47 protein-coding genes and 2 pseudogenes are annotated in these 46689 nt (G+C 68.1%); 37 read left to right on the top strand and 12 right to left on the bottom strand.

Annotated elements, in window-relative coordinates:
* A partial coding sequence (locus tag GOARA_RS10280) for an Rv0361 family membrane protein (protein WP_040522663.1) occupies positions 1-1454 on the bottom strand: 1454 nt, incomplete at its 3' end.
* Between the two features lie 129 nt (positions 1455-1583).
* Between GOARA_RS10280 and GOARA_RS10275 the strand changes: the two genes are divergently transcribed.
* The 4 genes from GOARA_RS10275 (at position 1584) to GOARA_RS10270 (ending at position 6217) form a co-directional block, all read left to right on the top strand.
* A complete protein-coding gene (locus GOARA_RS10275; RefSeq protein WP_040522660.1) occupies positions 1584-2036 on the top strand; it encodes a DUF3151 domain-containing protein in 453 nt (150 codons plus the stop codon).
* 417 nt (positions 2037-2453) lie between these two features.
* The gene (locus GOARA_RS20580; protein ID WP_007322296.1) at positions 2454-4595 is read left to right on the top strand and encodes a hypothetical protein; all 2142 of its coding nucleotides are present in this window, start codon (positions 2454-2456) and stop codon (positions 4593-4595) included.
* Between the two features lie 207 nt (positions 4596-4802).
* Complete coding sequence (locus GOARA_RS19375) at positions 4803-5453, top strand: hypothetical protein (protein WP_007322295.1); 651 nt, start codon at positions 4803-4805, stop codon at positions 5451-5453.
* 119 nt (positions 5454-5572) lie between these two features.
* Positions 5573-6217 carry a hypothetical protein gene (locus GOARA_RS10270; RefSeq protein WP_138947638.1) on the top strand — a complete coding sequence of 215 codons (645 nt, stop codon included), beginning with the start codon at positions 5573-5575 and terminating at the stop codon, positions 6215-6217.
* 3 nt (positions 6218-6220) lie between these two features.
* On the opposite strand, the gene GOARA_RS10265 is transcribed toward GOARA_RS10270, so the two are convergent.
* The gene (locus tag GOARA_RS10265; protein WP_007322293.1) at positions 6221-6976 is read right to left on the bottom strand and encodes an ABC transporter permease; all 756 of its coding nucleotides are present in this window, start codon (positions 6974-6976) and stop codon (positions 6221-6223) included.
* A 171-nt stretch (positions 6977-7147) separates the two neighbouring features.
* Between GOARA_RS10265 and GOARA_RS10260 the strand changes: the two genes are divergently transcribed.
* Together GOARA_RS10260 and GOARA_RS10255 are read left to right on the top strand one after the other, a co-directional pair.
* Positions 7148-8260: an FUSC family protein gene (locus GOARA_RS10260; protein ID WP_007322292.1), complete on the top strand. Its 1113-nt coding sequence runs from the start codon at positions 7148-7150 to the stop codon at positions 8258-8260.
* A gap of 48 nt (positions 8261-8308) precedes the next feature.
* Positions 8309-9217 carry a cation diffusion facilitator family transporter gene (locus GOARA_RS10255; RefSeq protein WP_007322291.1) on the top strand — a complete coding sequence of 303 codons (909 nt, stop codon included), beginning with the start codon at positions 8309-8311 and terminating at the stop codon, positions 9215-9217.
* Here GOARA_RS10255 and GOARA_RS10250 read toward each other — a convergent pair.
* Positions 9207-9848 carry a hypothetical protein gene (locus tag GOARA_RS10250; RefSeq protein WP_007322290.1) on the bottom strand — a complete coding sequence of 214 codons (642 nt, stop codon included), beginning with the start codon at positions 9846-9848 and terminating at the stop codon, positions 9207-9209. The two genes, GOARA_RS10255 and GOARA_RS10250, sit on opposite strands and share 11 nt — an antisense overlap.
* Positions 9849-9921: 73 nt before the next feature.
* Between GOARA_RS10250 and GOARA_RS10245 the strand changes: the two genes are divergently transcribed.
* The 4 genes and pseudogenes from GOARA_RS10245 to GOARA_RS10230 all read left to right on the top strand — a co-directional run bounded on the left by GOARA_RS10245 (position 9922) and on the right by GOARA_RS10230 (position 14673).
* Positions 9922-11208, top strand: a complete 1287-nt coding sequence (locus GOARA_RS10245; RefSeq protein WP_007322289.1) for an adenylosuccinate synthase — start codon at positions 9922-9924, stop codon at positions 11206-11208.
* A 35-nt stretch (positions 11209-11243) separates the two neighbouring features.
* Positions 11244-12785, top strand: coding sequence for an adenylate/guanylate cyclase domain-containing protein (locus GOARA_RS10240; RefSeq protein WP_007322288.1), 1542 nt, complete (start codon positions 11244-11246; stop codon positions 12783-12785).
* Between the two features lie 106 nt (positions 12786-12891).
* Positions 12892-14175, top strand: a pseudogene (purT, locus tag GOARA_RS10235) (formate-dependent phosphoribosylglycinamide formyltransferase); the annotation flags it as partial.
* Positions 14176-14193: 18 nt separating this feature from the next.
* The gene (locus GOARA_RS10230) at positions 14194-14673 is read left to right on the top strand and encodes a DUF456 domain-containing protein (RefSeq protein WP_007322286.1); all 480 of its coding nucleotides are present in this window, start codon (positions 14194-14196) and stop codon (positions 14671-14673) included.
* A gap of 14 nt (positions 14674-14687) precedes the next feature.
* On the opposite strand, the gene GOARA_RS10225 is transcribed toward GOARA_RS10230, so the two are convergent.
* Positions 14688-16400: an AMP-dependent synthetase/ligase gene (locus GOARA_RS10225; protein WP_007322285.1), complete on the bottom strand. Its 1713-nt coding sequence runs from the start codon at positions 16398-16400 to the stop codon at positions 14688-14690.
* A 100-nt stretch (positions 16401-16500) separates the two neighbouring features.
* Between GOARA_RS10225 and GOARA_RS20750 the strand changes: the two are divergent.
* Together GOARA_RS20750 and GOARA_RS10220 are read left to right on the top strand one after the other, a co-directional pair.
* Positions 16501-16665 (top strand): annotated as a pseudogene (locus tag GOARA_RS20750) (TetR/AcrR family transcriptional regulator); the annotation flags it as partial.
* 27 nt (positions 16666-16692) lie between these two features.
* Entirely contained in the window at positions 16693-17088 is a 396-nt protein-coding gene (locus GOARA_RS10220; RefSeq protein WP_007322284.1) for a hypothetical protein, read from the top strand.
* A gap of 3 nt (positions 17089-17091) precedes the next feature.
* Here the strand turns inward: GOARA_RS10220 and GOARA_RS10215 are convergent, their stop codons facing one another.
* Positions 17092-17601 (bottom strand): CHAP domain-containing protein, encoded by a 510-nt coding sequence (locus tag GOARA_RS10215; protein ID WP_007322283.1) that lies wholly within the window; start codon positions 17599-17601, stop codon positions 17092-17094.
* A gap of 180 nt (positions 17602-17781) precedes the next feature.
* Between GOARA_RS10215 and GOARA_RS10210 the strand changes: the two genes are divergently transcribed.
* Positions 17782-18252, top strand: coding sequence for a hypothetical protein (locus GOARA_RS10210; protein WP_007322282.1), 471 nt, complete (start codon positions 17782-17784; stop codon positions 18250-18252).
* 79 nt (positions 18253-18331) lie between these two features.
* On the opposite strand, the gene GOARA_RS10205 is transcribed toward GOARA_RS10210, so the two are convergent.
* The gene (locus GOARA_RS10205) at positions 18332-19723 is read right to left on the bottom strand and encodes an FAD-dependent oxidoreductase (RefSeq protein ID WP_007322281.1); all 1392 of its coding nucleotides are present in this window, start codon (positions 19721-19723) and stop codon (positions 18332-18334) included.
* A gap of 108 nt (positions 19724-19831) precedes the next feature.
* Here GOARA_RS10205 and GOARA_RS10200 point away from each other — a divergent pair, with 108 nt between their 5' ends.
* From GOARA_RS10200 to GOARA_RS10190, 3 genes are read left to right on the top strand one after another with little or no spacing between them, the layout of a single operon-like run.
* The gene (locus GOARA_RS10200) at positions 19832-20299 is read left to right on the top strand and encodes an Rv0361 family membrane protein (protein WP_007322280.1); all 468 of its coding nucleotides are present in this window, start codon (positions 19832-19834) and stop codon (positions 20297-20299) included.
* The gene (locus tag GOARA_RS10195; protein ID WP_040522683.1) at positions 20299-20712 is read left to right on the top strand and encodes a rhodanese-like domain-containing protein; all 414 of its coding nucleotides are present in this window, start codon (positions 20299-20301) and stop codon (positions 20710-20712) included. Before GOARA_RS10200 ends, GOARA_RS10195 begins: the two co-directional genes overlap by 1 nt.
* Positions 20713-20742: 30 nt before the next feature.
* Positions 20743-21954, top strand: a complete 1212-nt coding sequence (locus GOARA_RS10190; RefSeq protein WP_007322278.1) for an O-succinylhomoserine sulfhydrylase — start codon at positions 20743-20745, stop codon at positions 21952-21954.
* A 98-nt stretch (positions 21955-22052) separates the two neighbouring features.
* Here the strand turns inward: GOARA_RS10190 and GOARA_RS10185 are convergent, their stop codons facing one another.
* Positions 22053-23168, bottom strand: coding sequence for an isochorismate synthase (locus GOARA_RS10185; protein WP_050947239.1), 1116 nt, complete (start codon positions 23166-23168; stop codon positions 22053-22055).
* 99 nt (positions 23169-23267) lie between these two features.
* Between GOARA_RS10185 and GOARA_RS18975 the strand changes: the two genes are divergently transcribed.
* A complete protein-coding gene (locus GOARA_RS18975; protein ID WP_007322276.1) occupies positions 23268-24839 on the top strand; it encodes a DUF1266 domain-containing protein in 1572 nt (523 codons plus the stop codon).
* A 64-nt stretch (positions 24840-24903) separates the two neighbouring features.
* Here the strand turns inward: GOARA_RS18975 and GOARA_RS10175 are convergent, their stop codons facing one another.
* Complete coding sequence (locus GOARA_RS10175; RefSeq protein ID WP_007322275.1) at positions 24904-25392, bottom strand: inorganic diphosphatase; 489 nt, start codon at positions 25390-25392, stop codon at positions 24904-24906.
* Positions 25393-25486: 94 nt separating this feature from the next.
* Between GOARA_RS10175 and dacB the strand changes: the two genes are divergently transcribed.
* The 3 genes from dacB to tilS are packed head-to-tail and all read left to right on the top strand — an operon-like array spanning position 25487 to position 28949.
* The gene (gene dacB, locus GOARA_RS10170; RefSeq protein ID WP_007322274.1) at positions 25487-26860 is read left to right on the top strand and encodes a D-alanyl-D-alanine carboxypeptidase/D-alanyl-D-alanine endopeptidase; all 1374 of its coding nucleotides are present in this window, start codon (positions 25487-25489) and stop codon (positions 26858-26860) included.
* Positions 26857-27984 (top strand): Rv3626c family coenzyme F420 biosynthesis-associated protein, encoded by a 1128-nt coding sequence (locus tag GOARA_RS10165; protein ID WP_373277744.1) that lies wholly within the window; start codon positions 26857-26859, stop codon positions 27982-27984. The genes dacB and GOARA_RS10165 overlap by 4 nt, the downstream gene beginning before the upstream one ends.
* A complete protein-coding gene (tilS, locus tag GOARA_RS10160; RefSeq protein ID WP_007322272.1) occupies positions 27963-28949 on the top strand; it encodes a tRNA lysidine(34) synthetase TilS in 987 nt (328 codons plus the stop codon). Before GOARA_RS10165 ends, tilS begins: the two co-directional genes overlap by 22 nt.
* Here the strand turns inward: tilS and GOARA_RS10155 are convergent.
* Positions 28934-30136: a lipase family protein gene (locus tag GOARA_RS10155; protein WP_007322271.1), complete on the bottom strand. Its 1203-nt coding sequence runs from the start codon at positions 30134-30136 to the stop codon at positions 28934-28936. The genes tilS and GOARA_RS10155 overlap by 16 nt on opposite strands.
* Positions 30133-31014, bottom strand: coding sequence for an alpha/beta fold hydrolase (locus GOARA_RS19830; RefSeq protein ID WP_007322270.1), 882 nt, complete (start codon positions 31012-31014; stop codon positions 30133-30135). The genes GOARA_RS10155 and GOARA_RS19830 overlap by 4 nt, the downstream gene beginning before the upstream one ends.
* 102 nt (positions 31015-31116) lie before the next feature.
* Here GOARA_RS19830 and GOARA_RS19825 point away from each other — a divergent pair, with 102 nt between their 5' ends.
* From GOARA_RS19825 to GOARA_RS10075, 15 genes are all read left to right on the top strand, one after another.
* The gene (locus GOARA_RS19825; protein WP_050947238.1) at positions 31117-31815 is read left to right on the top strand and encodes a TetR/AcrR family transcriptional regulator; all 699 of its coding nucleotides are present in this window, start codon (positions 31117-31119) and stop codon (positions 31813-31815) included.
* A gap of 46 nt (positions 31816-31861) precedes the next feature.
* Entirely contained in the window at positions 31862-32428 is a 567-nt protein-coding gene (hpt, locus tag GOARA_RS10140) for a hypoxanthine phosphoribosyltransferase (RefSeq protein WP_007322268.1), read from the top strand.
* A 114-nt stretch (positions 32429-32542) separates the two neighbouring features.
* On the top strand, positions 32543-34849 hold the full coding sequence (ftsH, locus tag GOARA_RS10135) for an ATP-dependent zinc metalloprotease FtsH (protein ID WP_040522647.1): 2307 nt from the start codon (positions 32543-32545) through the stop codon (positions 34847-34849).
* Positions 34839-35450 carry a GTP cyclohydrolase I FolE gene (gene folE / locus GOARA_RS10130; RefSeq protein ID WP_007322266.1) on the top strand — a complete coding sequence of 204 codons (612 nt, stop codon included), beginning with the start codon at positions 34839-34841 and terminating at the stop codon, positions 35448-35450. Before ftsH ends, folE begins: the two co-directional genes overlap by 11 nt.
* 4 nt (positions 35451-35454) lie before the next feature.
* Positions 35455-36351: a dihydropteroate synthase gene (gene folP / locus GOARA_RS10125; protein ID WP_007322265.1), complete on the top strand. Its 897-nt coding sequence runs from the start codon at positions 35455-35457 to the stop codon at positions 36349-36351.
* The gene (gene folB, locus GOARA_RS10120) at positions 36344-36730 is read left to right on the top strand and encodes a dihydroneopterin aldolase (protein WP_007322264.1); all 387 of its coding nucleotides are present in this window, start codon (positions 36344-36346) and stop codon (positions 36728-36730) included. The genes folP and folB overlap by 8 nt, the downstream gene beginning before the upstream one ends.
* A complete protein-coding gene (gene folK / locus GOARA_RS10115) occupies positions 36727-37296 on the top strand; it encodes a 2-amino-4-hydroxy-6-hydroxymethyldihydropteridine diphosphokinase (protein WP_007322263.1) in 570 nt (189 codons plus the stop codon). Before folB ends, folK begins: the two co-directional genes overlap by 4 nt.
* On the top strand, positions 37293-37823 hold the full coding sequence (locus tag GOARA_RS10110) for a DUF3180 domain-containing protein (protein WP_007322262.1): 531 nt from the start codon (positions 37293-37295) through the stop codon (positions 37821-37823). Before folK ends, GOARA_RS10110 begins: the two co-directional genes overlap by 4 nt.
* Before the next feature lie 74 nt (positions 37824-37897).
* A complete protein-coding gene (locus GOARA_RS10105; RefSeq protein WP_007322261.1) occupies positions 37898-38998 on the top strand; it encodes a DUF6779 domain-containing protein in 1101 nt (366 codons plus the stop codon).
* Positions 38999-39108: 110 nt separating this feature from the next.
* Positions 39109-40056, top strand: a complete 948-nt coding sequence (locus tag GOARA_RS10100) for a Rossmann-like and DUF2520 domain-containing protein (protein ID WP_007322260.1) — start codon at positions 39109-39111, stop codon at positions 40054-40056.
* Positions 40053-40985, top strand: coding sequence for a pantoate--beta-alanine ligase (gene panC, locus GOARA_RS10095; RefSeq protein ID WP_007322259.1), 933 nt, complete (start codon positions 40053-40055; stop codon positions 40983-40985). Before GOARA_RS10100 ends, panC begins: the two co-directional genes overlap by 4 nt.
* 13 nt (positions 40986-40998) lie before the next feature.
* Positions 40999-41433 (top strand): aspartate 1-decarboxylase, encoded by a 435-nt coding sequence (gene panD, locus GOARA_RS10090; RefSeq protein WP_007322258.1) that lies wholly within the window; start codon positions 40999-41001, stop codon positions 41431-41433.
* Positions 41433-42233 (top strand): type III pantothenate kinase, encoded by an 801-nt coding sequence (locus GOARA_RS10085; RefSeq protein ID WP_007322257.1) that lies wholly within the window; start codon positions 41433-41435, stop codon positions 42231-42233. The genes panD and GOARA_RS10085 overlap by 1 nt, the downstream gene beginning before the upstream one ends.
* A gap of 24 nt (positions 42234-42257) precedes the next feature.
* Positions 42258-42905 (top strand): TetR/AcrR family transcriptional regulator, encoded by a 648-nt coding sequence (locus GOARA_RS10080; RefSeq protein WP_007322256.1) that lies wholly within the window; start codon positions 42258-42260, stop codon positions 42903-42905.
* Positions 42906-43053: 148 nt separating this feature from the next.
* Positions 43054-43971, top strand: a complete 918-nt coding sequence (locus tag GOARA_RS10075; RefSeq protein ID WP_040522646.1) for an SDR family NAD(P)-dependent oxidoreductase — start codon at positions 43054-43056, stop codon at positions 43969-43971.
* Positions 43972-43990: 19 nt separating this feature from the next.
* Here GOARA_RS10075 and GOARA_RS10070 read toward each other — a convergent pair whose 3' ends face one another.
* Positions 43991-44686: a hypothetical protein gene (locus GOARA_RS10070; protein ID WP_007322253.1), complete on the bottom strand. Its 696-nt coding sequence runs from the start codon at positions 44684-44686 to the stop codon at positions 43991-43993.
* Between the two features lie 107 nt (positions 44687-44793).
* Entirely contained in the window at positions 44794-45324 is a 531-nt protein-coding gene (locus GOARA_RS10065; RefSeq protein ID WP_007322252.1) for a LysM peptidoglycan-binding domain-containing protein, read from the bottom strand.
* A 301-nt stretch (positions 45325-45625) separates the two neighbouring features.
* Between GOARA_RS10065 and GOARA_RS10060 the strand changes: the two genes are divergently transcribed.
* Positions 45626-46093, top strand: a complete 468-nt coding sequence (locus GOARA_RS10060) for a hypothetical protein (protein ID WP_007322251.1) — start codon at positions 45626-45628, stop codon at positions 46091-46093.
* A 136-nt stretch (positions 46094-46229) separates the two neighbouring features.
* Positions 46230-46689 (top strand): OB-fold nucleic acid binding domain-containing protein (locus tag GOARA_RS10055; protein ID WP_007322250.1); only part of this gene is annotated, 460 nt, incomplete at its 3' end.

Here is a 46689-nt window from a genome sequence, read left to right as displayed (position 1 = left end):
AGTTCGTTGCGAGCCTTCTGCTGCTGGAACAGGTTGGCGTAGTCGGCATCGCTGATCTTGGCGTAGAACTCGTTCGTCGAACCGCAGGTCACCGATCGCAGGGTCGTCAGGTCGCCGCTGTTCATCGCGGTCACGTAGTTGACGGCGGTTTCGGCGGCCACGTCGGCCTGGGCGGGCTTGCGCAGGAACCACACCGCACCGCCGATCGCCGCCGCGAGCAGAATGGCCGCCGCGGCGAGGGCCCACGGCTTGCGGCTGCGGGACTTCTTCGGCTTGACGATCTGCGGGATGCTGGTGGGCTCCGCGTGCTCCGTCGTCTTCCAGCCGGCGGCGGTCTCTTCCTTGGTCGGCTCTTTGGTCGACGCAGCCGCTGCTGCGGGCTTGGTCTCCGTGGTGGCCGCGTCGGTCGTCGTCTTCGGTGCGGCGATCTTGACGGTTTCGGAGTCGTCCGGCTCGCCGGGCTTGTCCTCGAGCTTCTTGATCTCCGGGCGACCGGAGGGAGTCTTGTCGTCGGCGTCGGCGTCGGCGTCGGCGTCGGCCGCCGTCTCGGCCTCCGCCGCGTCATTCTCCTCGCCGGCTTCGTCGGCGTCCTCGTCAGTGGCGGACGAGGTGTCGCTGTCATCCGCTTCGGAGTCGTCGGCCGCGGAGTCAGCGGCCTCCGCCTCGTCACCCTCCGCCTCGTCGGTGTCAGAGTCGTCGGCGTCGGAATCGTCGGCTGCGGATTCCGTGTCAGCGGCCTCGGCTCCAGTGGCCTCGGCTTCAGTGTCGTCGGTCTGGTCCGCGTCGGCTTCATCGGTCGACTCGGCTGGCTCGTCGGCAGCCTTCTTGTCAGAGGCGAGCTTCGCGGCGACCGCGGCGGCAGCGGCTGCGGCCGCCCCGCCCGCTGCGGCCTCGGCGGCCACCGTCGAATCGGCTTCGACGGCCTCGGCATCGGCCGCGTCCTCGGCGGCTTCGGCCGCGTCGGAATCGTCTGCTGCGATGTCGTCGAGGTCGGGGAGGTCGTCGGAATCGGGCAGCTGGTCGCGGCTGATCACCCGGGTCGCGGCGTCGATACCGCCGCCGCCGGCCGGGTCGGTGGGCACGGCTGGCTCGGCTTCGGCCTCGTTCGCTGACTCGTCGGCCGCATCGGAAGCGTCGCCGGTCTCCGTTTCGGCGGCTTCGGCCGCGTCGTCCGACTCCTGATCGGGGGAGGAGTCGTCAGCCACGGCGTCGATGTCGTCGAGGTCGGGGAGGTCGTCGGAATCGGGCAGCTGGTCGCGGCTGATCACCCGCGTCGCCGAGTCGACGCCGCCGCCGCCCAACGGCTTCGCGGTGTCGGTGGTGTCCTCCGCCGCCTGCGCGTCGTCGGACGCTGGCGCGTCGGCACGCCGATTGCGCAGCGTGTTGATCTCCGGTGCGCCGGAGTCGCCGCTACCGTCGTTGCCGGCACCGGGGGTTTCGTCTGACTGCGCCATAGCGCCCGACCTGCCTTCGTCCATAGATCACTAGCGGCTCACACACTAGCGAAAAGCGCCCGGTCGGGCACACTCGGGATACCAGACCGGACATGGTGATCACACCGCTGCCAATGGTTGAATTGGACGGTGACTTCTTTCGGAGACTTGCTCGGCCCCCCGCCCACGCTACTCACCGGTGACGACGAAGCCGAGTCGGAGCTACTCAACGGCGTCGCTCCGGCGACCGTGGCCGCCGGTTCGCCGACCGCTTCCATCGCATGGGCGTACCTCGCCGAGGCGGCGTTGGGGACGGTCGACGAGAAGGCCGCGGCGGCCGGCGAGGTTCCGCCGGCGGTCATCGAGGCGTATGCGTACGCGCGCACCGGTTACCACCGCGGCCTCGACCAACTGCGCCGTCACGGCTGGAAGGGCTACGGGCCGGTGCCCTGGGAGCATCAGCAGAACCAGGGGTTCCTGCGGTGCGTCGGTGCGTTGGCGCGTGCCGCGCAGTTGATCGGCGAAGAGGACGAGTATCTCCGCTGCATGGACCTTCTCAACGATTGCGATCCGCGCGCGGCCGAACACGTGGGGCTCGGTTAGCGGGCATCGCTTCGGGTTGTCGCATCGCGAGGCCTTCACGGAGACGGCAGCAGGGTGCGATACTGCCTGACCAACAGTGAGCTTCAATCGAAGGGGGAACCGTGAAGGTCGATCTCGCGATGGTGCGGGGAATGGCGGGGCGGTACGAGGCGTTGTCGGCGGCCGTTGCCGCGCTGGATACGACTAAAGATACCCAGAACATGCCGACGGAACTCCCAGAGACTGATACGGGGAGATTCGCGCAAGTCGTCGGTAAACGAGTGGATCAGGCCTTCGACGCAACGGGCAACAGGATTACACGCATGGCGAAGGCCTGCCGGGCGGCTCGGACAACTATGACGACACCGACCTGGCGAGCGCAGAGAAACTGCGGGCCGCGGGCGTCCTGTGACCTTCACGGTCTCAAGTGTTCGCCGAATGAACCCGCCTGCATTGTCGACGGCCGCCAGCAACTTGCAGGCAGACAATGACAAGTTCGAGCAGAAGATCGACGACATGCTCCGGGAGGCCGAAGCGGCACACCGGTCATGGACTGGTATCGGTGGAGATGCCGCGCTCGCGAGGGCTAGAGCCGAGGCTCGGTTCGGCCGAGAGATCGCCGGTCAGGTTGACAATGTCATTGCTGCCTTCAACAGCGGCGCGGCTCGGCTCGGCTCGGCGCGCGGCGCACTGCTCCGGTCGGTGGACGGAGCAATCGCCGATGGGTTCGCCGTTCACGACCGTGATTGGACGGTAAAAGACACGAGACCAGAACCGGACGATGAGGGCGACCGATCCAGCCGAGAAACCGCACGCGCCAACCACGAGGCGTCTATCAAGGCAAACTTGAAGACGCTGGTCAGAGAAGATGAACAGGTCGGCTTCGCGATTGACTCCGCGATCGACGAGACGACAGCGACGGCAAACGATGTAGCGGCAGGGAGAACTTATCGTCCGCCCCGATCGCTCCTGGGAATGACGCCTGAACAGATTCAGGACCTGATTAATGACCCGCGCTTTCGCGAGTGGGTGCACAACCATCAGGACGCGGCGAAATCGTTGTTGGACCCCGCGTTCGACGCAGGATTGCTACAGAACTCTGAGTTCTACAAGAAGTTCCTAAGACATTATTGGGAGCGAGAAGCTTTAGAGCAGGCGGGCATCGATCCCCGCGGATGGGACCATACTGCCGGCACCGATGCAAACAAAGATAATATTCGAAAGGTCTACGAATATTACGGCCAGCTATTTATGGACCATCCGTACATGCAGTGGGCAGGCATGGCGAATATGATCGGCCCATCGTTCGCGGGTGGATTCTATGATTTGCGGACAATGATTAAGGTTGGTGAGGCGCTGGGGTGGCCGCCGGAGCTTGCCGCTCTAAAGGACGCGTCGCCTACTGATCTTGAATTCTTTGAATCTACTCTATTAGGGATGCAGAAGAAGATCTTTATGGACCAAGCAAGCCAGCACGAGGCATTCTTGAGCGGTGGCATGGAAGAGATCGAAAGAATGAGACTTGCTGGCGCCATCAACGATCAATCACATCTCGCTTGGAGTCGAATCGATGAAGGGCTAGCCACAGACAACCAAGCAAAAATTCGAGAAGGAAATCGAGCGTTGCTCTGGCGTGAGCAACACGATATCATCGACTCCGATTATCAGGCACTAAAAAGCCATCCAATCACGGGTCTTGCGTTCACCTATGGAATGACGGTTGCCGGATCGCCCTCGATTCCTGGGGCGGACGCTTTCAGCGAAGTATTTCCATACGAAGTGACTGTTCCTGCTCCGGTTGGACCGTTTGGTCTGTATGGGCACGTCGACACAACAATCACGTTGCCAGACGGAAATATTGCCGACTTCGACAGTCGATGGAATCTGATTGAGAAAGACACTCTTCCGGCGTACTTAGAGACGGTTGACAATGGAAGCGCCCGCGATATCGTATCGAGCGATTTTGCGGAAAGAATGAATAATAGTCGAATCGCTGAGATTCATCGCACTGGGATTATTAAGCTGGATATTCGGTCGGGTGAGATTCCGCTGGCGTCGGTGGGGTTGGAGCGTTCGTTACTTGGTCCGACGATTGGTGATCCGAGTGGTTCCGACATGTTGTTGGTTCTGGATGGTCCGACGGGACGAGAAAAGGTTTTTAGTTCGACAGCCACCGCAAGCGTCGATGAGCTTATGAGGTGTGTTGGTGTAGTGACATTCTGGCGCGTTGCGGAGACCCGTGCAGAGGCCTTTCTTGTCTTACGTGAAGGGGTTGATCAATGGGGCTTCTCGGCAGATCGTATTGAGGGGTGGCGCAAGAGTATCGATTCTGAACCTGACTCTGATGGCACAACCGTCATATCGGCGGGATTTGGTCGGGCGGGGTTGGTGAGCGAGGTAACCCTGAATTATCAGCGTCGCGGGAGGTCGGTTCTCAAGTATCAGATACATACATCGCCGGACGTTCGTAATCCTACGAATATCGCAAGCATCAAATCGACAGGCTACTTCGATAGTGCAAGCGTATTGGCGATAAGGAATGAGCGTGCTCGTCTGCGTCGCGAAGTAGGGGCTTCCTGATAAAGCGAGTGTCGGATTCGAGCGAGTAGACCCGCATAGAACGAGGTCGTTTCGAATTGCGAACGATAACGTCGGCTGTTCGCAAATAAGTTAGATGTTCGATCGGCTGGAGAACGGGATGTTGAGATCGGCTATCTACGCCATCGCTACTGTGGCCATGCTTGGGCTGTCACTTGCCGGATGTGCTCGTGAGGTCGAGGGGTCGACATGCATGAGAAGAAGGCAGAGGCCGAGGGCTTGGCCTACTCTAAGCTGGATGATGCCGGGATAGCTGAGATTCATCGCACTGGGATTATCAAGCTGGATATTCGGTCGGGTGAGATTCCGTTGGCGTCGGTGGGGTTGGAGCGTTCGTTACTTGGTCCGACGATTGGTGATCCGAGTGGTTCCGACATGTTGTTGGTTCTGGACGGTCCGACGGCGCGGGAAAAGGTCGTCAGTTCCACAGTCACCGCAAGTGTCGATGAGCTTATGAGGTGTGTCGGTGTTGTGACATTCTGGCGCGTTGCGGAGACGCGCGCGGAGGCTTTTAATATCCTGCGCGAAGGGGTCAATCAGTGGGGGTTTTCGGCAGAGCGTGTTGAGGCCTGGCGCAAGAGTATTGAGTCCGAACCCGACTCTGATGGTGACGCCGTCATTTCAAAAGGGTTCGGTCGTGCGGGGTTGGTAAGTGAAGTGACCTTGAACTATCAGCGGCGTGGAAGGTCGGTACTCAAGTATCAAATCTATGTCTCGCCGGAGTATCGAGATCCTGCCAACATTGAAAGCATTAAGGCGTCTGGCCAAGGGGATACTGCGAGTGTAGACAGGGCGCGAAACGAGATTGGGCGCGCCCGTCGTGGAGTCAAGCCAAACTAGAAGTATTTCCTGGGCGGATGGGCGGAGTTAGGTCGATGATGCGAACTGTAGGTGCGGGGCTGGTTGTCGTGCTCGCGATGATCGTCGCGGGGTGTACGCGTCAGAGTGACGGTCTGAGCATGGTCGAGAAGGAGTTCCGCGCCGAGAGTATGGCCTACTCCAGGCTGGATAAAACGGGGATCGCTGAGGTGCATCGCACTGGGATTGTCAAGCTGGATATTCGGTCGGGGGAGATTCCGCTGGCGTCAGTGGGTTTGGAGCGCGCGTTGTTGGGTGCGACGATAGGTGACCCGTCGGGCGAAGAACTGTTGCTGGTCATGGATGGCCCGTCGAGACGCGAAGCCGTGATGACTCGAACGGTCATGGCTACGGTCGAGGCCCCGACCGGGTCTGTTGGAATGGTGAGTTTTTGGCAGACTGCCGAGACAGGTTCGGCAGCGTTCGCACTCCTTCGCGAGGGCATCGCTCGTTGGGGATTTTCGCGAGAACGAGTGGAAGGTTGGATTCGCAGTATCGATGCGGAGCCGGACCCTGGCGGGAAGACCGCGATTTCTTCGGGAGTCGGTCCAGCAGGGCTCATTTGTCAGGTGAGCCTCAATTACAAGCGAATCGGGCGTTCGGTCTTGACATATGACATTTACACTTCGCCTGACTACCGCATCCCGGCGAATATCGATTCGATCAGACAAACGGGGTATATGGATTTGGGCGCGGTATCGCGGCAGCAGGCGGAAACTTCGCGTCGGGCAGCGCGGCCGGGCTGAGCACTACAGTTGGCCGCGACTGACCAGTTCGGTCGTGGTCAGCACGGCGATCGCGCTCACGGCGAGCAGGGCGACCAGCACGAACAACTGCATGATCGCCGCGGCGGTGGTCGACGCACCGCCCAGAACCATTCCCACGAAGGCGCCCGGAATGGTGACCAGACCGACCGATCGCGTCTGGTCGATCCCCGGAATCAGCGCGGTCGCCGCTGCGGGCCGGACGATCTCCATGCGCGCGTCGCGCGGCATGAAACCCAGCGAGAGCGTGGCGTCGACCTCGCCGTGTCGCGACGAGAGTTCGTCGTGGCTGTGGCGCCCGGCCAGCGAGGTCGCGATCATCGCGTTGCCGAGCATGATGCCCGCCGTCGGGATGATCGCAATGCCCTTGGCCGGCACCACGCCGAGTAGGACGACGGCACTGATGATGACCGCGGTCGGCACGGCGACCGGAAGCAGGCAGTACAGCCACATGCGCGCCGACCGGCGGCCCTCGGCGATGCGTCCGGCCGCCGTCGCCGCCGCCACGGCAGCCATGATCACGGTGAACAACGCCGAGGCCCACAGGCTGTGGATCACCACGGCGAGGACTGCCGCGAGGGCCGCCAGCTGAACGACCGCCCGTACGACCGCTGTCGCGGTATCCCGACCGTGGCCGCTGGAGGCGGCGATGTTGACGGCGATCGCGACCCCGGCGAGCACCACCATCACGACGACGAGTGCCGGCCCGATCCGAATGAGCTCATCCCCGAGGTGCTCCACCGGCCCATCTTGACAGGTGCGCGCCTTCCCGGCAGGCAGGATTCCCGCCTGGGCCGACCGGAGACGTGCGCGTGGCTATCATCTGCAACGGTGAGGCTGCGCCGCTCGTCAAGGCGGGAGAAACTCCCGACGGTTCGTCCCCATCCGGCTCAGGCGGTAGGGGAGCGGTGGATGCGCGCCCGTGACCCGGGCAGCCGGGCGCTGCGGCGACTGCCGTCGCCGGTCCAGCGTCGCGTTCGGCGGCTGCTCAACTCGGTGGTCCCGATCCTGCAGTGCGGCCTCGCCGCCGGATCGTCCTGGTGGATCGCCACCGTCGTGTTCGAGCATCCCGTCCCGTTCTTCGCGCCGATCGCGGCGATCATTTCCCTCGGTCTGTCGCTGAGCAAGCGATGGCGACGGTCGGTCGAGCTGGTCGGCGGGGTCGCCATCGGGGTGCTCATCGGGGACCTCCTAGTGCGCTACTTCGGCTCGGGCGCCTGGCAGATCGCGGTCGCGGTCCTCATCGCCATGTCACTGGCCGTGTTCGTCGACAACGGCCCGATCATCCCCATGCAGGCGGCGTCCTCGGCCGTCCTGGTCGTCGCGGTTCCGATCACCGGAGCGGGCTTCACCAGGGCGATCGATGCGCTGATCGGCGGCCTCGTCGGCGTGCTCGTCGTCGTCATCCTGCCCACCAATCCGGCCCACCGCGCGCGGCTCGACGCCGCCCGGATCCTCGCGACCATGCGCGACACCTGCACCTCGGTGGCCGCCGCGGTGCGCAGCGGCGATCAGGAGGCGATCAGCGCCGCCTACGCCGAGATCAGCGGTTTGCGCGGCGCCTTGGACGTCATGCGCGCCGATATGCGCGGCGGCCGCGAGGTCAGTGTCATCTCGCCGCTCTATTGGAGTTCGCGGTCTCGGATGGCGCGCATCGCCGCGACCGCCGAACCGATCGACGGCGCCGTGCGCAACCTTCAGGTGCTGGTCCGCCGCATCGACGGGATGGCGACCAGGGGCGAGCCGGTGCCCGAGGGCGTCGTCGACCTGATCGAGCAGCTCGGAACCGGATACGAGATGTTGCGCGCCTACATGCTCGCGCCGCCCGGCGGTGAGCCGGACGCGGCCGACGCCGCTCGCGTGCTGCGAGGGATCGTGCGGCAGGCGCGTCCGGAGCTGGTCGCCGACGAGGACGTCAGCGGGGTGTCGACGCTGGCTCAGATCCGGTCGCAGCTGGTCGACATGCAGATGATCGCCGGGCTCTCGCGAACCTCGGCGGTGGCCCAGTTGCACTTGCGGGAGTGATCCGAACCACCCTTGTATATATGCGTAACTACGCATAGGTTTAGCGGCATGGGGCACTCACACGACCATTCGCACGCCGGGGAGATCAGCGGCCACCGCCGTCTGTGGCCGATGGTGCTGTCGGTCGTTCTCATCGGCAGCTTCTTCGTCGTCGAGCTGGTCACCGGCATTCTCGCCAACTCGCTCGCCCTGATCGCCGACGCCGGGCACATGGCCACCGACCTGGTCGCGCTGCTGATGGGGCTGTCCGCGCTGCTCCTCGCGCGCCACGGCTCCTTGACCGCCCGACGTTCGTTCGGCTGGCATCGCGCCGAGGTGTTCAGCGCGATCGTGAACGCCGTCCTGCTGATCGGCGTCGGTGCGTTCGTGCTGTACGAGGCCATTGAACGCATCGGCTCTGATCCGCAGGTCCCGGGCTGGACGCTCATCATCGTCGCGCTGCTCGGCCTGGCGGTGAACGTCGTCGTCATGGTCCTGCTCCGCGCGGACGCCAAGGCGTCGATCGCCGTGCGCGGCGCCTACCTGGAGGTCCTCGCCGACGCCGTCGGCAGCGTCGGCGTCCTCGTCGCCGGGGTGTTCGCGTTGATCACCGGATCGGGCTACGCGGACATCGTCGTCGCCGTGCTGATCGCCCTGTGGGTGGTTCCGCGCGCGATCAGGCTGGCGGCCGACGCGCTGCGCATCCTCAACCAGCAGGCGCCCAACCACATCGACGTCGAGGCCGTGGAGACGCAGCTGGCCGCCATCAACGGGGTCATCGACGTGCACGATCTGCACGTCTGGACGCTGACCACCGGCATGGACGTGGCAACCGTGCACGTGACGAGTTCCGACGACGGTGCGCGCGTGCTCGCGCAGGCGCAGGAGATTCTCGCCGCCCACGGACTCGAACACGCCACCGTGCAGGTGGAGTCCACCGGTGGCGACGGCTGCCGCGACTCCGAACTCAGCTGGTAGGACGGACCAGCAGCCACGGGAGGTGGTGCGGGTAGAACGTCGACCGCGGTACCGCGCGCGGCGTCAGCACCCCCTCGCGCTCCACGAACACCGCGGGGCCGCCGGTTTGGACGGCGCGGCCGGCGATCCAGCGGCGCGCCAGCCCGCTGCGGGCGACGCGAGCGCGCACACCCTGCCCGTGCGGTTCGATCTCGACCGCCCGCACCTCGCCGTCGAAGAGCCGGTGATCGTCCAGGTAGCTCTCGCCGAGCAGCCGCCCGCCGTCGGCCCCGACGTGGCGGGCCCGCCCGACGAGCACCGACGCCGCGTCGTCGCGGATCAGCGTCCGTTCGCGCGCCTGGCCGGTTCGTGCGAGATCGCAAGCGGCCGCACCGACCGGAAGGCGGTGGATGCGGGTCGCCGGCGTCGCCCGCTCGGCCACGTAGGCGACCTCGACCTCGAGCCGCTCGAGCACCATGAGCCGCGCGAGCACAGCGGCCAGGAAGGTGTCCGGCTCGCGGCAATCCCGCGAATCGACTGTCAGGCGCGTCGCGCCGGCCAGCGCGTCGTCGACGAGCGGTTTGACCGCCGAACGGACTTCGAGCAGGGTCCAATCGGTCAATTCCGGCGAGGTCAGAACGGCTGTGGTCACGGCGAATAGCGTAGTAGCGCCCCGGAGGCAGTAGGGTTGGGCGGGATTGGCTGGCGAATAAGGAGTCTGACGGATGCCTGCGATCGTGCTGATCGGAGCCCAGTGGGGCGACGAGGGCAAAGGTAAAGCGACCGACCTGCTCGGCGGGAAACTGCAGTGGGTGGTGCGCTACCAGGGGGGCAACAACGCCGGGCACACCGTCGTGTTGCCGGGTGGGGACACCTTCGCCCTGCATCTGATCCCCTCGGGGATCCTCACACCGGGCGTGCGCAACGTGATCGGCAACGGCGTCGTCGTCGACCCCGGCGTCCTGCTCACCGAACTGGACGGGCTGGAGCGGCGCGACGTCGACACCTCGAACCTGCTGGTTTCGGCCGATGCTCACCTCCTGATGCCGTACCACGTGGCCATCGACAAGGTCACCGAGCGCTTCCTCGGCAATGCGAAGATCGGCACCACCGGGCGCGGTATCGGACCGTGCTATCAGGACAAGATCGCGCGCGTCGGGGTCCGTGCCGCCGATGTCCTCGACGAGAAGCTGCTCGCCGAGAAGGTCGAGGCCGCGCTGGAGATCAAGAACCAGATCCTCACCAAGATCTACAACCGCAAAGCCCTCGAGCCCGAGGCCGTCACCGAGGAAGTCCTGGGCCTCGCCGAAGGGTTCAAGGGCCGGATCGCCGACACGCGTCTGCTGCTGAACCAGGCGCTCGAGCGCGGCGAGACGATCCTGCTGGAGGGTTCGCAGGGCACGTTGCTCGACGTGGACCACGGCACCTACCCGTACGTCACTTCCTCCAACCCGACCGCGGGCGGCGCCGCCGTCGGCTCGGGCATCGGCCCCAACCGCATCACGACGGTGCTGGGCATCCTCAAGGCGTACACGACCCGCGTCGGCTCCGGTCCGTTCCCGACGGAACTCTTCGACGAGGCCGGCGAGTACCTGGCCAAGACCGGCGGCGAGGTCGGCGTGACCACCGGGCGGGCCCGCCGCTGCGGCTGGTTCGACGTGGTGATCGCGCGTTACGCCACCCGGGTCAACGGCATCACCGACTACTTCCTGACCAAGCTCGACGTGCTGTCCGGCCTCGACGAGGTGCCGATCTGCGTCGCCTACGAAGTCGACGGCAAGCGCTTCGACGAGATGCCGATGACGCAGTCCGACTTTCACCGCGCCACACCGGTCTACGAGACGATGCCGGGGTGGTGGGAGGACATCTCCGCGGCGCGCACGTTTGACGAACTGCCCGCGAACGCCCAGAACTACGTGCTACGACTCGAAGAACTGTCCGGTGCGCACATCTCGTGCATCGGGGTCGGACCCGGACGCGACGAGACCATCGTCCGGCGCGAGATCGCCTGAGGCCACGGCCGACCACGACTGAAGGAGACGCGGGCATGCCGATTCGATCGACCGCTCGCGACTACGGTTCAGTGCTGCTCGGTTCGTCGACCGATAGTCAGCTGCATAAGCGAATCCGCACCCAGACGTTGCTCACCACGGCGATCGTCATGGCCAACGTCATCGGCATTGCCGCGGCAGTCGTCCTCGCAACCGTCGGGATCCCGGTGCCGTCGGTGTTCCGATCCGAGCTATGGTGGGTCAACTTCCTCGTCGTTCCCATCTACATCGCCTGTGCGTTGGTCGTCGGTGTGGGGTGGGGGACCTACTCCACCGTGCGGGACCTGCGCTGGGCCATCCGGGGAGACAAGGCCACGGCCCTTGACGCGAAACGGGCCAGGCGCGCGCCCTGGCGCCTGGTGGCGATGCAGAGCACGCTGTGGGCGGGGGGCACCGCGTTGCTGACCCCCTTGTACGGAATAGCCGACCCCCAGCTCATCCCCAAGATCTTGTTCATCGTCGGCTTCAGCGGCACGGTGGTCGTGGCCATCTCGTCGATGCTGATCGAATTCATCCTGCGCCCGGCCGAAGCCGAGCTGCTCGCCGCCGGATTCACCACCGGCCGCCGAATGCGTCTGCGGGGCCGTGCCATCGCGGCGTGGCTGGTCGGGTCCGGCGTTCCGATCATCGGCATTCTGCTGGTGGGGCTGTTCACGGTGATCTTCGGCAACATGCGCAAACAGGATCTCGTGGTGTCGGTCTGGGTGATCGGCGGTGTCGCGCTGTTCACCGGCCTGCTGTTGACCGTGCTGTCGACGACCAGCGTCGTCGGGCCGGTGCGGTCGGTGCAGGAGGGCATGCGCCGGGTCCGGGCGGGGGACACCGACGTCGACGTCCTCGTCTACGACGGGTCCGAACTCGGCGACCTGCAGATCGGTTTCAACACCATGGTCCGCGGCTTGCGCGAGCGCGAACGCATCCGCGACCTGTTCGGCCGCCACGTCGGCCAGGAGGTGGCCGACGCCGCGCTGCGCCACGACCCCGAACTCGGCGGCAGCGAGCAGGTGGTCGCGACGATGTTCATCGACGTGATCGGCTCGACGACATTGGCCGCCACGCGCACGCCGACCGAGACGGTCAGCATCCTCAACCGCTTCTTCGGCGTCATCGTCGACGCGGTCGAGGAGCACCAGGGCCTGGTCAACAAATTCGAGGGCGACGCGGTGCTGGCCATCTTCGGTGCGCCCATGCACCTTCCCGACCCGGCCGGAGCCGCGCTCGCGACGGCCCGGGCGATCGCCGAGGCGCTGCCCGTCGAGGTGCCCGAACTCGACGCGGGCATCGGGGTCGGCTTCGGGCCGGCCGTGGCCGGCAACGTCGGCGCCATCGAGCGCTTCGAGTACACCGTGATCGGCGATCCGGTCAACGAGAGCGCCCGGCTCTCCGAGTTGGCCAAACGCGACCCGCGGCGGCCGTTGGCCTCGGAGGTCGCCGTGTCGGCCGCCAGTCCGGCCGAAGCCGCCCACTGGGAGACCCTCGACGCCGAGGTGCTGCGCGGGCGCACCGAGCCGACGGTCGTGTGCGCGGCCCGCGTGTGACCTGAGACGGCCCGAAAGCCCTGGCCGGACGGCTGTGGTCGTGGTGAGGGCCGTGATGCCAGATCGGGCACCGGCGATCGCCGCGAGGCAAGTAGGATCGTGGCTTATGACTAGCGATTCCACCGCCGCGGCGCCGGCCGTGCTGGGCACCCCGTTGACTGATTCGGCCGTCCGGGTCCTGTTGCTCGGTGCCGGCGAGTTAGGCAAAGAGGTCACGATCGCCTTCCAGCGGTTCGGCGTGGAAGTGATTGCCGTGGACCGCTATCCGGACGCACCGGGACATCAGGTGGCCCATCACGCCGAGGTCATCGACATGACCGACCCGGCAGCCGTCACCGCCGTCGTCGAGAAGTACCGACCGGACTTCGTCGTCCCCGAGATCGAAGCGATCGCCACCGAGGCCCTCGGCGAGATCGAGGCGCGGGGCATCGCACAGGTCATCCCGTCGGCGTTCGGCGTGACGGCGACGCTGGACCGTGAGCGGGTGCGCCGCTTCGCGGACGAGGAACTCGGGATCCCCGTTCCGCCATACCTTTTCGCCAACTCGGTCGATGAGCTGCGCGCAGCGGCCGCCAGCGTCGGCTATCCGTGCGTGGTCAAGCCGATCATGTCGTCGTCGGGCAAGGGGCAAACGATCCTCACCGGCCCCGACGACGTCGACACCGCGTGGGAGAACGCGACCACGAAGGCGCGGGTCGCCAACAAGCGGGTCATCGTCGAGGGGTTCATCGACTTCGACTACGAGGTGACGCTGCTGACCGTCCGCTCGATCGATCCGCGCACCGGCGGTATCGTCACCCAGTTCTGCGCACCGATCGGTCACCGTCAGGTCGACGGCGACTACGTGGAGAGCTGGCAGCCCCAGCCGATGGAGTCGTTCGCCATGGCATCGGCGACGTCGATCGCGGCCCGCATCACCGGCGCGCTGGCCGACGGTCAGGAACTCGGTGGGCGCGGGGTGTTCGGCGTCGAGCTCTTCGTGAAGGGCGACGACGTCTACTTCTCCGAGGTCAGCCCGCGTCCGCACGACACCGGTCTGGTCACGATGGCCAGCCAGCGGCTCTCCGAGTTCGAGATGCACGCGCGGGCCATTCTCGGTCTTCCCGTCGAAGTGACGCTGGCGTCCCCAGGAGCGTCGGCGGTCATTTACGGCGGGCTCGACGAGGAGGGGGTCGGATTCGCCAACGTCGCCGATGCGCTGGCGGTGCCGGAGACGAGTATCCGGCTGTTCGGCAAGCCCAACTCGACCGCGCGGCGTCGGATGGGCGTCGTAACCGCCACCGCCGACGACGTCGCGAGCGCGCGGCACCGAGCGGGCGAAGCAGCTTCCCGCGTCCGGGTCGTGTCCACCGCGAACAGCGACGCGGCCACCGTGCAGATCCCGCAGCCGGCGTCGAAGTAGCGCTCGATGCCGTTTTGGGGTGAGGCCCTCGTCGGTCTCGTCATCGTCGTCGGGCTGCTCGGCATCATCTTCCCGGTGCTGCCCGGCGGCATTCTCGTCGGACTCGCGATCGGCGTCTGGGCGTTCGTCGTCGGGGGGTGGGCGTGGGCGTTCTTCACCGCGGCCGTCCTGATCATCGCCGTCGCCGAGATCGTCAAGTACTACGTCGCCGGCCGGACGCTCAAGGCGGCCGGGGTGCCGAACCGGACCGTGGTCGTCGGCGCGATCGTCGGCATCATCGGTTTCTTCGTTGTGCCGTTCGTCGGATTGATCCTGGGTTTCGTCGTCGGCGCGATGGTCAGCGAACTGGTGCGCGGCTGGAGCGTCGAGCAGGCCTGGCGCGGCGCCTGGGCGGCGCTGAAGGCCGCCGGGGCCAGCATCCTGGTGGAGCTGGCCGGCGCCCTCACCGCGACGGCGATCTGGCTGGTCGGGGCCTTCGCCTTCTAGTCTGCGATACGTGCCTAGCTGCCGTAGAGCTCGTCGATCTCCGCCTCGTGCTGGGCGAGCACGACGGCGCGCTTCAGCGACAGCTTCGGCGTCAGTTCGCCCGTCTCCTGGGTCCAGTCCCCGTCGAGAATGCGAAACTTTTTGATCTGCTCGGCCTGTGACACCTGGGCGTTGGCCTCGTCGACGGCCTCCTGAATCTCGGCGACGAGCCGGGGGTCGGTGCGTGCATCGGCGGCGTTGTTGCGCTGCGCCCAACCCTGGAGCGCCTCCCCGTCGAGCGTGACGAGAGCGGCGATGTAAGGGCGTGCGTCGCCGACGACCATGCATTGGCTGATCAGCGGGTGAGCCCGCAGCCGGTCTTCGAGCTGTGCGGGGGAGACGTTCTTGCCCGCGGCTGTCACGATGATCTCTTTCTTGCGGCCGGTCACGTAGACGAAGCCGTCGTCGATGCGGCCGAGATCGCCCGTGCGGAACCAGCCGTCGGCGAATGCTTCCGCGGTGGCCTCGTCGTTGCGCCAATAGCCCGAGAAGACGACGGGGCCGGTGACCAGCAGCTCGCCGTCGGGCGCGACTCGAACTTCGTGCCCCGTCAGGGCGCGTCCGACGCTGCCCACCCGGTGAGCAGTGGGAGTGTTGACCGTGATCGCGGCCGTCGTCTCGGTCAGACCCCACCCCTCGTACACGGGAACGCCGGCACCGCGGAAGAAGTGGCCCAGCCGCTCGCCGAGCGGACCGCCGCCCGAGACAGCTGCGACGCACCGGCCGCCGAGCGCGGCCCGCAGCTTGCCGTATACGAGACGATCGAACAGTGCGTGTCGGGTGCGCAGCGGAAGCGACGCACCGTCGTCGTCGAGTGCCCGGCTGTAAGCGATGGCGGTCGCGGCCGCAGACCGGAAGATCGCACCTTTGAGCGCGCCGGCGTCGGCGGCACGCTGGGCAGCACCGTTGTAGACCTTCTCGAAGACTCGCGGCACCGACAGGATGAAGTCGGGCCGGAACTCGGCGAACTGCTCCGGCAGTGTCGTCCAGTCGGCCGTGTGGGCGACTGTCACGCCGGCGTCGAAGGCACCGACGGAGATGGCGCGGGCGAAGACATGGGCCAGCGGCAGGAACATCAATGTGCGCCGTCCGGGTGCCAGCAGGTCGCCAAGGGCCGCGCGGGTGGCCTGCGACTCGGCGTCGAGGTTGGCGTGCGTCAAGGTCACGCCCTTGGGGCGTCCCGTGGTGCCGGAGGTGTAGATCAGAGTGGCCACCGACGTGTCGTCGATTCCGCGACTCGTCAGCTCGCTGTCGTCGACCGATGTGCCGCGGCTGATGAGTTCGTCGATCGCGCCGTCGTCGATGCGAATCAGCTCCCGCAGGTCGCAGCCGGATTCGCGGACGACCTTCTCGTGCCGCTGCGCCTCGGCGATCAGCAACTGCGTGCCCGAATCCTCGACGATCCAGGACACTTGTGCCGGCGCGGAGGATTCGTAGATGGCCACTGTCGCGGCCCCGGCCGCCCAGATGGCGTAGTCGAGCAGGACCCATTCGTAGCGGGTTGAACTCATCACCGCGACGCGGTCGCCCGGAGCGACACCGGAGGCGACGAGACCTTTGGCGACCGCTCGGACCTGCTGGGCGAATTCGGCCGCCGTGATCGGAGTCCATCCCGAGGACGACGGTACGAGGAACGGGACGAACTGTGGATTCTCGACTTCGAACCGGAAGACCGACTGGATGCTCATAGCGCTCCTAACTAGAGATAGTTTCTAGAAATATTCCCTAGAAAATGGTTCGCGTCAACGCTGGCATGATGAACGGGCGAGCAGACAAGGAGAACCCGTCATCGCCACCCAGGCCCGTGGACAGGAAACCGAGCGCCGCCTTCTCGACGGCGCGCTGGACGTCTATGCCCGACACGGCTCGGAGGGCTTTACGCTGACCGCCGTCACAGACACCAGTGGCGTCAGCGTCGGCAGTCTCTACCATCACTTCGGTAGCTTCTCCGGCCTGGCGGCCGCCCTCTACAGCCAATGCATGGGAGACCTGCTCGATGCCCTGCTGGAAGCGCTTTCCCGTACCGACGATCCCCGCGAGGGCGTGCGGGCCGTCTGCGGCGCCTACCTGGGATGGGTGGGCGCGCACCGCAGCCGGGCTCACTTCATTCTGGCCTCGCCGCAATCGGTACTGGCTGAACGTGCCGTCGAGATCGCCGAAGCCAAGCGACCGAAGATCGAGGCGATGGGTGAGTGGGTGCGACCGCATATCGAAGCCGGACGTCTCCTGCCGCTGCCGCCGATGCTGCTGGAGATGCTGTTGATCGGACCGCTTGCCGAGACCAGCCGGCGCTGGCTGGCGGGCGTGCCCGGAATCAGTCTCGACGAGGCGGCCGAGATACTGCCCGAACGGATCTGGCAGGCCTTGCGCGCCTGACCGTCACGGCAGCCGGCCGTAGCCGACGAGCCCGGTGATTTCGCCCCGGTCGAATCGGTTGACGCTGATCGAGGTCGGTGGTTCGTTGCCGCCGACGGTGGTCACCTCGTCGCCGTCGATCCCTACGACGATGTTCGTGTGCTGCCCGAAACGGCTCGTCGGGGCGTAGAGGACCGTGTCGCCGATGCGCGGCCGATACGCCGGACCGGCGAAGCGGCCGACCGAGCGGTAGTAGTCGGTCAGGGTCGCGACCCCGGGAATGCGCCACGACCCGGAATTCGGATTGCTCAGCACCACGCCCGCCTCGCGCATCGTCCAGCTGACGAAGTCGGCGCACCACGGCTCGGTGACGCCCTCGGCATAGTGCTCGCCGGGACGCGGATGGTCGTACTGCTGCCTCAGCACGGCGATGACCCGGCGCTGCACCGGGGTCAGCGCTGCATCGTCGACGAGCGGGAAGGGAGCGCGGATTCCGGCCTTTCCCAACCACCCGACCGCGTTTCCGGCGGACATACGGCCGCAATGCCGGATTTGGGGCGGTTTCCACCCCGCCGATGCTACCGACATGCCTGGGCGACACCTGTGAGATCCCTGATCATGGCCTGATTCGAGTAATCCTCGGGCGAGTCGGCCCGAAATAGTCGATGTCGGCCGCACCTGCGGTCGTGTTACCGACTAGGAGGCAATGAAGCCATGCGAAGCAACAAGGCGAACTTGCGCCGAGGATTGATCGCCGCTGCCACCGCCGTCACCATGGCGGCCGCGGGAGCCACTGCTGCCGGACCCGCTCTCGCTGCGAGTCCGGGTGAATTGGAGATTCGCGGGGGGATCGAGTGTCACTTCGGTAAGCGGGGCGACCCGTGGACCAACCTGTGGTACCAGGTCCGGTGGATGACCGTGGTCAACGTCGGGGGAACCACGATGCGAAACGTGACCCTGCAGGAGATCAACGGACCGAGCGTGTTCGTCCGCGAGATCAAGCCCGGCCAGTCCATGTCGAAGTGGAACCCGCGCACCAAGCGGTGGCAGCGGCCCATCGAGTCGCGATGGACCGGATGTATCCCCACCTCGATCAGCGGTTACACGTGGGGTGACACCTACGAGAACCTGGGCAACAACTTCGGCTACTGGAGCACCAACATCGATCGCCGGGCGCGGCCCTGACCGGCAAACCCAGCAGAACGAGACAAACCCAGCACCTACAAGGTGCTGGGTTTGTCCGTAACTGCGGGTATGCGGCGCGCTAGACCTTGCGGACCTTGTCCGGCTCGGAGGCGGCGAGCATCTCCTCGCGCTCCACGACCTTCACTCGCTCGCGACCCTCGGCCGCACCGAGGGACCGCTCGTGCTCGTCGAGGCGGTACCAGCCGTCCCACGTCGTGAACGGAATACTGCGCTCCTCCAGCAGGGAGATGATCGCGTCCTCGGCCGGCTCTTCGGGGGATCCGAGGTGGTCGTTCTTCATGTCCTCGACGATGCATTCGACGGTCTCGTTGGCATCGCCCTTGGTGTGGCCGATGAGGCCGACGGGCCCGCGCTTGACCCAGCCGGTCGTGTACAGGCCCGGGAGGTGGGAACCGTCGTCGAAGATCCGGCCGGCCTCGTTGGGGATGACACCCGCGGCGTGGTCGAACGGGATCTCGGGCAGGTTGTCGGAGAGGTAGCCGACGGCGCGGTAGATCGCGGTGACGTCCCAGTCGGTGGTCCGGCCGGTCGGCTGCACGTTGCCGGTGCCGTCGAGTTCGGTGCGCTCGGTGCGCAGGCCGACGACCTTGCCGTCCTCGCCGAGGATTTCGACCGGGTTCTCGAAGAAGTGCAGGAACAGCTTGTGGATCGCGCCCTGCTTCGGCTCGCGGATCGCGTAGTTCTCGATGATCGTCGCGACCTGGTCGGTGATCTTGCTGCTGCGCCGCGCGACCGCCGATCCCTCGTCGTATTCGATGTCCTCGGGATTGACGACGACCTCGATGTTCGGCGAGTGGTCGAGCTCCTTGAGTTCGAGCGGGGTGAACTTCGCCTGGGCCGGACCGCGCCGGCCGAAGACGTGGACCTCGACGGCCTTGTTGGCCTTGAGACCCTCGTAGACGTTCGCCGGAATCTCGGTGGGCAGAAGCTCGTCGCCGGTCTTGGCGAGCACGCGCGCGACATCCAGGGCGACGTTGCCGACGCCGATGACGGCGACCTTTTCCTCCTCCAGCGGCCAGGTGCGCGGGAAGTCCGGGTGACCGTCGTACCAGGCGACGAACTGCGCCGCGCCGTAGCTGCGCTCCAGGTCGACGCCGGGGATGTTGAGACCGCGGTCGTCGGTGGCGCCGGTGGAGAAGATCACCGCGTCGTAGTGGCGCTTGAGGTCGGTCAGCGTGACGTCGGTGCCGTAGTCGATGTTGCCCAGCAGCCGGACCTGCGGCTTGTCGAGCACCTTGTGCAGTGCGGTGATGATGCCCTTGATTCGCGGGTGGTCGGGTGCCACTCCGTAGCGGATCAGCCCGAACGGTGCGGGCATGCGCTCGTACAGGTCGATGCTGACGCCGCGTTCGGCCAGATCGTCGTGCTTCATCAGGGCGTCGGCGGCGTAGATGCCGGCCGGTCCTGCACCGACGATGGCGACACGCAACGCGCGGGTTTCTGAGCTCATAGCTACTACGGTAAGTGGTCGAGGGCGACTGCCAAAATGGAGGTCGCCGCCGACAGTGAGGTTTGCCTCACTTCGCGGTTGACCTGCGCATCCATATACTGGATCGTTGTGGCAGATTCCCGCGACGATGACTTGGGCCAATCGCCGGACGACGGCGACTCCCGCGGTAAGCCCACACGAGGGCCGATAATCGCGGCGCTCGTCATCGTCGTGATTTTACTCAGCGTGATTCTAATCCCGCAGTTCGTGAACCCGGTCGACGAGCGAGGCGGCGACGACACCGGTGTGCGGCTGGCCATCAACGACCACTACACCGCGCGCAACGCGCTGAACTACGAGGCCTTCGCTGCCGCGACCTGTTCGGCCAAGACCCCGCAGCGCGACGAGTTCCTGACCGTCAACCGGCGCTCTCGCGACGAGCACGGGCCGATCAAGATCCCGGAGATCTCCGCCGTCGCGGTGAACGGAGACCGGGCCAGCGCCACCGTGCACTGGCATTACGAAGGCAAAGACGAAGCCAGGCAAACGGCGCCGACCAGCTTGGTCCGCCAGGACGACCGATGGAAGGTGTGCTGATGAGCTACGCCGGTGATGTGACCCCCAAGCAAGCCTGGGAGCTGCTGGAGAACGACGAGAAGGCCGTGCTCGTCGACTGCCGCACCCGGGCCGAATGGAACTTCGTCGGAGTTCCCGACCTGGAGATCCTCGGCAAGCGGACCGTCTTCGTCGAGTGGACGACCTTTCCCGACGGGCAGCGGAACCCGCGATTCGAGCAGGAACTGCGCGACGCCGGCATCGCCGACGACAACGAGGTGCTGTTCATCTGCCGATCGGGGCACCGGTCGATCGGGGCCGCCGAGGCGGCGACCGCGGCCGGCATCGCCAAGGCGTACAACGTCGTCGACGGATTCGAGGGGGCACTCGACGAGAACGACCACCGGGGATCATCGGGATGGCGGGCGCTCAACCTGCCGTGGCGGCAGTCGTGATACCGCGGCGAGCGGTCGAGTGAGGAGCGAATGGTGAACGACATTTTCGGCCAGCTGCCCGACGGCGTCGGCCCCGACACGATCGCCGTGCAGGGAGGTGTCGCCCGTTCGGCGTTCCAGGAGACATCGGAGGGGCTCTACCTCACCAGCGGCTATGTCTACGACACGGCCGAAGCGGCCGAGCGGGCTTTCAACGGCGAGGAGCCGCGCTTCGTCTACTCGCGGTTCGGCAATCCGACGGTCGCGATGTTCCAGGAACGTCTGCGCTTGCTCGACGGCGCGCAGGCATGCTTCGGCACGGCCAGCGGAATGGCCGCCGTGTTCGTGGCGCTCGGTGCGCTGCTGAAGGCCGGTGACCGGCTCGTCGCCGCCCGCAGTCTGTTCGGCTCCTGCTTCGTGGTCTGCAACGAGATCCTGCCCCGATGGGGCATCGAGACCGTCTTCGTCGACGGAGAGGATCTCCAGCAGTGGGAGGAGGCCCTCGCGGTCCCGACCGCCGCCGTGTTCTTCGAGACGCCGGCCAATCCGATGCAGACCCTGGTCGACGTGCGGGCGGTCTGCGACCTCGCGCACGCCGCCGGAGCCAAGGTCGTGTTGGACAACGTGTTCGCGACTCCGCTGCTGCAGCGCGGATTCGACCTCGGCGCCGACGTCGTCGTCTACTCGGCGACCAAGCACATCGACGGCCAGGGCCGGGTCATGGGCGGGGCCATCCTCGGCGACGAGGAGTACATCTCCGGTCCGGTGCAAACGCTGATGCGTCACACCGGCCCCGCGATGAGTCCGTTCAACGCGTGGACCTTGCTCAAGGGTTTGGAGACGATGCGGCTGCGCTTGGACGCGTCGGTCGGCTCGGCGTTGACGGTCGCGGAGTTCCTCGATGCCGATCAGCGGATCTCGTGGACCAAGTACCCCTTCCTGCCGTCACACCCGCAGTACGACCTGGCGCGCAAACAGATGGCCGGCGGCGGGACCGTGGTGACCTTCGAGATCGCCGACCGCGACGGGGCGAGCGGCAAGGAACGGGTCTTCGAGGTGCTGAACAAGCTGCGTGTCGCGAAGATCTCCAACAACCTGGGCGACTCGAAAACCCTCATCACGCACCCGGCGACGACGACGCACCGCGCGATGGGTCCGGAGGGCCGCCAGGCGGTGGGCATCACCGACTCGGTCGTCCGCATCTCGGTGGGCCTGGAGAACACCGAGGACCTGATCGCCGATCTGGATCGCGCACTGGGCTGACCGGCCACGCCCTCGTCCCGCACTTCCAACACAGCGCAACAGGGTCCAACACGAATCCGTGTTGGACCATGTTGCGCGCTGTTGGAAGTGCGTGCGAGCTAGCCGGCGATCGCCGGATCGGCACCCAAAGCGCGCAGCGCGGTGCCGAATTTGGCGGTCGTCTCGGCCAGTTCGGCCGCCGGATCGGAGTCGGCGACGAGTCCGCCGCCGGCCCACGCGGTGACGCGGCGACGGTCGGCGGAGAGTTCGACGCAGCGAATCGCGACCACCCAGTCGCCGTCGCCGGACGCGTCGGACCATCCGACGGCGCCCCCGTAGAAGCCCCGATCGCCCTCGTAGTCCGCGATCAGCTCGGCGGCGAGCGCAGGCGGTGTGCCGCCCAGTGCCGGGGTCGGCGACAGGGCGAGAGCGAGATCCAGCGACGTGGTGGCCGGATCGTCGAGCGTGGCGGTGATCGGGGTCGCGAGGTGCCACAGTTCCCCGGTCGACAGCAGCGTCGGCTCGGTGGGGGCATCCACCGCCGAACACATCGCGCCGAGCCGTTCGCGGAGGAAGTCGACGACGAAGGCGTGCTCGGCGCGGTCCTTGACCGAGTCCCGCAGAGTCGCGGCGCGCTCGGAATCGACAAGCGGATCCGCGGAGCGCGGCATGGTTCCCGCGTACGGCCGGCACAGCACCTCGCGACCCCGGCGGCGCACCAGGAGTTCCGGGGAGGCGCCGACGATCCATCGTCCGGTGTGGGGCTCGCCCGCCGCGTCGAGCGCGACGGCGAACGCGTTGTGGGCGGCGTTTCCGCTCGAGAAGGCCCCGGCGAGGGCCCGGGGGTCGACCGGTTCGTCGACGGCGAGTTCCAGCGCCCGCGCCAACACCACCTTGGCCACTTCGCCCGCACGGATTCGCTCGACGATCTCGGCGACTCTGCGCATGTGCTCGGCGGGTTCGGGGCGCCGCGCCAGCACCGTCACGTCGTGCCGTTGCGGCCAGACCGGCCGCAGTGGGTTGTGATCGACCAGCAGCTCCTCGGGCTCCCACAGCGCGGGGCGGTCATCCAGATCGAACGGCAGCGCGCCGACGATGCCGCGGATCTGGCCGTCGCGCAATGCCGCCGCGGCCGCCGCGGCGGCCGCGGCGGCCGCGAAAGACCGCGCCGCCCCGATACCGCGCACGGAGCCGGGACGGCCGGAAAGCAGGAAGGTCGGTTCGGGTGTTCCCACTCGCCAACCGTATCGCCGGGCGTTATCCGGGTGACGGACCCCACCGGTTTCGCGACGTAGTGTCTGCCGGGTGGATCTGCGCAGGGACGGGAGCGGTGTGTGACCGGGCAAGAGAGTACGACGGCTATCCGGACCGCTCCGTGGTCCCCGGCGGAAGGGGAGCAGGCCGAGGCCGCAGCGCTCGGTGCGGCCGAAGCAGTCCGCTTCGCCGCGTACTGGAATGCCCCCGATCTTCCTGTCGCTCCCTCGGCCTCCGCCGAATCCGCGGTCCGGTCCGCCGAACGCATGCGCATCAGGCAACTTCTGGGCGGAGCCGTCCACCGCGAGACCTGGGTGGAATCCGTCGACGGATATCTCCACCGACGATGCGTCGACGCGACGGCCGGCGGGCGTGCGCTCGATATCCGGGAATCAATACTTCGCGGCGGAGCCGGCCGGGGGATCGACATCGACGAGTGGCTCTCGGCGATCGCCTCCGCGCGCACCGAACGCGGCTGGTCCGCCGAACAAGCATCCGCGGTGTGCGACGCGGCTGCCAAGGCGTTTCACGTCGAGCGCCAGCTCGTCGCCGAGGGACTGCTGCCCGAAGGCGGACGGATCAGGACCTACGCGGCCCACGACATCGCCGTCGCGGTGCACTTGGCGCACGCGGGCGCCAGACTGGGATTCGCCGACGAGGAGCTGGTCGCCGCGATCCTCGAATCGGCACGGATGAACGCCGCGGCGGTCTTCGCCGATTGGGAGCAGTTCGCGGCCAGCTGGGTCGCCGCGCAGTCCGCCCTGTACGGCAGCTATCCGTGCGACGACGTGTGGCGCGACGCCGTCGAGATCGCCGGTGCGCTCCTCGCCCGGCCCACCAGCCCCTGGGTGACCGTGCCCTTTCCCGGCGCAGACGCCAGGGTGAGTGCTGACGGTGATGCGCATAGCGCCGACGGTGACGCGGATGGCGTCGATGAGATCCGGGCGTCGCCCGTCGACGATGCGGCGCACGGCGGCCACGAATGGGTACGACCGGTCACCGGCGAGCAGCGCGCCGAGCGGGCCCTGCTGGCCGAGCGCGCCGGGCATGCGATCCCGGTGGACCCCGGCGGACCGCTCTACGGTGGACTCGCGCAGGGGCTGGCACTCGGGGCGTTCGATGCCTACGCGGCCGGAGCGCCGTGGAATTCACTGCGGGAGAGCGGGGCGCCGGACCACGCGGTGCTGACCGGCCTGGACCGGGAATGGGGGATCCGCTCCGGCGAGGACTGGTTCGCCACGGCGGCGTCGACGATCGGCTTGCGGGAGTTCACCGACGCCGACGAGCAACTGGCCCGTACCCGCGTCGACGACGATCTGCGCAGGGTGGGGCTGTTGCCGCCGGGCGGGCGCGTCGACACTCTCGCGGGGTACTCGCTCGCCTGGTCGGTCCGGCTGGCCCGGCTCGGCGCGCAGGCCGGTCTCGGCGATCCCGACGAGGCGGCACAGATGATGCTGGCGGCGCGAGACACGGCCGCCCGAGTCTTCGCGTCGTGGACCGAATTCGCGTGCTCGGTGCTCGCCGGGAAGCTCGTCTACGAAGACGTCGACCGCGACGACCTGCTCGGCGGAGCCGCCACGCTACTCACCCGCGACCACAGTCCGTGGCGGGCACTGCCGTTCCCGATCTCCGATCAGGCCGGCCGACGATGACGAAGCACGGACGGAATTCGGCATCTGTGCGCAACGCGGAGGCGGCCGCGGTCGGCGCGTGGAGTCAGTGCCCCTCGGTCTTGAGGCGCTCGACGGCCTCGTCGAGCACCTGCTGAGCCTGCTCGCGGCCGACCCAGCCACCGGGCTGCACTTCCTTGCCCGGCTCGAGGTCCTTGTAGTGCTCGAAGAAGTGGCTGATCGCCTTCACCTCGAAGTCGCTGACGTCGCCGATATCCTGGATGTGGTCCCAGCGGACGTCGTCGGCGGGAACGCAGAGCAGCTTGTCGTCGCCGCCGGCCTCGTCGGTCATCGTGTACATGCCGACGACGCGGGCCTTGACGGTGCAACCGGGAAAAACGGATTCGGGCAGCAGCACCAGCGCGTCCAGCGGATCGCCGTCCTCGCCCAGCGTGTGGTCGACGTAGCCGTAGTCGGCGGGGTAGCCCATCGCGGTGTAGAGGTACCGGTCGAGGAAGACGCGACCGGTCTCATGGTCGACCTCGTACTTGTTGCGGCTCCCCTTGGGGATCTCGATGATGACGTCGACGGCCACGGTTGTTCCTCTCGTTGGTCGGCTCAAAACCGGTTCAACGATACTGTTTATCCCTAGCGGGTCCGCAACGGACTCGGGAACTGACGCGGAGGTAGTGGTGAGCGGCACGAGCAAGCGGGGCGGCGCGCTGCGGGCGACCCTGGGCGGGGTGCTGGTCGTAGCCCTGCTCGGCGGCGGCGGGGTGGTCGCCGGCCGGACGCTGATGGCCGGTGACAAAGTTCCCGACGGCACGCCGCCGCGCCCGGAATTGATCACCCCGGCCGCGCAGATCCACCCGGTCGATCCGAACGCGCCGGCCCCGTCGACCTCCGGTTTGGCGATGGCGCTGGCGAAGGTGTCCAACAGTCCCGATCTCGGCGAGCTCACCGGTCAGGTCTCCGACCCGATCACCGGCACCGTGCTGTGGGAGAAGAATCCGGGCAAGCCGCTCATCCCGGCGTCGAACGCGAAGATCCTGACCGCTGCCGCCGCGCTCGTCGGCATGCCGCAGGACCGCCGCATCACGACGACGGTCGTCGCCGGAACCGACGGACAGGTCATCCTGCGCGGTGCAGGGGATCCGACGCTCTCGGCGCAGCCGGTCGGGGCCGCCACCTTCTTCACCAACGCCCCCCGGATCGCGGACCTCGTCGAGCAGTTGCGCACCGCGGGCGTGAAGCCGACGTCGGTCGCCGTTGACCTGTCGTTGTTCACCGGACCGTCGATGGAGCGCACCTGGGACCGCCGCGACATCGCGGGCGGCGACATCACGCCCATCAAGTCCCTCATCGTCGACGGCGGGCGGATCGACCCGCTCGACGAGTACTCGCCGCGCACGGCGAACCCGGGGATCGTCGCCGGCCAGGAGCTGGCCAAGGCACTCGGGGTGAAGGGGCCGGTCAAGCAGGTGCGCGCGTCCGAGGGCGCCAAGGTGCTCGCTTCGGTGAAATCCGCCCCGCTGGCCACCCGCGTCAACGACATGATGCGCTTCTCCGACAACGTGCTCGCCGAGACGCTGTCCATCGAACTCTCGCTGTCCGCCGGCGGTCCCGCGACGCTGGCTGCCGGGGCGGACGCGGTGGTCAAGACGCTGTCCGACAAGGGGTTCGACACCACCGGCGTCACGTTGCGCGACACCTCCGGTCTCTCCTACGCGAACCGGGTACCAGCGCGCGTCCTCGACGACATGATGGCCGGCATCGCCGGGCCGCGGTATCCGCAGCTGCGGGTGCTGCTCGACGGGCTGCCGGTCGCCAACGGCACCGGCACCCTCACTGAGCGGTTCAATCCGCGCAAGACTTCCGGGGCCGGCTGGGTGCGCGCCAAGACCGGGACGCTGACGGGGGTCAGTTCACTCACCGGGATCGTGCAGACCGTCGACGGTCGCGTGCTGGCGTTCGCGCTGATGTCCAATGGCACGGAGCCGGAGCAGGCCCGTCCGGCCCTCGACGCCGTCGTCGGCAAGATCCGCGATTGCGGGTGCCGGTGACCGGGAGCGAGGCGCAGCGGGCGAGCGCGCCGGATCTGAGCCCGGACGGGGACTCCGGCCCGGCGATCGACTGGGGCGTGGCCGCGGGTGTCGGCCGACGCCTGTCCCGGGGCGGTCCGGCGATGACCGAGTACACGCGGGAGCAGGTCTATGCCGAGCTCGCCGACGCCTCCGCCCGTGCCGAGGGCCCGGTCCGCGAGGTCACCGGGCTGGCCGACGGCCTGGCCGTCCCGGCGGCACGGGTCGTCGACCGGGGGCAGTGGATCGACGCGGCAGCCGACTCGATGAACTCGATGCTGACCGCGGCCGCACGGCACGACGCCGACGATGCCGCCGATCCGTCCGCCGACGGGGACGGCGGCGGTCTGTTGGCCACGCTCTCGGCGAAGGCGGGCGGGGTCCAGGCCGGGGGATTGCTGGCCTTCCTTTCCGGTGCGATCCTCGGCCAATACGACCCGTTCACCCCCGACCGGGCGACCGGCGCGGACGGGGTGCTGCTCCTGGTCGCGCCCAACATCGTCAACGTCGAGCGCAAGCTCAAGGCGGTGCCTTCGGACTTCCGGCTCTGGGTGTGTCTGCACGAAGTGACCCACCGGGTGCAGTTCTCGGCGAATCCGTGGTTGCGCGACTACATGGTCGAGAACCTCGCGACGCTGACCGCGGCGGGGGAGGAGAGCACCGCCGAGCTGGTCGGGCGCCTCGCGTCGGCGGTGCGCAGCGACAAGCCGCGCGAACCCGGCGTGCTCGGGGTGATGCAGCTGCTGCAGTCGCCCGAGCAATACGACGCCTTCACCAACCTGATGATGCTCGGCACTCTCCTGGAAGGGCACGCCGACCATGTCATGGACGCCGTCGGACCGGCCCACGTGCCGACGGTCGAGCGCATCCGCGCCGGATTCGACGCGCGCCGCACGGCACCGCGCAATCCGATTGCCCGGCTCATGCGCGCGCTCATCGGGATGGACGCCAAGATGGCCCAGTACATCCGCGGCAAGGCCTTCACCGACCACGTCGTCGGGGCGGTCGGCATGGCGCGTTTCAACACCGTTTGGGCCGGGCCGGAGACGCTGCCCCGGCCCGACGAGATCGACGAGCCGGACCGGTGGATCGCGCGCGTGCTCTGACCGCCGCGGTCGCCGCCTTCGCCGACCGGTATCTCGAGGGGCGGCGCAGTGTCTGCGTCGCGCTGTCGGGCGGCCCGGATTCGCTGGCGCTGACCGCCGCGGCGGTGTGCACGGACCTGAACGTGACCGCCCTGATCGTCGACCACGGTTTGCAGCCGCGGTCATCGGCCGTCGCCCGGGAGGCGGCCGATGCGGCGGAAGGGCTCGGAGCCGGCGCGATCGTGCTGCCCGTCACCGTCGGCACCGACGGCGGCATGGAGGCTGCCGCCCGCACGGCGCGGTACGCCGCCCTTGAGGAGGCGCGGGCCGGGCGACCGGTCCTGCTCGGGCACACCCTCGACGACCAGGCGGAGACGGTGCTGCTCGGCCTGGCCCGCGGATCGGGGCCCACGTCGCTCTCGGGGATGCGGCCGTGGCGGGCGCCCTGGGGCCGTCCGCTGCTGGCGCTGCGGCGCGCCGACACCGTGGCCGCGTGTGCGCAGTGGGGGCTGAGCCCGGTGGCCGACCCGCACAACACCGATCCGCGGTTCACGCGGGTGCGGGTGCGCACCGAGGTCCTCCCGCTCATGGACGAGGTTCTCGGCGGGGGCGTGCGGGAGGCGCTGGCGCGTACCGCCGACCTGCTGGCCGCCGACAACGAACTGCTCGACGAGCTGGCCGGCGAACTGGCCCGGACCTGTGTGGCCGGCGACGGGTTGGCGGTCGGGCCGCTGGAGCAGGCCCCGGCCGCGTTGCGCACCCGGGTGCTGCACCGGTGGCTGGGGGCGATTCGCGGCGCCGACGATGCCGAGTCGGCCCGGCCCCCTCGTGCCGGGCCGACCCAGCCGGTCGTCGCCGCTGTCGACGCCCTCGTCAGCGACTGGCGGGGTCAAGGGCCGGTCGCCGTCGGCGGCGACCAGAGTTCCCGCGTGGTCGTCGAGCGCGTCGACGGTGTCCTGCGGCTCGCGATTCAGCCGCGCGGCTGAGGGCGCAGCAGGTGCTGTCCGAACCAGGACAGTGCGCGTTCGTTGTCCACCTGGTGCGGGAACGAGTGGTCCATGCCCAGCCCGGGGACGGTGGCGGGCAGTTCGAAGACGAGGTGCCGCACCGGTGTGCCGCGCGCCCGCCACGAGCGGACCAGGCCGGCCTGGTCCGCGAACGGGACGACGTCGTCGTTTCGGGCCGAATGCACCAGGACGGGCGCCCGCGGGGCGACCCGCCCGAGGCGCTGCGCTGCCGCCCACCGGGCGAAACCGGGGATGGCGAGCAGCGCTTCGACGACCGGGCGGCCGTCTGCGGTCAGCCGCGACGGCGGCAGCAGGCCGTAGGCGGCGGCCGCATCGGGCAGGCACATGTGCGCGACGCGGCGCAAGAACTCGCGTCCGGCCGGGCTCAGCACCGCGTCGATCGGCCCGCGCAGTCCGGGCTCGGTCGCGATTGCGCTGTTGGCCGCCCAGCCGGCGGTGGGCAGGGCGATGACGCTGCGCGTGCGCAGCGCGGCCGCGACGTCGCGCGGGGGTGCCCCGCTGTAGACCGCGCGCAGCGGCAACGCGGGAGCGTAGGAGGGTTGCAACTCGGCCGCCGCGCCCGCGGCCGCACCGCCCTGGGAGTACCCCCAGAACCCCACCGCTCCCGTCGGTCCGGCGGCAGCGGCGCCCGCCCGGACGGCATCGATGACCGCGCGGCCCTGCTCCACCCGGTTCAGATAGGTGTGCGTTCCGCGTTGGCGCATGCCGAGGTAGTCGGGCACGACGACCGCGTAGCCGCGGGCGAGCAACAGTGCGACGCTGGACGCCTCGTAGCCCACCTGCCCGCCGGCGCCGGACACGGAAACCGGCGTCGTGAACGCGTAGGAGGGCGCACAGCGATCGCCCTGGCCATAGGTGCCGACGGCCATCCCGACCAACGGTCTGCGGCCCGGCCCGGGCCACGCTGACCGCGGAACGAACAGGCTCGCGGTCATGGTCCTGCGGCGCTCGTGCGAGTCGCGCGTGACGAGCGTGAGCAACCGGGCCGAGGCCATCGCGGTCAGGGGTGACGACAACGGCGCCGACCGGATGAGCGTCCCGGGAGCCGTGGGGGCCGCCGAGACCGCGGGGAGCGCGGCCGCGCTCAGCCCCGCCGCGCTCGCGACGGCTGCGGCGAATACGCGTACGCGAAAACGGTGGTTCACCGGCTGCCCTCGCGTTGCCGGTGCCGCGCGAGATCGAGATGAACGAACTCCTCGATGATCGACGAGACCCGGTCGGGGCGCTCCAGCATCGCGGCGTGTCCGCAGCCGAGTAACCACTCCTGGCGGACCGGGGCGAGCTTCTCGTTGAGGGTGCGGCCGGCCTCGCTGGACAGGATGGTGTTCTCGACGCCCCAGATCGTGCAGATCGGGGGCGTGGACGCCGGCAGCCCCTCGATGTCCAGGCGGGCCAGCGTGCCCAGGTCGTCGCCGATGGTCTCGCCGAGCGCGGCGAGCCCGCCCGGCCGGCGCATGCCGTCGATCAGTTGTCTCGCGGCGGGCAACCGGTCGGCCAGTGAGGGATCGGAGAACCATTGGCCCACGACCCGGCGGGCGGCGGGCCGCGGCGACCCGAAGCGCCGGACCGCGTTGCGCACCGGCCGCGGGATCCGCGCGGAGGGACCGACGAGCCATCCGTAGCCGCCGTGCCTCGCGGTCTGCTCGGTGAGCGGATTCATCAGCACCGCTCCGGCCGGGCGGTCGTCGGATCGGAGCAGGTGGGCGACGATGGCGCTGCCCAGGCAGTTGCCGACCAGTACCGGACCGTCCAGTCCGGCGTGGGTGAGGAAGGCCGCGAGCATGTCGCGGTAGCGCGCAACCGAATAGCCGGAGTCGGGCACGTCGGAGTCGCCGTATCCGAACAGGTCCAGGGCGTAGACCGGATGCTCCTCGCCGAAGTAGGCGATCTGCTCGGACCAGAGGTGCCGCGACGCGCCGGCGTTGTGCAGGAACACCAGCGGGGGCGCTTCGCCGGCATGCTCCTGACCCGCGGCGGTGTACGCGATGCGCATCCCGTCGAACTCGAAGTACTCGTCGGCCATGGCTTCCCCCTCGACTGGACCGCTGAGGCCCGTGAAACTTTTGAGAAACGATATCGTTTCTCTATTCAGAGTCAAGCCCGCTTCGGCGGTAATGTCAACGGCGTGACCGATGCCGACCCCGCCGATACCGGCGCCGCGCTCACCCCCGAACAGGTCCTCGCGATCATCAGCGGCAGCGAGAAGCGCGCGGCACTGCCGCGCCACCGGCACGGCCTCACGCCGGAACAGGTGGAAGAGTCGCAACGGTGGCGACTGATCGCCGCCACCGCGGAAGTCATTGCACGACAAGGCTTCGCGCAGACCTCGGTGGAGCAGATCGCCGCCGAAGCCGGTGTCTCGAAGAAGTCCTTCTACAAGTACTTCGCCGACAAAGAGGCCGCCTTCATCTCCGCCTACGACGCGATCGGACTGGTGGTCGCCCACATGTCGGCGGGCATACCTGCCGACCCGCGCGACATCGACGAGCTGCTGAGCCCGCTCATCTCCGGATATCTCACGACCCTGCAAGCCGCGCCGGCTTTCACGACCATGCTGCTGCTGCGGGCCCAGGGCGCGACCCTGGCGATCAACGAGCGACGGATCCAAGGCGTCGCGAGCTATGCCGCGGCCATCGGACAGATCCTGGAGCGCGGTCGCGAGCAGGGCATCGCGATCGCCGACGTCTCCGAAGCCGAGCTGATCGCGATGCTGGGCGGAATCAACGAACTGTGCATCCGTCAGGTCCATCGCCACGGCGTCGACGGACTCGACGAGATCGTCGAGCCGATCCACAGCTTCGCGCGCAGGGTCCTCGCGCCCTGACGCGCGACGGGCTGATTGGTCGGGCGCCCCGGGTCCGTGACAAGCTATGGACGTGAGCAGCCATCCCTATGGTGACGACATCGAAGCGGTCTTGATCACCGAAGAGCAGATCAAGCAGCGCACCGCCGAACTGGCCGAGTCGGTTGCCGACCGGTTCCGCGACGCCCCGGACGATCTCGTGCTCATCGGGGTTCTCAAGGGCGCGATTATGTTCATGACCGACTTCGCCCGGGCGCTGCCCATCCCGTCGCAGATGGAGTTCATGGCCGTGTCGAGCTACGGCTCGTCGACCTCCTCGTCGGGCGTCGTCCGCATCCTCAAGGACCTTGACCGCGACATCGCCGACCGGGACGTCCTCATCGTCGAAGACGTCATCGACTCCGGTCTCACGCTGTCGTGGCTGCTGAAGAACCTCGCCACCCGATCGCCGCGGTCGTTGAGCGTGTGCACCCTGCTGCGCAAACCGGACGCCGTCCGCGTCGAACTCGACGTCGCCGACGTCGGCTTCGACATCCCCAACGATTTCGTCGTCGGCTACGGCCTCGACTACGCCGAGCGCTACCGCGACCTGCCCTACATCGGCCGCCTCAAACGGTCGGTCTATCAGGCCTGACGGCACCGCCGGTCGATCCGGCGCCGATGACGCCACCGGTCGTCGCCAGGTAATCTGGTAGGAAATCTTCGATGGAAGGACGTTGGCGGCGCTGTGCGGCCCGCCGCACCACGCATGAACCGTAAGTCAGTCTTTCGCAACGTCGCGATCTTCGTCTTGATCCTGCTGGCCCTGTGGGGCTGGAGTTTCATGCGCGACAGTTCGCGCGAATATCACGCCGTCGACACCTCCGACGCCCTCACGCAGCTCAACGTGAAGAACGCCAAGTCGGTCGAGATCGACGATCGGGAACAGCAACTGCGGATCGTCCTCAAGAAGCCGATCCCGCTCAAGGAGAAGGACACTCGGAACCCGAAGTCCGAGACCTCCGACAAGATCAGCTCCAAGTACCCGGCACGGGGATCGGAGTTCGTCTTCGAGTCGGTGCGGCAGTCCGGTGCGAGCTACCAGACCAACGTGCGCCAGGACTCGGTCCTGATGCAGATGCTGGCGCTGCTCCTTCCCCTGCTGCTCCTGGTCGCCCTGTTCATCTTCATGATGAACCGGATGCAGGGCGGCGGTCGCGGCGGTGTGATGGGATTCGGCCGGTCGCGGGCCAAAGAGATCACCAAAGACATGCCCAAGACCACGTTCGCCGACGTTGCCGGTGCCGACGAGGCCGTCGAAGAGCTTTACGAGATCAAGGACTTCCTGCAGAACCCCGCGCGCTACGAGGCGCTCGGGGCCACCATCCCCAAGGGCGTGCTGCTCTACGGACCGCCCGGAACCGGCAAGACCCTGCTGGCCCGCGCGGTCGCCGGCGAGGCCGGGGTCCCGTTCTTCACCATCTCCGGCTCCGACTTCGTCGAGATGTTCGTCGGCGTCGGCGCGTCCCGCGTGCGCGACCTGTTCGAGCAGGCCAAGCAGAACAGCCCCTGCATCATCTTCGTCGACGAGATCGACGCCGTCGGCCGGCAGCGCGGCGCGGGCTTCGGCGGCGGGCACGACGAGCGGGAGCAGACGCTCAACCAGCTTCTCGTCGAGATGGACGGATTCGGCGACCGGTCGGGAATCATCCTGATCGCCGCCACCAACCGCCCCGACATTCTCGATCCGGCCCTGCTGCGCCCGGGCCGTTTCGACCGCCAGATCCCGGTCAGCAACCCCGACATGCGCGGTCGTGAGGCGATCCTGCAGGTGCACTCGAAGGGCAAGCCGCTGGCCCCCGACGTCGACCTGGGCGGTCTGGCCAAACGGACGCCCGGCATGTCCGGCGCCGACCTGGCCAACGTCATCAACGAGGCCGCGCTGCTCACCGCGCGCGAGAACCAGACGACGATTACCGCGGCGACGCTGGAGGAGGCGGTCGACCGCGTCATCGGCGGACCGCGCCGCAAGAGCCGCATCATCAGCGAACACGAGAAGAAGGTCGTGGCCTACCACGAAGGGGGCCACACCCTGGCCGCGTGGGCGATGCCGGATCTCGATCCGATCTACAAGGTCACCATCCTGGCCCGCGGCCGCACCGGCGGGCACGCGCTCGCCGTGCCGGAGCAGGACAAAGACCTGATGACGCGCTCGGAGATGATCGCCCGCCTGGTCATGGCGATGGGCGGTCGCGCGGCCGAGGAACTCGTCTTCCACGAGCCGACGACCGGCGCCTCCTCCGACATCGACCAGGCCACCAAGATCGCCCGGGCGATGGTCACCGAGTACGGCATGAGTTCCAAGCTCGGGGCGGTCCGCTACGGCCAGGAACAGGGCGACCCGTTCCTGGGCCGGTCCATGGGGTCGCAATCGGATTACTCCGACGAGGTCGCGGCACAGATCGACGAAGAGGTGCGGCGCCTGATCGAGGCCGCGCACAACGAGGCGTGGGCGATCCTCGCCGAGTACCGCGACACCCTCGACGTGCTGGCCAGCGAGCTGCTCGAGAAGGAGACGCTGACCCGCAAGGATCTCGAGGGAATCTTCTCCGGGGTGACCAAGCGCGAGCGCATCACCGATTTCAACGACTTCGGCGGGCGGACCCCGAGCGACAAGCCGCCGGTGAAGACTCCGGGCGAGTTGGCGATCGAGCGCGGCGAGCCGTGGCCGCCGGAACCCGAGCCGCAACCGCAACCCGAGCCGGTGGCCTATCCGCCGACCGGTTACCCCGCTCCCGGTGCCCACCAGGGCGCGGCGTACCCGCCCCCGCCCGGGACGTATCCGCCGGCTCCCGGCGCCTATCCGCCGGCCTACCCGGCCCCGGCGGGCAGCGCGTCGCCGCAGGGCGACTACGGCGCCCCGGCCGGATGGTCGGCACCGGGCTGGCCGCCGCCGCCGCACAATCCGGGCCGGCCGCAGGGCATCCCGGTGACCCCGCCCAACGGTCAAGTGCCGAACGGTCAGGGGCCGGCCCCGCAGGCACCGCAACCGGAGTCCGAGGGCGATGACCGCTGAGGATGCCGCGCGCCCCGCATCGACGCCCGGGCCCGCACGATTCGATCAAGCGCGCGCCGAGGCGGCGGTGCGCGAGTTGCTGATCGCCGTCGGCGAAGACCCGGACCGGGAGGGGCTGCGGCGCACGCCGACGCGGGTCGCCAATGCCTTTCACGAGGTGTTCGCCGGGCTCTACACCGATCCCGACGAGGTGCTTGAGACGACCTTCGACGAGAACCACGAGGAACTCGTCCTGGTCAAAGACATCCCGCTGTACTCCACGTGCGAGCACCATCTGGTCGCCTTCCACGGCGTGGCCCACGTCGGCTACATCCCCGGGTCCTCCGGGCGAGTCACCGGCCTGTCCAAGCTGGCCCGCGTCGTCGACCTGTACGCGAAGCGGCCGCAGGTCCAGGAGCGGTTGACCAGCCAGATCGCCGATGCCGTGATGAGCAAGCTCGACCCGCGCGGCGTCATCGTCGTGATCGAGGCCGAGCACCTGTGCATGGCGATGCGCGGCATCCGCAAGCCGGGGTCGAGCACCACCACCTCGGCCGTGCGCGGGATCTTCAAGACGAACGCGGTGTCGCGCAGCGAGGCCTTGCAGCTGATCGCCCGTTGACGAGATGGACGGAAACGGCGGCGTGAAGATCCTCGGCGTGGTCAACGTGACGGCCGATTCGTTCTCCGACGGCGGCCGGTTCCTCGACGTCGACGCCGCGGTCGCCCAGGCCCGCGCCCTGGCCGCCGACGGCGCCGACATCGTCGACGTCGGCGGTGAGTCGACCCGCCCGGGCGCGCACCGCGTCGAGGCGGCGGTCGAGGCGCAACGCGTCGTCCCGGTGATCTCGGCGCTGGCCGCCGACGGCATCGCCGTCTCGGTGGACACCATGCGCGCGGAGGTGGCGTCGGCGGCCATCGAGGCCGGTGCCGTCTACGTCAACGACGTTTCGGGCGGCCGCGCGGATCCGTCGATGGCGCGCGTGCTGGCCGACGCGGGCCTGCCGTGGATCCTGATGCATTGGCGACCGTTGACCGAGCGGGCCGGCGCCGGGCCGTACGGGCCCGAAGACTTCACCCACCGCGCCGGCCAAACCGGTGCGTATCGCGATGTCGTCGGCGAGGTCAGCGGCGAGTTGCTGGCCCAGGTCGACGCGGCCGTGACCGCCGGGGTGGACCCGGACCGGCTGATCCTCGACCCGGGACTGGGCTTCGCGAAGAGCGCCGAGCACAATTGGGATCTCCTGCGCGGCCTGCCGACGCTCGTCGGCCTCGGGTTTCCGGTTCTCGTCGGCGCGTCCCGCAAACGTTTTCTGGGCACGCTGCTCGCTCGCGACGGTGTCGACCGGTCGCCGGCCGGCCGCGAAGTCGCGACGGCAGCGGTATCGGCGCTGGCCGCCGCGGCCGGTGTGTGGGGCGTACGAGTGCACGATGCCGCGGCCAGCCGCGACGCGATCCGCGTCGCCCAGGCCTGGACCGGAGCCGACCGGACCGTTGAGACGAGGGGAGCAGCCGATGGCTGACCGGATCGAGTTGCGCGGGCTCACCGTCCGCGGAAACCACGGGGTCTTCGACCACGAACGACGTGACGGTCAGGACTTCGTCATCGACGTATCGGTCTGGCTCGACCTCTCGGTCGCCGCCGATTCCGACGACCTGGCCGACACCCTCGACTACGGCGAGCTAGCCCAGGTGGTCCACGACATCGTCGCCGGGCAGCCGTGCAATCTGATCGAGAAGGTCGGCTCCGACATCGCCGAGGCGGTGATGGCCGACGAGCGGCTCCACGCCGTCGAGGTCACCGTGCACAAGCCGTCGGCGCCGATCCCGCTGACCTTCGCCGACGTCGCGGTGGTGACGCGCCGCTCCCGCAAGACCATGCTCGCCCGGGGTCTCGGTTGACCGGCAGCGTGGCGGTGCTGTCGGCCGGATCGAATATCGGCGACCGGCTGGCGCATCTGGCCGGCGTCATCGACGGTTTCGTCTCGGCCGGCGACGAGATCCGGGCGGTGTCGCCGGTCTACGCGACCCCGCCGTGGGGCGGAGTCGAGCAGGACGACTTCTACAACATCACACTGATCGTCGCGGGGGACCGCGACGCCCTTTCCTGGCTGCGTCGCGGGGCCGAGCTGGAAACCGCCGCCGATCGCCGTCGCGACATCCGCTGGGGTCCGCGCACGCTCGACGTCGATGTCATCGCGGTCCGCGACACCGCCGGACATCCGGTGTTCAGCGCGACCGACGAGCTGACGCTGCCGCACCCCAGAGCACACGAGCGCGGCTTCGTCCTCATTCCGTGGCTGGCCGTCGACCCCGACGCGCGCCTCGACCTGCCCGACGGCGGCTCGGTCCCGGTCGCCGATCTGGTGGCCGGGCTGGACCCCGACGAGCGGGCGGCGATCTCGCGGCTCGACGTCGCCCTTCCAGTGAGCCGGTCGATCCGCACCGACGCGGGGGAGAAGCGGTGAACGCGGTCCCGCCGCCCGGCGGACACGGCGGACCCGACGGCCAGCTGGGGCCGACGCGGATCCGCGACCTGGCGCTTCTGGCGTTGGCGGCGGCCGTCCTGGCCTGGGTGTTCATCGCGTTCAACTTTCGCGACTTCCCGACGATCCGCTGGTACACCAGCGCCTTCCTGCTGGTGTTGGCGGCGCTCGAGGCGACGGCCGGGCTACTGGTGCGACGGCGCGTGGCCGAGAACGAGATCGGGCAGGCGCGCCAACAGCTGCACCCGGTGACGGTCGCGCGCCTGGTCGCGCTCGCCAAGGCCTCGGCGATCCTGGGTGCGATCGCGGCGGGCGGATGGGGTGCGATCACCGCCTACCTGTTCCACCTGGACGACGTGGCCAGCGCCGATGCCAGCAAGCCCGGTACCATCGTCGGAGTTATCGGGGGGATAGCACTTGTCGCAGCCGCACTCTGGCTCGAGCAAAGCTGCCGTGCCCCCGACGATCCGACCGAAGACGGCCAGGTGCCCAATCCCGACGCCGCTTGAGGCCCGGGCGTTAAATGTGACGCTCCGGTGTAGGTTGAGCCGTTTATCCACGATAGACAGGTAAGTTCACGACTATGGCGAGGAACAGTCGGTCTGCCGACGCGCGCACCGCTGCGCCGCAGCGCGGTGCGGGCCAGTGGCTACTCGGCCTGCTCATCGTGCTCGCGCTGGTTGCCAGCGCGATGATGATCTGGAGCGATCAGCTCTCCGTGCCCGCATCGATCGCGGTCATCTCGGCGCTGTGGGCGGCCGTGATCGGAGCAATCGGCGTCACCAGGTACCGCAGGCAGGCAGAGATCGCGGAATCGAAGAGCCGCGACATGAGGCTCGTGTACGAACTGCAGCTCGAGCGCGAGATCTCCGCCAGACGTCAATACGAGATGGACGTCGAGGCGCAGATCCGGCGCGAGGTCGCCGAAGAGGCGAGTCACGACCTCCAGGAGCTACAGGCCCAGGTCGCCGCTTTGCGAGCCAGCCTGGAAGCTCTGATCGGGCAACCGCTTCCCGAGGACCGCGTCGCGCTGCCCAACGAGCGCCTGCGCGAACTCGCGTCGTCGATGCCCACGTACGAGCCCGACGACAGCGTCCTGGCCGCGACCGACTTCGCGTCGACCGCGCCGCCGACGCCCGACGGCCGGCACTACCCGCCGCCGCCTCCGCAAGGCGGGCGCGACGACTGGACCGAGATCATCCCCGTCGTCGAGGACGAACCGGCGCCGGGTCTCGACGAGTACGCGGCCACGCACGACGAGTTCACGGCGGTCCAGGAACCGTCCGACCCGCCCACCGAATCGTGGGTCACGCCGTCGCGCGCCGCCGGTTTCGGCGCCGACGACCAGCAGGGCGCCCAGTTCGGTGCCCCGGAGCAACCGGCGCAGGCGTGGCCGTACCCGGCTCCCACCGCCGAGCAGCCCGATGCCGAACGCCGCGACCACATCGCAGGCGAACCGCACGACCCGTTCACCGACACCGGCGAGATGGAGTCGTACGCCGCCGAGCTGGAGTCGGAGGACGCCGAGACCGACGAGCCGGCCGAGGAGTCCGGCGGCGGTGGCCGGCGCCGGGCCGAGGGCCGCCGGGCCGAGGGCGGACAGCACGAACAGGGCATCTCGGCCGCCGAACTCCTCAACCAGCTGCGCCAAAGTCAGACGGGCGTCGATCCGCGCCGCGGGTGAAGCCGGTCACACGGCGTAGCCACTGCTCGCACAGCCGCACTATCCTCGAAACGTAAACGTCTGGTACCCGCCGTCGGTGGTGGGACTGGAACGACACTGGAGGATCCACGGTGACCGATTCACCGCTGTTGGGCGTTGCCGACCCGTCGGCTCCCGCGCGATTGGCCGTGGGCCTCGTTTCCGCCGGTCGCGTCGGAACCGCGCTGGCCCAGGCCCTGGAATCCGTCGGGCACATCGTCGGCGCCGTCGTCGCCCGATCCGCCCAGTCGCGCGAGCGGGTGGAGCAGCGGCTACCCGATTCCCTCATCTTCGACAATGCCGCCGATGTCGCGGCGCGCAGCGAACTGCTCATCCTCGCCGTCCCCGACGACGTGCTGCCCGCCGTCGTCGCCGAACTCGCCGACAGCGGCGCGGTCCGGCCGGGTTCGATCGTCGTGCACGTCGCCGGCGCGCACGGGGTCGGTGTTCTCGCCCCGCTGACTACGCGCGGCGCGCTCGGGCTGGCGCTGCATCCGGCGATGACCTTCGTCGGCGGCCCGGAAGACACCGAGCGGCTGCGATCGGCGTGTTTCGCGGTGACCGCGGCCGACGAGGTCGGACACACCGTCGGCGCGTCCCTCGTCTACGAGATCGGCGGCCAGCCGGTGCGCATCGCCGAAGCCGACCGAACGCTCTACCACGCGGCCCTGGCCCACGGCGCGAATCACCTCGTCGCCCTCGTCAGCGACGCGGTGACGCTGCTGCGCTCATCGATCGAGCGGGCCGATGCCGACGGCACGCAGTCGCCGCTGCGCGCCGCGCAGGAGATGCTGGCGCCGCTGGTGACGGCAGCGTTGGGCAATGTGCTGGAGCTGGGGCCGTCCGCGTTGACCGGCCCGGTGGCCCGCGGTGACGCCGACGCCGTCGCGGCTCATCTGGCCGCCCTGCGCGACTGGTCGTCGACGGCCCCGCCCGCCGACGCGCCCATCGTCGACTCCTACCTCGCCCAGGCCCGTCGGGCCGCCGCCCTCGTTGCCCGCTCGCCGGAGCTGGACCGGGTCCTCGGGGAGGCGTCATGACCGACTTGGCCACCGCTTTCGTGCCAGGCGAACTGACCGTGCACCGCGATCCCGCGACGATGAGCCGTGTGACGGCGGCGCTGCGCGGAACAGGCAAGCGCGTCGTTCTGGTGCCGACCATGGGCGCGTTGCACGAGGGGCACCTGACCCTCGTGCGGGAGGCCCGCAAGGCGGGCAACACCGTCGTCGTGGTGTCGATCTACGTCAATCCGCTGCAGTTCGGGGCCGGCGAGGATCTCGACGCCTATCCGCGGACGTTCGACGAGGACTGCGCGAAGCTGCGCGCCCTCGGCGTCGAGCTGGTGTTCGCGCCCACCGACGCCGGCATGTACCCCAACGGGCGCCGCACCACGATCCACCCCGGCCCGGCCGGTGAGATCCTCGAGGCGCAGTCGAGGCCGACGCACTTCATCGGCATGCTCACCGTCGTCGCGAAACTGCTGTCGATCGTGGCGCCGCACGCCGCGTACTTCGGCGAGAAGGACTATCAGCAGCTGGTGCTGATCCAGCAGATGGTCACCGACTTGAACGTGGGGGTCGAGATCGTCGGCGTCCCGACGGTCCGCGAGGCCGACGGGCTCGCGATGTCCTCGCGCAACCGCTACCTCGATCCGCGGCAGCGTGAGCTGGCGACGGCGCTGTCGGCGGCCCTGACCGCCGGCTCGCACGCCGCACCCGCCGGTGCCGAGGCCATCCTGACCGCCGCGCGCGGCGTGCTCGACGGGTGCCCGGAGATCGTCGTCGACTATCTGGAGCTGCGCGGCCGCGACCTCGGTCCGCCCCCGGAACGCGGGGACGGACGGTTGCTCGTGGCCGCGCGACTCGGCACGACCCGGCTCCTCGACAACGTCGGCGTCGCGATCGGGATCTCCCGCACCGACGACCCCGAACCCGTTCCGCTATCCGCCCAGCCCTCCCCAGACCGCTGACAAAGGAAATCCCATGTTCCGCACCATGATGAAGTCCAAGATCCACCGGGCGACGGTGACCCAGGCCGACCTGCACTACGTCGGCTCGGTGACCATCGACGCCGATCTCCTCGACGCCGCCGACCTCCTCGAAGGCGAGCAGGTCTGCATCGTCGACATCGACAACGGCAACCGCCTGGAGACCTACGTGATCGCCGGCGAGCGCGGCACCGGCGTTATCGGCATCAACGGGGCCGCCGCGCACCTCGTGCACCCCGGCGACCTGGTCATCATCATCGCCTACGGCGTGATGAGCCCGGAGGAGGTGCGCGACTACTCGCCGGCGGTGGTGTTCGTCGACGAGAACAACCGCGTGCTCACCGAGGGGACCGATCCCGCCGACGTCCCGGCCGGGTCCGGCCTCAAGGATCCCCGGGGCCGCAACGACCTGATCGCGTCGCTGGCCTGATGCTGCTCACCGCGGCCGTCGGCAACACCAATATCCACCTCGGGGTGTTCGCCGGAGCCGGCGACCACGCGACGCTGGTGCGCGACTGGCGCATCCACACCGACCCGTATCTGACCGCCGACGAGATCGAACTCCTGATCCGCGGGCTGCTCGGGTCGGACCTGGAGCAGGTGACCTCCGTTGCCGCGCTCTCGACCGTTCCGTCGCTGCTGCGGGAGCTGCGGGTGATGGTCGACAAGTACTTCGGCGCCGGCCCGCACGTGCTGCTGGAACCCGGCGTGCGGACCGGGGTGCCGCTGCTGGTGGACAACCCGAAAGAGGTGGGGACCGACCGCGTCGCCAACGCCGTCGCGGCCAGCGGCAACTTCGGCGGTTCGCCCTGCATCGTCGTGGCCTTCGGCACGGCCACCGTCGTCGACGCGGTCTCGGCCAAGGGTGAATTCCTGGGCGGCGCGATCGCGCCCGGCGTGAACCTGGCGGTCGACGCGCTGAGCGAGCACACCGTGACGGTGCGCCGGGTCGAACTGCGACCGCCGCGCAGCGTCGTCGGGAAGAACACCGTGGAAGCGCTGCAGTCGGGAATCTTGTTCGGCTTCGCCGGGCAGGTCGACGGTCTGGTCGACCGGATCCGCGACGAGGTGGACGGCTTCGACGGCGACGACGTGCGGGTCGTCGCGACGGGATATCTGGCGCCGCTGATGGTGAACGAATGCGAGACGATCACCGACCACCACAGCTACCTCACGCTCGACGGTCTGCGCCGCGTGTACGAGCGGGTCAAAGCGGGCAAGAGCCGTTGACGTTCGTCGTGAACCGGGTCGCCGATGGCTGAGGAGAGGCGGCGCACGCGCGCCAACGGTGAAGCGTCGCGGTCGCGGATACTGGATGCCGCCACCGAGATCGCCGGCGAACGAGGCTACGACGGCACGAGCATCGCGCTGGTGAGCAAGCGCTGCGGTTTGCCCGCCAGCTCGATCTACTGGCACTTCGCCAACAAGGATGACCTGATCGCAGCGGTGATCGACCGCAGTTTCGGCCGGTGGCTCGGCGCGTGGACGATTCCCGACGGAGGGTCGGTGCGTCAGCGGCTGATCGACGCGACGTTGCAGGTTGGGCGGGCGCAAGCGGAGGCACCCGATTTCCTGCGTCTCGGACTGATGCTCGCGTTGGAGCGTCGCCCGGTCGAAGCCCGGGCGCGCGAGGTCTTCCTCCGCGTGCGGGCCACGGCGCTCGACGCCGTGCGCGGCGCGCTGGCCGACAACTTCCCCGAGCTCGACGACCAGGCGCTGGACCACCTTGCCGTCTATGCGATGGCGGGCGCCGACGGGCTGTTCATAGCGCGCGAGATCAGTGACGGCGACGGATCTGATGTGCACGAACCTGATGCGCACGGAGTCGATATGCACTGGCTCTTCGAGCTCCACGCTCACGCGCTCGTAGCCCTGATAGAGCGCCTGCTGCCACCCCGGTAGACGCCGAGCGTGCCCAGATCCACGCCGAGCGTGCCCAGATCCACGCCGAGCGTGCCCAGATCCACGCCGACCGTGCCCAGTTGACGGCGTAAATCCCTGACCTTAATGTAGTAATCATTACAGGAATACACCGAGGGGAGCTGGAACGGTGCCAAACACGATTGTTCTGACGGGAGCCACACGCGGCATCGGAGAAGTCGCCCTGCGGCACCTTGTGGCCCAGACCGAGCCCGGTACACGTTTCGTTCTTCTCGCGCGTGACCCGGCGGGATCGGCTCTGGCGCAACAACTGCGCGCGCAGGGGGCCGGCGTCTTGTCGATTCCAGCAGACCTCTCGTCGATGTCCAGCGTGCTGGGTGCGGCACGTGCAGTCGCCGACGCCGTGGCGGCGGGTGATCTACCCCCACTGAGTGCGATCGTCGGGAACGCGGGAATTCAGCACGTCGACGACACCACCGAAACCGATGAGGGGCTGGAGGAGACGTTCGCCGTGAACGTGCTCGCGAACTACGTCCTCATCGAAGAGCTGCGGCCGCACCTACGACCGCGGTCTCGCATTGTCATCACGGTCAGCGACACGCATTTCGGCGATTTCAGGCACAACATGGGCATGGTCCCGGGGCCGGCATGGCCGGAGGACCCGGCGCGTCTGGCGTCGATCCGGACGTTCGACAGGCCTGAATCGGTGTCTGCGGGACGTACGGCCTACTCGACCAGCAAGCTCGCGGCCATCTACCTCGTTCACGAGTACGCGCGTCGGCTGCCGGAGGGAGTCGACATAGTCGGCTACAACCCTGGATTCGTGCCGGGAACCGGTCTTGCCCGCAACGCCGGAGCCCTCTCTCGGTTTGCGGTTCGCCGGATTCTGCCGCTGATGACTCTCACGCCGTTGGCCACCGGTCAGCGTGCGGCCGGAAAGCACCTCGCCGACGCGGTGCTCGGTCGGATCGACGTGCCGTCTGGCGGCTACATCGATCGCAATCGGGTGGTGCCGTCGTCGAGCGAATCCTACGACGAGAAGCGCGAACGGCAGCTTTGGGAGACGCTCGAACGCCTTACCGCGTAGGGGCGCATCGCGAACGACGTCAAGCGCGTGCCAGGGCCTTGTCCAGGGCGACGGCGAGCCACGCGATGCCCACGACGACGAGTACAACGATTCCGATCGCCGCCACATACGTAGTGAGCTGCAGGAACGTGGACGTCGTGTAGGGGACGAGCGTCTCGGTTGTCATCTTCTCGGTGAATGCCGCCAGCACACCGCCGAGCGGAGCGAGGATGAGCGTGAGGAGATTCTGCCGTCGAGCGACGAACCACGTGGTGAGCAGCGCCGTCACGAGAAGTCCGATCACCACGCGATAACGACCGGCCGTCAGAGTGATCGCGTTCATCGAGCTCGCGACGAACATTGCTAGGTACACGACGGCCAGGCAAGTCGTGGCGACGGAGCAGATGATCGTGGCGACACGACCGCGCAGGGTGGTGTTCGCGGCCGCGATCATCAGTAATGCGGTTGCGGCGAACGCCACGAACTGCACCGAACTTGCGACGATGTCCGTCACCTGGCGAGACGACGTCTGTGACAACGAAATCGCGACTCCTCGCGCAAGCATCGCGAGGAAGTAGAAGGTCGCCACGACGATGACACCCCACACGACGCCACGACTGGGCACGGGACCGGTCGGGAAGCACGATGTCGGCGTGGACTGCCACGGTGACATTGGTGCCGCTTGCGTCGGAGGCGGGACGAATTGATCGGGCGAGCCGGAACCGGGTTGTGCCATGGCGCAACCTTAGATCCAAAGGTGTGTGGCAGGCCCACCGGAAAGGACGAACCCCACACCGATCTGAATCGGTGCGGGGTTCGACTGGATCAGGGTGTCGGTCTCCCTTACGGGATGGTGATGACCTGTCCGACGTTGATCAGGTCCGGGTTCGCGATGCCGTTGGCCTTCGCGAGCTCCGGGTAGCGGTTGCCGTCGCCCAGGAAGCGCTCGGCGATGGCGAACAGGGTGTCGCCCGCGACGACCGTGTAGGTCTTCTTCGGGGCGGGAGCCGGCTCGTTGGAGACCGGAGCGGCGACCGGATTGTCGGTCACGGTCTTCGAGCTCCACTCGCCGTTGTCGCCGACGTAGAGGACCACGTTGCGGTCGTCCTGCAGGACCAGGCGCGCGCCGGCACCGGAGGTCTTGGTCGACCAGACGCCCTCGTCGGAACCGTTGTACAGGACGAAGTTGCCGTCCTCCTGGACAGTCGCGCGCACGACGCCCTTGCCGTTGGTCTTGGTCGACCACACGGCGGTGCCGCCATCGTTGAGCACCAGGTTGCCGTCGTCCTGCAGCGTCAGCGTGTATGCGCCGTTCGCCGAGGTCAGGGACTGGCCGGTGCCCAAACGGTCACCCGCGTTGAGAGTGTCACTCATGTAAATCCACCTTCAGATCGGTTGTACAGCCGTGCGTTGCACGATGCCCGATCCACCTTAGCCACGAACCCGTGCAGTCGGGTGAACCGGTAGTGAATTCACGTGGATTTTGCGCGCGGGAGCGCGAAAATGTTGAGTGCGAGCCTGGGGTCATGGCAGACTGGTTGTCGTGATCAAGCGTTGTCGGAAGTGTTGTCAGGGCTGAGCCGCCTCTTTGGCGCCGGCCCTGAGTTCCGTCCACCGACAAATCCGCTTCTGCTCGCCCTAACGGCTTGAGCGATCACCCCCGAAAGGTCTTCCGATGACCACCGCAACCATCTCTGCCACCGTCGTGACCGCTGCCGCGCCCGCGACCACCGTCCCGGCCGCGCCGATCCAGGCTCCTGCCGCGGGCACTCAGCTCTCGGTTCCGGCACGTGACTTCCGTGCCGCGCTGAACACCGGCCTGCGGGCCGTCGACATCCGCACCCAGTCGCGCCGCAACGCGACCGGCGCCATCCACGGCGCCCTCGCCCTCGAACCGCTCGCTGCTCTCGAGCGATTGACGCCCGGCTCCGGCGAGTCGCTCCGCGTCGCTACCGCCGACGCCCGGTGGCTGCTGATCTCCGACGACGGGGACGACGCCGAATGGCTGGCCTGGCACCTGCAGGCGCGCGGCGTGAGTGGTGCGGTCTTCCTCGCCGGCGGTCACGACGCGTTGCGCCGCCACCAGCTCAACGGCGAACTGGCCGACGACGAGCTGGCGATGATCTCCGAACACCAGCAATAGGGACCGGCCCGCGCCGACCGTGAGATTCTGGGCACGGTCGGTGAGATTCTGGGCACGGTGGGCGGAATCTAGGGCACGGTGGGCACGAAACTGGGCACGATCGGCGGGCGGAACGCGAACCCGCGCTGACACCGTAATGGCCGAGGATTTTGGCCAGCCGATACAGTTGGCACCCGTGAGTGACGCCAAGAATCCGGCCGCGCCGGACGCCGACGGGAGCGTGAGCGAGCGGGCCGAATCGACCAACGACCTGCCCGAGCAGCTGAGGATCCGGCGCGAGAAGCGTGAGCGGATCCTCGCCGACGGGCGTGACGCCTACCCGGTCGAGGTGGCGCGCACCCACACGCTCGCGCAGATCCGCGATGAGTACGGCCACCTGACGGCCGGCGCCGAAACCGGTGTCGATGCCGGGATCGCCGGGCGCATCATCTTCCTGCGCAACAAGGGCAAGCTCTGCTTCGCCACGCTGCAGGAGGGCAACGGTACCCAGCTGCAAGTCATGGTCAGTTTCAACGGGGTGGGCGAGGAGTCGCTGGCACGCTGGAAGGCCGACGTCGACCTCGGCGACATCGTCTTCGTCCACGGTCAGATCATCT

Source organism: Gordonia araii NBRC 100433 (genome assembly GCF_000241265.1).
GTDB classification, from domain to species: domain Bacteria; phylum Actinomycetota; class Actinomycetes; order Mycobacteriales; family Mycobacteriaceae; genus Gordonia; species Gordonia araii.
This window is presented reverse-complemented; position numbering and strand designations above follow the sequence as displayed.

Excerpts from the sequence above, each read along its gene's own strand:
- GOARA_RS20580 (WP_007322296.1), top strand. The coding sequence starts at position 2,454 with ATGAACCCGCCTGCATTGTCGACGGCCGCCAGCAACTTGCAGGCAGAC.
- GOARA_RS19375 (WP_007322295.1), top strand. The coding sequence starts at position 4,803 with ATGCATGAGAAGAAGGCAGAGGCCGAGGGCTTGGCCTACTCTAAGCTG.
- GOARA_RS10270 (WP_138947638.1), top strand. The coding sequence starts at position 5,573 with ATGGTCGAGAAGGAGTTCCGCGCCGAGAGTATGGCCTACTCCAGGCTG.
- GOARA_RS10260 (WP_007322292.1), top strand. The coding sequence starts at position 7,148 with ATGCGCGCCCGTGACCCGGGCAGCCGGGCGCTGCGGCGACTGCCGTCG.
- GOARA_RS10255 (WP_007322291.1), top strand. The coding sequence starts at position 8,309 with ATGGGGCACTCACACGACCATTCGCACGCCGGGGAGATCAGCGGCCAC.
- GOARA_RS10245 (WP_007322289.1), top strand. The coding sequence starts at position 9,922 with ATGCCTGCGATCGTGCTGATCGGAGCCCAGTGGGGCGACGAGGGCAAA.
- GOARA_RS10240 (WP_007322288.1), top strand. The coding sequence starts at position 11,244 with ATGCCGATTCGATCGACCGCTCGCGACTACGGTTCAGTGCTGCTCGGT.
- GOARA_RS10230 (WP_007322286.1), top strand. The coding sequence starts at position 14,194 with ATGCCGTTTTGGGGTGAGGCCCTCGTCGGTCTCGTCATCGTCGTCGGG.
- GOARA_RS10225 (WP_007322285.1), bottom strand. The coding sequence starts at position 16,400 with ATGAGCATCCAGTCGGTCTTCCGGTTCGAAGTCGAGAATCCACAGTTC.
- GOARA_RS10220 (WP_007322284.1), top strand. The coding sequence starts at position 16,693 with ATGGGAGACCTGCTCGATGCCCTGCTGGAAGCGCTTTCCCGTACCGAC.
- GOARA_RS10215 (WP_007322283.1), bottom strand. The coding sequence starts at position 17,601 with ATGTCCGCCGGAAACGCGGTCGGGTGGTTGGGAAAGGCCGGAATCCGC.
- GOARA_RS10210 (WP_007322282.1), top strand. The coding sequence starts at position 17,782 with ATGCGAAGCAACAAGGCGAACTTGCGCCGAGGATTGATCGCCGCTGCC.
- GOARA_RS10205 (WP_007322281.1), bottom strand. The coding sequence starts at position 19,723 with ATGAGCTCAGAAACCCGCGCGTTGCGTGTCGCCATCGTCGGTGCAGGA.
- GOARA_RS10195 (WP_040522683.1), top strand. The coding sequence starts at position 20,299 with ATGAGCTACGCCGGTGATGTGACCCCCAAGCAAGCCTGGGAGCTGCTG.
- GOARA_RS10190 (WP_007322278.1), top strand. The coding sequence starts at position 20,743 with ATGGTGAACGACATTTTCGGCCAGCTGCCCGACGGCGTCGGCCCCGAC.
- GOARA_RS19830 (WP_007322270.1), bottom strand. The coding sequence starts at position 31,014 with ATGGCCGACGAGTACTTCGAGTTCGACGGGATGCGCATCGCGTACACC.
- hpt (WP_007322268.1), top strand. The coding sequence starts at position 31,862 with ATGGACGTGAGCAGCCATCCCTATGGTGACGACATCGAAGCGGTCTTG.
- ftsH (WP_040522647.1), top strand. The coding sequence starts at position 32,543 with ATGAACCGTAAGTCAGTCTTTCGCAACGTCGCGATCTTCGTCTTGATC.
- folE (WP_007322266.1), top strand. The coding sequence starts at position 34,839 with ATGACCGCTGAGGATGCCGCGCGCCCCGCATCGACGCCCGGGCCCGCA.
- folP (WP_007322265.1), top strand. The coding sequence starts at position 35,455 with ATGGACGGAAACGGCGGCGTGAAGATCCTCGGCGTGGTCAACGTGACG.
- folB (WP_007322264.1), top strand. The coding sequence starts at position 36,344 with ATGGCTGACCGGATCGAGTTGCGCGGGCTCACCGTCCGCGGAAACCAC.
- GOARA_RS10105 (WP_007322261.1), top strand. The coding sequence starts at position 37,898 with ATGGCGAGGAACAGTCGGTCTGCCGACGCGCGCACCGCTGCGCCGCAG.
- panC (WP_007322259.1), top strand. The coding sequence starts at position 40,053 with ATGACCGACTTGGCCACCGCTTTCGTGCCAGGCGAACTGACCGTGCAC.
- panD (WP_007322258.1), top strand. The coding sequence starts at position 40,999 with ATGTTCCGCACCATGATGAAGTCCAAGATCCACCGGGCGACGGTGACC.
- GOARA_RS10085 (WP_007322257.1), top strand. The coding sequence starts at position 41,433 with ATGCTGCTCACCGCGGCCGTCGGCAACACCAATATCCACCTCGGGGTG.
- GOARA_RS10080 (WP_007322256.1), top strand. The coding sequence starts at position 42,258 with ATGGCTGAGGAGAGGCGGCGCACGCGCGCCAACGGTGAAGCGTCGCGG.
- GOARA_RS10070 (WP_007322253.1), bottom strand. The coding sequence starts at position 44,686 with ATGGCACAACCCGGTTCCGGCTCGCCCGATCAATTCGTCCCGCCTCCG.
- GOARA_RS10065 (WP_007322252.1), bottom strand. The coding sequence starts at position 45,324 with ATGAGTGACACTCTCAACGCGGGTGACCGTTTGGGCACCGGCCAGTCC.
- GOARA_RS10060 (WP_007322251.1), top strand. The coding sequence starts at position 45,626 with ATGACCACCGCAACCATCTCTGCCACCGTCGTGACCGCTGCCGCGCCC.